The 54,697-nt window shown below is 34.5% G+C and carries 57 protein-coding genes (1 of these 57 running past the window's edge); 23 read left to right on the forward strand and 34 right to left on the reverse strand.

The features are described 5' to 3' along the window. From OA86_RS02280 to OA86_RS02290, 3 genes are all read left to right on the forward strand, one after another. Positions 1–571, forward strand: the 3' end of a protein-coding gene (locus OA86_RS02280) for a DEAD/DEAH box helicase (RefSeq protein ID WP_039348093.1). The gene continues 737 nt to the left of window position 1, outside the view; the window shows 571 of its 1,308 coding nt (coding positions 738–1,308); its start codon lies off the left edge, out of view; the stop codon is at positions 569–571. A 66-nt stretch (positions 572–637) separates the two neighbouring features. Beyond that, positions 638–979, forward strand: a complete 342-nt coding sequence (locus OA86_RS02285) for a MerR family transcriptional regulator (protein ID WP_039348095.1) — start codon at positions 638–640, stop codon at positions 977–979. An 85-nt stretch (positions 980–1,064) separates the two neighbouring features. Next, positions 1,065–2,471: a helix-hairpin-helix domain-containing protein gene (locus OA86_RS02290; protein ID WP_039348098.1), complete on the forward strand. Its 1,407-nt coding sequence runs from the start codon at positions 1,065–1,067 to the stop codon at positions 2,469–2,471. A 64-nt stretch (positions 2,472–2,535) separates the two neighbouring features. Here OA86_RS02290 and OA86_RS02295 read toward each other — a convergent pair whose 3' ends face one another. Then, positions 2,536–4,407, reverse strand: a complete 1,872-nt coding sequence (locus OA86_RS02295; RefSeq protein WP_039348101.1) for an endonuclease — start codon at positions 4,405–4,407, stop codon at positions 2,536–2,538. A gap of 191 nt (positions 4,408–4,598) precedes the next feature. On the opposite strand from OA86_RS02295, the gene OA86_RS02300 reads away from it, so the two are divergent. The 11 genes from OA86_RS02300 (at position 4,599) to infC (ending at position 15,553) form a co-directional block, all read left to right on the forward strand. Beyond that, positions 4,599–5,738: an acyl-CoA dehydrogenase family protein gene (locus OA86_RS02300; RefSeq protein WP_039348104.1), complete on the forward strand. Its 1,140-nt coding sequence runs from the start codon at positions 4,599–4,601 to the stop codon at positions 5,736–5,738. Between the two features lie 94 nt (positions 5,739–5,832). Beyond that, positions 5,833–6,276: a hypothetical protein gene (locus tag OA86_RS02305; RefSeq protein ID WP_039348107.1), complete on the forward strand. Its 444-nt coding sequence runs from the start codon at positions 5,833–5,835 to the stop codon at positions 6,274–6,276. A gap of 167 nt (positions 6,277–6,443) precedes the next feature. Beyond that, a complete protein-coding gene (locus OA86_RS02310) occupies positions 6,444–6,911 on the forward strand; it encodes a pyrophosphohydrolase domain-containing protein (RefSeq protein WP_039348110.1) in 468 nt (155 codons plus the stop codon). A 30-nt stretch (positions 6,912–6,941) separates the two neighbouring features. Next, complete coding sequence (locus OA86_RS02315; protein ID WP_039348112.1) at positions 6,942–7,502, forward strand: TlpA family protein disulfide reductase; 561 nt, start codon at positions 6,942–6,944, stop codon at positions 7,500–7,502. A gap of 1 nt (position 7,503) precedes the next feature. Next, a complete protein-coding gene (locus OA86_RS02320; RefSeq protein WP_039348115.1) occupies positions 7,504–8,115 on the forward strand; it encodes a DUF4230 domain-containing protein in 612 nt (203 codons plus the stop codon). A 223-nt stretch (positions 8,116–8,338) separates the two neighbouring features. After that, positions 8,339–8,692, forward strand: a complete 354-nt coding sequence (locus tag OA86_RS02325; RefSeq protein ID WP_039348118.1) for a hypothetical protein — start codon at positions 8,339–8,341, stop codon at positions 8,690–8,692. A 207-nt stretch (positions 8,693–8,899) separates the two neighbouring features. Then, on the forward strand, positions 8,900–11,653 hold the full coding sequence (locus OA86_RS02330) for a M4 family metallopeptidase (RefSeq protein WP_039348122.1): 2,754 nt from the start codon (positions 8,900–8,902) through the stop codon (positions 11,651–11,653). Positions 11,654–11,821: 168 nt separating this feature from the next. Then, positions 11,822–12,013, forward strand: coding sequence for a hypothetical protein (locus tag OA86_RS02335; RefSeq protein ID WP_039348125.1), 192 nt, complete (start codon positions 11,822–11,824; stop codon positions 12,011–12,013). Between the two features lie 186 nt (positions 12,014–12,199). Beyond that, a complete protein-coding gene (locus OA86_RS02340) occupies positions 12,200–12,730 on the forward strand; it encodes a hypothetical protein (protein ID WP_039348128.1) in 531 nt (176 codons plus the stop codon). Between the two features lie 307 nt (positions 12,731–13,037). Continuing rightward, the gene (thrS, locus tag OA86_RS02350) at positions 13,038–14,963 is read left to right on the forward strand and encodes a threonine--tRNA ligase (RefSeq protein ID WP_039348134.1); all 1,926 of its coding nucleotides are present in this window, start codon (positions 13,038–13,040) and stop codon (positions 14,961–14,963) included. Positions 14,964–15,046: 83 nt separating this feature from the next. Beyond that, positions 15,047–15,553 carry a translation initiation factor IF-3 gene (infC, locus tag OA86_RS02355; protein WP_039348137.1) on the forward strand — a complete coding sequence of 169 codons (507 nt, stop codon included), beginning with the start codon at positions 15,047–15,049 and terminating at the stop codon, positions 15,551–15,553. A gap of 152 nt (positions 15,554–15,705) precedes the next feature. On the opposite strand, the gene OA86_RS02360 is transcribed toward infC, so the two are convergent. Beyond that, a complete protein-coding gene (locus OA86_RS02360; protein ID WP_039348140.1) occupies positions 15,706–17,328 on the reverse strand; it encodes an amidase in 1,623 nt (540 codons plus the stop codon). Positions 17,329–17,815: 487 nt separating this feature from the next. Here OA86_RS02360 and rpmI point away from each other — a divergent pair, with 487 nt between their 5' ends. The 3 genes from rpmI to OA86_RS02375 all read left to right on the forward strand — a co-directional run bounded on the left by rpmI (position 17,816) and on the right by OA86_RS02375 (position 19,750). Next, positions 17,816–18,013: a 50S ribosomal protein L35 gene (gene rpmI / locus OA86_RS02365; protein ID WP_039348142.1), complete on the forward strand. Its 198-nt coding sequence runs from the start codon at positions 17,816–17,818 to the stop codon at positions 18,011–18,013. A gap of 118 nt (positions 18,014–18,131) precedes the next feature. After that, a complete protein-coding gene (rplT, locus tag OA86_RS02370) occupies positions 18,132–18,476 on the forward strand; it encodes a 50S ribosomal protein L20 (RefSeq protein WP_039348143.1) in 345 nt (114 codons plus the stop codon). A gap of 77 nt (positions 18,477–18,553) precedes the next feature. Continuing rightward, entirely contained in the window at positions 18,554–19,750 is a 1,197-nt protein-coding gene (locus OA86_RS02375) for a M28 family peptidase (RefSeq protein WP_039348411.1), read from the forward strand. 69 nt (positions 19,751–19,819) lie between these two features. On the opposite strand, the gene hisIE is transcribed toward OA86_RS02375, so the two are convergent. From hisIE to hisG, 8 genes are all read right to left on the reverse strand, one after another. Continuing rightward, the gene (hisIE, locus tag OA86_RS02380; protein WP_039348146.1) at positions 19,820–20,410 is read right to left on the reverse strand and encodes a bifunctional phosphoribosyl-AMP cyclohydrolase/phosphoribosyl-ATP diphosphatase HisIE; all 591 of its coding nucleotides are present in this window, start codon (positions 20,408–20,410) and stop codon (positions 19,820–19,822) included. Between the two features lie 86 nt (positions 20,411–20,496). Then, on the reverse strand, positions 20,497–21,249 hold the full coding sequence (hisF, locus tag OA86_RS02385) for an imidazole glycerol phosphate synthase subunit HisF (RefSeq protein ID WP_039348149.1): 753 nt from the start codon (positions 21,247–21,249) through the stop codon (positions 20,497–20,499). A 1-nt stretch (position 21,250) separates the two neighbouring features. Further along, entirely contained in the window at positions 21,251–21,961 is a 711-nt protein-coding gene (gene hisA / locus OA86_RS02390; protein WP_039348152.1) for a 1-(5-phosphoribosyl)-5-[(5-phosphoribosylamino)methylideneamino]imidazole-4-carboxamide isomerase, read from the reverse strand. Between the two features lie 80 nt (positions 21,962–22,041). Beyond that, positions 22,042–22,620 (reverse strand): imidazole glycerol phosphate synthase subunit HisH, encoded by a 579-nt coding sequence (gene hisH / locus OA86_RS02395; protein ID WP_039348155.1) that lies wholly within the window; start codon positions 22,618–22,620, stop codon positions 22,042–22,044. Continuing rightward, positions 22,617–23,711 carry a bifunctional histidinol-phosphatase/imidazoleglycerol-phosphate dehydratase HisB gene (gene hisB / locus OA86_RS02400; RefSeq protein ID WP_039348158.1) on the reverse strand — a complete coding sequence of 365 codons (1,095 nt, stop codon included), beginning with the start codon at positions 23,709–23,711 and terminating at the stop codon, positions 22,617–22,619. Before hisB ends, hisH begins: the two co-directional genes overlap by 4 nt. Positions 23,712–23,714: 3 nt before the next feature. Then, positions 23,715–24,737 carry a histidinol-phosphate transaminase gene (hisC, locus tag OA86_RS02405; protein WP_039348161.1) on the reverse strand — a complete coding sequence of 341 codons (1,023 nt, stop codon included), beginning with the start codon at positions 24,735–24,737 and terminating at the stop codon, positions 23,715–23,717. Beyond that, positions 24,727–26,022: a histidinol dehydrogenase gene (hisD, locus tag OA86_RS02410; protein WP_039348165.1), complete on the reverse strand. Its 1,296-nt coding sequence runs from the start codon at positions 26,020–26,022 to the stop codon at positions 24,727–24,729. Before hisD ends, hisC begins: the two co-directional genes overlap by 11 nt. A 12-nt stretch (positions 26,023–26,034) precedes the next feature. Further along, positions 26,035–26,892 carry an ATP phosphoribosyltransferase gene (gene hisG, locus OA86_RS02415; protein WP_039348168.1) on the reverse strand — a complete coding sequence of 286 codons (858 nt, stop codon included), beginning with the start codon at positions 26,890–26,892 and terminating at the stop codon, positions 26,035–26,037. A gap of 511 nt (positions 26,893–27,403) precedes the next feature. On the opposite strand from hisG, the gene OA86_RS02420 reads away from it, so the two are divergent. The 3 genes from OA86_RS02420 (at position 27,404) to OA86_RS02430 (ending at position 31,705) form a co-directional block, all read left to right on the forward strand. Further along, positions 27,404–28,783 (forward strand): RCC1 domain-containing protein, encoded by a 1,380-nt coding sequence (locus OA86_RS02420; protein ID WP_126340419.1) that lies wholly within the window; start codon positions 27,404–27,406, stop codon positions 28,781–28,783. 12 nt (positions 28,784–28,795) lie between these two features. Then, complete coding sequence (locus OA86_RS02425; RefSeq protein WP_052257349.1) at positions 28,796–30,043, forward strand: OmpA family protein; 1,248 nt, start codon at positions 28,796–28,798, stop codon at positions 30,041–30,043. A 264-nt stretch (positions 30,044–30,307) separates the two neighbouring features. Then, positions 30,308–31,705, forward strand: a complete 1,398-nt coding sequence (locus tag OA86_RS02430) for a hypothetical protein (RefSeq protein ID WP_126340418.1) — start codon at positions 30,308–30,310, stop codon at positions 31,703–31,705. A gap of 8 nt (positions 31,706–31,713) precedes the next feature. Here OA86_RS02430 and OA86_RS02435 read toward each other — a convergent pair whose 3' ends face one another. From OA86_RS02435 to OA86_RS02455, 5 genes are read right to left on the reverse strand one after another with little or no spacing between them, the layout of a single operon-like run. After that, positions 31,714–32,811: a glycosyltransferase family 4 protein gene (locus OA86_RS02435; protein ID WP_039348174.1), complete on the reverse strand. Its 1,098-nt coding sequence runs from the start codon at positions 32,809–32,811 to the stop codon at positions 31,714–31,716. Positions 32,812–32,813: 2 nt separating this feature from the next. Then, positions 32,814–33,743 carry a glycosyltransferase family 2 protein gene (locus OA86_RS02440; RefSeq protein ID WP_039348177.1) on the reverse strand — a complete coding sequence of 310 codons (930 nt, stop codon included), beginning with the start codon at positions 33,741–33,743 and terminating at the stop codon, positions 32,814–32,816. Positions 33,744–33,756: 13 nt separating this feature from the next. Continuing rightward, positions 33,757–34,932 (reverse strand): glycosyltransferase family 87 protein, encoded by a 1,176-nt coding sequence (locus OA86_RS02445; protein ID WP_169743937.1) that lies wholly within the window; start codon positions 34,930–34,932, stop codon positions 33,757–33,759. A gap of 13 nt (positions 34,933–34,945) precedes the next feature. Then, a complete protein-coding gene (locus tag OA86_RS02450; protein ID WP_039348181.1) occupies positions 34,946–35,758 on the reverse strand; it encodes a 2,3,4,5-tetrahydropyridine-2,6-dicarboxylate N-succinyltransferase in 813 nt (270 codons plus the stop codon). Positions 35,759–35,793: 35 nt separating this feature from the next. Further along, entirely contained in the window at positions 35,794–36,330 is a 537-nt protein-coding gene (locus tag OA86_RS02455; protein WP_039348183.1) for a C40 family peptidase, read from the reverse strand. Positions 36,331–36,486: 156 nt separating this feature from the next. On the opposite strand from OA86_RS02455, the gene prmC reads away from it, so the two are divergent. Continuing rightward, positions 36,487–37,335 (forward strand): peptide chain release factor N(5)-glutamine methyltransferase, encoded by an 849-nt coding sequence (prmC, locus tag OA86_RS02460; RefSeq protein ID WP_039348185.1) that lies wholly within the window; start codon positions 36,487–36,489, stop codon positions 37,333–37,335. Positions 37,336–37,817: 482 nt separating this feature from the next. Here prmC and OA86_RS02465 read toward each other — a convergent pair whose 3' ends face one another. The 15 genes from OA86_RS02465 to OA86_RS02535 form a co-directional block, all read right to left on the reverse strand. Then, positions 37,818–38,483 (reverse strand): rhomboid family intramembrane serine protease, encoded by a 666-nt coding sequence (locus OA86_RS02465; RefSeq protein ID WP_039348188.1) that lies wholly within the window; start codon positions 38,481–38,483, stop codon positions 37,818–37,820. A gap of 43 nt (positions 38,484–38,526) precedes the next feature. Further along, positions 38,527–38,835, reverse strand: a complete 309-nt coding sequence (locus OA86_RS02470; RefSeq protein WP_039348191.1) for an ATP-dependent Clp protease adaptor ClpS — start codon at positions 38,833–38,835, stop codon at positions 38,527–38,529. Between the two features lie 44 nt (positions 38,836–38,879). Continuing rightward, positions 38,880–40,238 carry a hemolysin family protein gene (locus tag OA86_RS02475; protein ID WP_039348194.1) on the reverse strand — a complete coding sequence of 453 codons (1,359 nt, stop codon included), beginning with the start codon at positions 40,236–40,238 and terminating at the stop codon, positions 38,880–38,882. A gap of 150 nt (positions 40,239–40,388) precedes the next feature. Beyond that, positions 40,389–41,303, reverse strand: a complete 915-nt coding sequence (locus OA86_RS02480) for a hypothetical protein (RefSeq protein ID WP_039348197.1) — start codon at positions 41,301–41,303, stop codon at positions 40,389–40,391. Positions 41,304–41,582: 279 nt separating this feature from the next. Further along, on the reverse strand, positions 41,583–42,464 hold the full coding sequence (locus tag OA86_RS02485) for a T9SS type A sorting domain-containing protein (RefSeq protein ID WP_039348200.1): 882 nt from the start codon (positions 42,462–42,464) through the stop codon (positions 41,583–41,585). A gap of 160 nt (positions 42,465–42,624) precedes the next feature. After that, entirely contained in the window at positions 42,625–43,482 is an 858-nt protein-coding gene (atpG, locus tag OA86_RS02490) for an ATP synthase F1 subunit gamma (protein WP_039348202.1), read from the reverse strand. 70 nt (positions 43,483–43,552) lie between these two features. Beyond that, complete coding sequence (gene atpA / locus OA86_RS02495) at positions 43,553–45,130, reverse strand: F0F1 ATP synthase subunit alpha (protein ID WP_039348205.1); 1,578 nt, start codon at positions 45,128–45,130, stop codon at positions 43,553–43,555. Positions 45,131–45,148: 18 nt separating this feature from the next. After that, positions 45,149–45,688, reverse strand: a complete 540-nt coding sequence (gene atpH / locus OA86_RS02500; protein ID WP_039348208.1) for an ATP synthase F1 subunit delta — start codon at positions 45,686–45,688, stop codon at positions 45,149–45,151. Position 45,689: 1 nt separating this feature from the next. Further along, positions 45,690–46,187: a F0F1 ATP synthase subunit B gene (gene atpF, locus OA86_RS02505; protein WP_039348210.1), complete on the reverse strand. Its 498-nt coding sequence runs from the start codon at positions 46,185–46,187 to the stop codon at positions 45,690–45,692. Between the two features lie 102 nt (positions 46,188–46,289). Next, positions 46,290–46,484 (reverse strand): ATP synthase F0 subunit C, encoded by a 195-nt coding sequence (atpE, locus tag OA86_RS02510; RefSeq protein ID WP_039348418.1) that lies wholly within the window; start codon positions 46,482–46,484, stop codon positions 46,290–46,292. Between the two features lie 55 nt (positions 46,485–46,539). Continuing rightward, positions 46,540–47,691, reverse strand: coding sequence for a F0F1 ATP synthase subunit A (gene atpB, locus OA86_RS02515; protein ID WP_039348212.1), 1,152 nt, complete (start codon positions 47,689–47,691; stop codon positions 46,540–46,542). Positions 47,692–47,764: 73 nt separating this feature from the next. Then, positions 47,765–48,154, reverse strand: a complete 390-nt coding sequence (locus OA86_RS02520; RefSeq protein WP_039348215.1) for a hypothetical protein — start codon at positions 48,152–48,154, stop codon at positions 47,765–47,767. Beyond that, positions 48,138–48,416 carry an AtpZ/AtpI family protein gene (locus tag OA86_RS02525; RefSeq protein ID WP_039348217.1) on the reverse strand — a complete coding sequence of 93 codons (279 nt, stop codon included), beginning with the start codon at positions 48,414–48,416 and terminating at the stop codon, positions 48,138–48,140. The genes OA86_RS02520 and OA86_RS02525 overlap by 17 nt, the downstream gene beginning before the upstream one ends. Before the next feature lie 44 nt (positions 48,417–48,460). Beyond that, positions 48,461–48,733: a type II toxin-antitoxin system RelE/ParE family toxin gene (locus OA86_RS02530; RefSeq protein WP_039348219.1), complete on the reverse strand. Its 273-nt coding sequence runs from the start codon at positions 48,731–48,733 to the stop codon at positions 48,461–48,463. Then, the gene (locus OA86_RS02535) at positions 48,726–48,971 is read right to left on the reverse strand and encodes a ribbon-helix-helix domain-containing protein (RefSeq protein WP_311316313.1); all 246 of its coding nucleotides are present in this window, start codon (positions 48,969–48,971) and stop codon (positions 48,726–48,728) included. Before OA86_RS02535 ends, OA86_RS02530 begins: the two co-directional genes overlap by 8 nt. A gap of 110 nt (positions 48,972–49,081) precedes the next feature. On the opposite strand from OA86_RS02535, the gene ffh reads away from it, so the two are divergent. Beyond that, positions 49,082–50,452, forward strand: coding sequence for a signal recognition particle protein (gene ffh / locus OA86_RS02540; protein ID WP_039348225.1), 1,371 nt, complete (start codon positions 49,082–49,084; stop codon positions 50,450–50,452). A 75-nt stretch (positions 50,453–50,527) separates the two neighbouring features. Here the strand turns inward: ffh and OA86_RS02545 are convergent, their stop codons facing one another. The 4 genes from OA86_RS02545 to OA86_RS02560 all read right to left on the reverse strand — a co-directional run bounded on the left by OA86_RS02545 (position 50,528) and on the right by OA86_RS02560 (position 53,667). Beyond that, positions 50,528–51,139 carry an outer membrane beta-barrel protein gene (locus OA86_RS02545; protein ID WP_039348228.1) on the reverse strand — a complete coding sequence of 204 codons (612 nt, stop codon included), beginning with the start codon at positions 51,137–51,139 and terminating at the stop codon, positions 50,528–50,530. 168 nt (positions 51,140–51,307) lie between these two features. Further along, on the reverse strand, positions 51,308–51,889 hold the full coding sequence (locus tag OA86_RS02550; protein ID WP_039348420.1) for a hypothetical protein: 582 nt from the start codon (positions 51,887–51,889) through the stop codon (positions 51,308–51,310). A 130-nt stretch (positions 51,890–52,019) separates the two neighbouring features. Then, a complete protein-coding gene (locus tag OA86_RS02555; protein WP_039348231.1) occupies positions 52,020–52,577 on the reverse strand; it encodes a porin family protein in 558 nt (185 codons plus the stop codon). Between the two features lie 130 nt (positions 52,578–52,707). Beyond that, positions 52,708–53,667 (reverse strand): PhoH family protein, encoded by a 960-nt coding sequence (locus OA86_RS02560; protein ID WP_039348235.1) that lies wholly within the window; start codon positions 53,665–53,667, stop codon positions 52,708–52,710. Positions 53,668–53,799: 132 nt separating this feature from the next. Here OA86_RS02560 and OA86_RS02565 point away from each other — a divergent pair, with 132 nt between their 5' ends. Then, a complete protein-coding gene (locus OA86_RS02565) occupies positions 53,800–54,681 on the forward strand; it encodes an IS982 family transposase (RefSeq protein ID WP_039348238.1) in 882 nt (293 codons plus the stop codon). The last annotated feature ends 16 nt before the right edge of the window (positions 54,682–54,697 follow it).

Genomic DNA, 54,697 nt, shown 5'->3' on the forward strand with positions numbered 1-54,697 from the left:
AAAAGAAAAAGGAATTTCAAGAGAAACCTTTCACGGCGGAATGGAACAGGACGAAAGAGAGCGCGCTTTATTAAAATTTAAAAATGATTCTTCCCGAATTTTAATTACCACTGATCTCGCTTCCCGTGGTTTAGATATTCCGGAAGTAGAATCAATTGTTCATTATCAGTTGCCGCCAAAAGAAGACGCGTTTATCCACAGAAATGGACGAACAGCGAGAATGAATGCGAAAGGTTTTGTTTATTTAATAATGACAGAAGATGAAAATTTCCCTTTCATCAAAAAAAATACGCCTGAAGAAAAACTGACTCAGGATTATAAAATGCCTGCAAGAACTCCGTATCTAACTATATATATAAGTGCCGGAAAAAAAGACAAGGTTAATAAAGTTGACATCGTAGGTTTCCTCATCAAAAAAGGAGAATTAGAAAAAGACGATATTGGTCTCATTGAAGTGAAAGACACTACTTCTTATGTTGCAGTCAATCGACAAAAAGTAGTTGCACTTCTTAAAAAACTAGAGAATCAGAGATTGAAGAACAAAAAACTGAAAATCGAAATTGCTTATTAAAAGCCTCAAAACAAAATCTTCTACCTTATGTATTTTATGTAAATTTGAAGCTATGACCTTTTTAAAATGAAACTAAATCTACCAGACAAACTTTACTATTCCATCGGTGAAGTCGCAAAAGCATTTGATGTGAACGCTTCGCTTATCCGGTATTGGGAGAAAGAATTCCCCATCATTAAGCCTAAAAAAAATAAAAAAGGGAATCGCTATTTTACGCCGGAAGACATAAAAAATCTAAAAATCATTTACCATCTCGTTAAAGAGAAAGGCTATACTTTAGATGGTGCCCGAATTGCAGTGACGACTAATTCTAAAATCTCCGAAACAGTGAGTATGATTGACCGACTGGAATTTGTAAAAGCAGAATTACAAAAATTAAAAGATTCTCTGGTGGAAAAACCCGAATAAAATGGGTTAATTCACTATGTCAAAAGGGTAATTTTACCCTCGATTTTTTTCTTGAATGAGCTTATGTTTGCATAAATATAACGCCATGAGTTTCCACATACAATTCTCCGCCGCCAAAAATTACTTTTTAGGATTCGCCACTTCCGGGACGATCCTCTTTTCAAGTTTACTTTATTTTAACAGCAAAAATCAACCTTCCTCCTCTCCCACTTTTAAGACTGAAGAGTATATAGCTTCAGAAAAATTTCCTTTAAAAGAATTTAATCCAAATAAATTAACAGAAGAAGGCTGGGTAAAACTAGGATTTACAGAAAGGAAAGTTGCGACCATTTTGAAATACAAAGAAGTAGTCGGTGGAAATTTTACATCAAAAGCACAACTCAAAAAATGTTATGCGATCTCCCCAGAGAAATTTAATGAACTGGAAGCTTATATTTTGTTGCCCGAAACTGGTTCATCTTCTTATAAAAGCTATTCTTCAGGTGGATATAAAAGTTCTGGCAACTATTCCAACAATTACAAGACTTTTAAGAAAAAAGACCTCATCATTCCAGGGAAATTTAATCCTGATAACTTTAGTGTAAATGATTTTGTAAAAATGGGTTTTACCGAAAACCAGGCCACTTCCATTTTGAAATATAAAAATTATTTAGGCGGAAGTTTTTTAAGCAAAGAAAAGTTCAAAGCTTGTTTTATGATCAGTGAGGAAAATTATCGCAAAATGGCACCTTATATCTTACTGCCGGAAAATACGCCAGAAAACTATTCGCCCTCTTCAAAATTTAAAAGCACAACTACTGAAAAAGCAAAAACCGCCTATCAAAGTTTTGATCCAAATACGACTGATTTTGAAGGTTGGAAAAAATTAGGTTTCTCAGAAAAACAAGCACAAGTAATTTTAAATTACCGGGACAGAAATTTGAAAGGCAGTTTCAAAAACATGGAGGAGATAGCAAGTTGTTTCGTTATTTCTCCAGAAAAAATGGAAGAAATCAAACCTTATATGATTTTAAATCCTGAAAATTTTAAAACTATCTCTTCAAAGAAACAAGAAGGAAATTACACTTCCGAATCCAAAGCATCTTCTGTAGAAGCAAAAACAGATTTTTCAAAAATTGATTTGAATCAAATTACATTTAAACAAATGGTCGAATTTGGTTTTGATGAAAAGAGCGCCGCAATGATGCTGAGTTTCCGTAAGAAATTAGGAGGTTTTGCAAACACGCAGCAAATTATCGACACGTATGAAATTGATAAAAATTTAGCTCAAAAATTGATCGCTATTGCAAGACTGGATCAATCGAAAATCGTGAAATATACTTTATCAGACGCCCCAGAAGAATGGCTGAAAAATCATCCTTATTTTAAATATTCTGCAGATAAAATCATCTACATTCGAAGTACATCACCGAACAATAAGAAAATCTTCAACTTTATTAAAGTAAAGCCTGAATATGAAGCGAGAATGAAATTATATTTGGCTCAAGATTAAATTTCTCCAAAAAGAAATCCCATCAAAACGAACCGATGGGATTTTGTGAAATATAGAAGTTTATTTATTTTTTAATAAACTTCACCGCTTGATCATCAAGCTGTAGAATATAAACTCCAGTTTTCAACTGATGAACATCTAAAGTGTTTTTATTCTTAAATGGTAAATTTTCCTGAAGGATCAGTTTTCCAGAAATATCAATCACCGAAATGTTTTTAATTTTTTCAAGTTGAACCCCTTTAACAGATAAAATATTTCCTATAACCGGATTCGGATATATAGAATATGCATTTTCTATATTAAGATTTACATTTGAAGCAGCTAAACTTCCTATATTCTGGCAATAATCTGAAGGGTAAGTTTTCCATTCTGAAAGATCAAAGGTTTTGGTAGGTTGACCAACAGAGGGCAATCGATATAACGATACATTCCCTAAAGTTGAGAAATTATTAACCCCATAAGTTCCTACACTTTCTACAGTTGAGGTAAGGTATTTAAGTTCAATGTAATTGCTTCCATCATAAGTCATTTGCGGTGCATCTGAAACAAATCTCGCCTGATCATTGGTGATGCATGAAAAATTCGATTTTGGATTCAAAACAACGAAAGTTTCATTATTTGCGACTGTTCCTTCCAATTCAAAAGGTGCAGGAGAATAGTAATTTGTACCGCTGTAATACTGAATATTCAAACGGTATTTACTCATATTAACAGGATGTCCTGTTTTATTGGTAATTTCCAGGGCTTTGTTATCACTTGTTCCTTCCAGATATTTTGTAATCATTAAATCCTGCGCATAAACATCAGAATCCAGAGTAGTTACCGGTAATAAATTACTTTCAGCAGACTCCATGTAACTACTGTTGTAAGCTTTTACCGTATAATTATAAGTAGTTGACGGCGTGAGGTGATCAATTATAATAGTGTTAGTTCTGCTGTAATCTACATAAACTCCGTTTTGGTAAATTTTATAACCCATTACATTTGTATCTGCAGACGGAGTCCAGTTTAAATTAACAAAATAAGCGCTGGTTTGTGAGCTGGCCAAATTTGAAGCAGCTTGTGGAGCGACAGTCGCGGGAGTTTGTGACCAGATCAAATTTACCCATTCAGGATGATCGATAAAAGGATTTCTGTTTTTCTGAATGTTATAAACTGCGTTGTTTCTGTCAATTTCCTTCTGTGAAACGGGATCTTGATTATTCCATTGGAGCAACATGGCAATGTACCAGTTTTCAAAAGCTTTTTCTTCCGTTCCATCTAAAGGACTCGTGTCATTTGCGGGCGAAGTTCCATTATAGAAATTAAAAGAGTTGAGTTTACCTTCATATCGAACAGCGAAATATAATAAGCTTCTTGCGATGTCGCCTTTAAACTCATTAATTGGCTCATACACTCTTCCTGTATATCCGGAATTTGGCGTGCCGTTTTTATTAATTTTAGAACCGTTGGTAAACAACCAGTAATTAGTTGTTCCCGCCATTCCGTAAGGATAATTACTTCTCAGCTGATTAATTCTTGCATCAGTTGGGATCACAAAAAACAAATCTGAATACATCGGATAATTACTGTTAAAAGAACTTTGCGGCATCATATGCTCTCTGTTCCAACCCAAACCTTCCGCATTTGCAGAACCGATCATTTGCGCACTGGTATAATGATAAGCGGTGGTTCCTGTTGGATTATTAGAATACATATCTAATAAAATGGTCGTATTCGACGCATCATAATCATAATATTTATCAACATCGGTCTGGTTGTAAAAATTCTGCAGATCACCATAATGCCAGCTGATTGTTTTTTTGGCAATAATATCGTGAAGTTTTGACTTCAGAGAGTAACCTGTCAAAGTTGAGGTTCCATCATAATATCCTGATGGAATCTGAGCAAATCCTATACAAGGAATTAAAAGACAAAAAAATAGAATTCTTTTCATTACTAAAAATTTTGGATTGCTAAAGTAGATAATTAAGTACATCAAAAAGTACTTTTCATATTAAACTTTAGAGAAATTATAATTTCAAACTGATGATTATCTAAATGAACCAATCACAGCATAACATTTTTCTTAAAAAAAGTGTTTTCAGACTAGAGCATTTTAATTAACTTTGAAAACAAATATTTGATATGAATAGTGATACTTTACACAACATTAATATGATCGCAGAAACTGCGAGAGACTTCGCAGAAAAAAAGATCAGACCGAACATTATGGATTGGGACGAAAGCCAGACTTTTCCCGTAGAATTGTTCCACGAATTAGGAGATATGGGTTTTATGGGAATTGTAATTCCCGAAGAATATGGTGGTTCCGGATTAGGTTACCATGAGTATGTGACGATTTTAGATGAGATCTCACAGGTTGATCCTTCTATCGGATTGTCTGTTGCGGCACATAATTCACTTTGTACAAATCATATCTATGAATTTGGAAGTGAAGAACAAAGACACCGCTGGTTGCCTCAATTAGCTTCCGGAAAAGTAATCGGAGCATGGGGTTTAACTGAACATAACACAGGATCTGATTCTGGTGGCATGAGTACAACTGCTGTGAAAGATGGCGATGAATGGATCATCAATGGTGCTAAAAATTTCATCACCCACGCTATTTCCGGTGACATTGCAGTCGTTATGACCAGAACAGGAGAAAAAGGAGAAAAAAATAATTCTACAGCTTTTGTTATAGAAAAAGGAACACCTGGTTTTACTTCCGGTAAAAAAGAAAATAAATTAGGAATGCGTGCTTCCGAAACTGCAGAACTTATCTTTGATAATGTAAGAGTTTCAGATGCAAACCGTTTAGGAGAAGTTGGTTCAGGATTTAAACAGGCTATGAAAATTTTAGATGGTGGTCGTATTTCTATCGCTGCCTTAAGTTTAGGTACAGCAAGAGGAGCTTACAAAGCAGCTTTAAAATATTCACTGGAAAGACATCAGTTCGGTAAAGCGATCAATCAATTCCAGGCGATCAATTTTATGCTTGCAGATATGGCGACAGAAATTGATGCTGCTGAACTTTTAATTCAACGTGCTTCAAATTTGAAAAATGCAAAACAACCGATGACTAAGGAAGGCGCAATGGCAAAACTATACGCTTCTGAAGCTTGTGTAAGAATTGCGAACAACGCTGTTCAGGTTTTTGGCGGCTACGGTTACACGAAAGATTTCCCGGCTGAGAAATTCTACAGAGATTCAAAATTATGTACGATTGGCGAAGGAACTTCCGAAATCCAGAGACTGGTTATTGGAAGAGAAATTTCAAAATAGCAACTGCAATTTTATGATATACAAAGCACCTTTTTAAGGTGCTTTTTTTTGTGTTCAAATTTTTATTAATTTTATAATAACAAAAACTACACAAATGACAACTGAAAACAAAACCGAGAAAACATCGATTGCCGTCACGATTACCGCAATTGCGACCTTAATGACTGCATTAGGAGGATTAATTTATGCACTGAAATCACCTTTGCCAAATTCATTGCCTGACAACAAAGATCCCGTATATCTTGTAGAAAATATCGAAAAAATATACCACGGAAATGTGGGGAAAGCAGAAGCTACTTTTAAATTATCTTTTGACAGTAAATCTACAGCCGTCAAAGGAACTTACTCCTATGATAAAAAACAAGACCAATTATATGAACTTTCCGGAATCGCGATGAAGGATGATCTGCATCTGAATGAATTAACAAAAGGGAATATTTCGGCAAACTGTGTTTTAAAAAAAGGAAATGATGGATGCTTCAGCGGGAAAATGTTCAATAATGATGGCAGAGTTTTACCCATGAATATTTGTGAATAAAATAGAAATTTAAAGTTATTCGTTTCCTGCCTAAAAGTTTTTAAATAATCCTCGTGAGGGAAAATTTAAAAGATTTCTGCCATGAATAATGCTTAAATAAACATTGTTTTCTTGAGCCATTTCAATTTATTAAACTGAATGTTTATCTTTGTTCAAATTAAAATTTAATGGAAAAAATAGACTCGCTGAATCAGGTTGCAGAATTTCACAAAACCTTTAATGCTCCGATTTTAGAAAAACCCCAAATTCCGTCCAAAGAAAGATGCGAATTGAGAGTTTCCCTTTTGCAGGAAGAATTAAATGAATTGAAAGCAGCCATTGCCGATAATGATATGGTAGAAATTGCCGATGCTTTATGCGATCTCCAGTATGTTTTAAGTGGCGCGGTTTTAGAATTTGGTTTGGGTGAAAAATTTCCAGAACTTTTCAATGAAGTTCAGCGATCTAATATGTCGAAAGCTTGCTCCAGTCAAAAGGAAGCAGATGAAACCATCGAATTTTATAAAGAAAAAGGAGAAGATGCTTTTTCGGAGAAATCTGGTGAAAAGATTAATGTTCATCGGAAAACGGATCACAAAGTTTTAAAAAACAAATACTATTCTCCTGCCGATTTAAAAACAATTTTAGAAAATTAAATTTTTTAATTATAATTTTATCCCAACTCAATGAAAAAGATATCTCAGGCTATATTTGCTGCAACAACTTTATTTCTAACCCTTCAATCTTGTAATACTAAAAAAATGGTCGTTAACAGAGAAGTTCAAACTACAAATGACGGAAAAATGCTTTTAGGACATCAAACCAAAAATCAATTACTGAAAGAACCTTACAGTGAATGGTACGTAAAAGAACACGATGAATATGCAATCGATCAAAATGCAATTGCAGACTTGAAAAAAGCAAAAATAAATACGTACAACATAACTTTGGTAATGGGAACCTGGTGTGAAGACAGCCACCGAGAAGTTCCGCGATTATTCAAAATTTTGGAAGCCGTAAATTATCCAGAGAACAAAATAAATATCATTGCGGTAAACCGTAAAAAAGAAGCTCCGGGTGGCGAAGAAGGTCCTTATAACATTCAGAAAGTTCCCACAGTTATCGTGCAAAAATATGGCAAAGAAATTGGCCGGATTATTGAAAGTCCTCAATCAGGTTACCTCGAGAGAGACTTGGTTGAAATTCTAAAAAAAGACGATACCTCATTTAAAGATTTACTGAAATAAATTGAAAACAAACAAAACAATCATAGCGTTCGTTTTAGGAGCTGCGGCAATGCTGCTCCTATTTTTAATCTGGAATGCGATCACAAAAAAATCGGAAGACAAAGTTCAAAACGACTATTACATCATCACCAATCAAATAACAAAAATGAATAAACTGGTGGTTATGGAACAGGATTTTTCGAGCATGCAGAAAACCAAAATTTCTTCGGAGCTTTTAGGTGGAATGCTGCCAAAAATTGAAAAAGAATTGATCACTTTTACAAAGACTAATGCACAGGTTTCTTATGACCTCACCAAAATGAAACTCGAAGTCGATTCGATCAACAAAAAATTGATCATCAAAGAGTTGCCAAATGCAGATATAAGAATTACGCCCAGTGTAGAAATTCAGTCGCTCGACGATTCTTTCTTCAATCGTTTTGATGAAAAAGATTTCCAGAAAATTACGAAATCGGCAAAAGATAATGCTTACAAAAGCGTGAATCAAAATCGACTCCGCGACGAAGGCAGAAAGCAATTGTTAGAAAATCTTGACAATATTTTTGTTTTAGCCAAAGCGCTGAATTATAAAATTGAAGATAAAACCGGTCAAATTGATGTTTCCAAACTTTAAAATTGAAACAAAACATTCCAAAGAAAGTTAAAGAAAGCAGTAAAATTTTTAGACTTAAATTCTGTTTTGAAAACGGACGACACATTCATAAAAGCGAAAATTATTTTTTTTCGCTTTTTTAATGTTAAAGTATTACTAAAGTCTAAAACCAGTCCTCGAATGTCATAAGATTTGCATACTATATGTGAAGCATACTTTTTCACTAATTTTAAACATTTGAGTCATGACCTACAATATAATAGGAATTTTTCCAACTATCGATGAGGCGATTTCTGCAGCAAACCGACTGAAAAAAGCAGGCTTCATAAAACAGTTTCCTGGTTTTACGAGGAACACAAAGTTTCACCCAGAATCTTTAGTCGAAGATCATTTTCTTGATGAAAATGAGATTACGGTTTATACGCCAAACTTGAACCGCGCGCATAAAGCAAAAAATATTTTGATGAAATTTGGTGCTGATATCAAAAAAGCAACAGGTATCTCCTATAAAAAAGATCAAAGTACTAACTCATCTGATTCATCATCTGTTCTTTTTCAAAAAAAAGGGAAGATGAATGAAAACGTAATAAAGAATTAAATTTTCTGCTGCTCAAATATTTCTAATTTTCACAATATTTAATTTCCTCTCCTTATTTAAAGAAAGGAAATTTTTTTTCAAGTACTAATAATTTGAATTCTGACTCTGCATATTTAATAAAAACTAAACTTGGTCGAAATTTATTCTCAATTTTATAAGAAGACATTAAAATAATTATTAATTTTACACCACATTAAACCAATAGTTATGAAAAAACAATTACTCACGCTTGGTATCTTGGGAATGCTCCTTAGTTTTACTGATTCAGTTTCTGCTCAAGATCTTGTTAAGCAAAGAATAACCAATGCAAATGGCGGTGTAAGTCTTGTCGTTTTCAACGATAATTCGAACCTAAATGAAAGTTCTGTAAAAACGATTTTTCAAGACATTTTGAAATTGCGTCCTACAGAAGAATTGCGACTTTTAAAATCTGAGAAAGATTTTACGGGAAAATTTACCGATGCTAAATACCAACTTTATCAAAACAACATCAAAGTAGAGGGTGGGATTTACTTTATGCATTACCAAAATGGAAAACTCATCAGTATGAATGGTGAAATTTTTCAGGATGACAAAACATCTTCAACTCCTGTCCTTTCTTCAAATGCAGCTTTTCAACAAGCCGTTAAAAGTGTTGGTGCTGAAAAATACATGTGGGAAGATGCTGCATATATTGCAGAAAATACCTACAAAAAACCCGCAGGTGAACTGGTTTACATGCCAGTTTCTCAAGGTGCTGATAAATACAGTTTAGTATTAGCTTACAAATTTGATATTTATGCGGCGCAACCCTTGAGTAGAGATTATATTTTCGTGGATGCGACTGAGGGAAGAATTATTGCAGTTGATCCGATTTTAAAACATGCTCAAAAGAAACAGGACAACGATGAAAATTTGCCAATTTCAGTCGCACCATTTGCAGAAACAAGTAAAAATTTCCCGACTCTAGTTCTAGGAACTGCCGATACAAGATATAGTGGTACTAAAACCATACAAACTACAATGGTAACTGCAGTTAAATACACGTTGAACGATACAACGCGAGGTGGTGGAGTTCGAACTTATAACTTGAAAAAAGGAACCACACTGTCTGCAGGAGTAGATTTCGAAGATAATGACAATAACTGGACTGCCGCAGAATTTGATAATGCTGCTTTTGATGATGCTGCTTTAGATGCACATTTGGGAGTAGAAAATACGTATGATTATTTCTTCACCACTTTTGGTAGAAATAGTTATGATGGACTTGGAACACTTTTAAGAAGTTATGTACATTATAGTAATGCGTATGAAAACGCAGGTTGGACAGGTTCTGAAATGGTTTACGGTGATGGTGCCTCAACTTTTAAACCTCTAACAGCATTTGATGTTACTGCACATGAATTAGGTCATGGCGTTTGTTCAAGCTCCGCCGCTTTAATTTACAGTAGAGAATCTGGAGCTATGAATGAAGGTTTATCTGATATTTGGGCAGCTGCAGCAGAATTTAAATATGCTCCCACAAAACAAACTTGGTTGATCGGCGAAGATATTACCAAAGTTTCTCCGTTCTATCTTCGTTCAATGAGTAATCCGAAATCGGGTCTTTCTCCACAACCAGATACTTATCATGGTATCAATTGGAAACCTGCAACGGTGGAGGAAGGTTGTGCAGTTCCTAATTCTAATTCAAATGATAATTGTGGTGTACATTACAACAGTGGAGTTTTAAACCATTGGTTCTACATTCTTTCTGTAGGAAAAGCTGGGACAAATGATATTGGAAGTATTTACAACGTGACAGGTATTACCATTGCAAAAGCAGAAAAAATTGTGTATCGTTTAGAAACCACTTATTTAACACCTTCTTCCAACTACAAAAATGCTAGAGACTTTGGTATTCAAGCTGCAAAAGATTTGTATGGAGTTGGTTCTCCGGAAGCAATTGCAACACAGGACGCTTTCTACGCAGTAGGAATTGGTCCGAAATACCTATCAATCCCAGACACCACCGCTCCAACAGCTCCTACAAGTTTGGTAGCAACAAATACAACGGGTGTACAAACTAAATTAACCTGGAACGCTTCTACCGATACAAATGGAATAGACCGATATATAATTTATAAAGATGGTACCGAAACAGCCACTGTTGCTGGAAATATTACAACTACTATCATAGCGGGTCTTTCAACAAATACCACCTATAATTTTTATATAAAAGCAGTTGATCCTTATGATAATTTTTCTGTGGCAAGTAACACCGTTTCGATTACTACATTAAATACACCCGCATACTGTGTAGCTTCTTCAAGCAGTACAGCTGATGAGAGAATTAAACGCGTACAATTTGGAACGATCGACAATCCAAGTACAAGTCTCGCAGGTTATGAAGATTTCTCTTATCTTACTACAGATGTAACTAAAGAGTCCACTTATCCGATTACAATCACTCCAGAATGGACTACCACTATATACAATGAAGCATATGTTGTTTTTGTGGATTGGAATAATGATGGTGATTTCTTAGATGAAGGCGAAACTGCATTCACAAAAGTTGGCTCCAAAGATAATCCAGCAGTAGGAAGTATTACAGTTCCTGCAACTTATACTTATACAGGACCTGTTCGTATGAGAGTGATCATGAGATTTAGTACCACTCCAACTACAGCATGTGGAACAATTCCTTATGGACAAATAGAAGATTACACTTTAAATGTTAAAGATAAAATTTTAGCAGCTTCAAATGTCAATAATACTTCTACAGCGATTTATCCAAATCCTGTTAAAGATATTATTAATATCCTAAGCAAAGTTAGCGGAGAATTTTCTTACAAGATCTTTAACACTGCGGGACAAATTGTGAACAACGGTACTTCTGCAGATAAAAAAGTGAATGTACAAAAACTTTCTGTTGGAACTTACATCATTGAACTTACCGATAAAACCGGCAACAAAATGACTAATAAATTTATCAAAAAATAAATTTCAGATATTTATTCAGCCGCCTCAAAGTTTTCTTTGAGGCGGCTTTTTATTTATAAATCCTTTTTTGTAAAATAAAAAGTTCAGAAAATTCATCAGAAAATCCAATTTTGGAGTTATTTGGCAGCACTTTTGACCATTAAATATTTAACAATTTAAAATAATATTATGAGCAACGAAAAAGACATCAAAAAAAGTAAAGATGCAGAAGTCAAGAAGCAAAATGAAGACTTCCCAAATATTCCTGTATCCTCAGAAAAAGTCGACTCTGGTAAAACAATGAAAAAGCAAATCAAAGAAACATCAAAACTGCACGAAGACGGTAAAACCGACAATACAGAAAAAAATAGCGAAAATTAATTTTTCGCTGTTTTTTTATTATAGATCCTCCACTAAAAGTTTCTTAAAAATAGCTGATCAAAAATAACTTCCTTCTCTGTTATGTTAAAAAATTCGTAAATTTTATGCAACCCTTCGCTTTTGTCACAGTTTTTGATAATCTGTTAAATACCAAATCACAGTTTATTAACATTAAAAATCAAAATTATGGCTTACACGATCGTGGGAATGTTCCCAACTACCGAAGATGCAGACGAAGCATCAAATAAATTAGATTCCGCTGGTTTCGAAAAAGAAGACAATAAAGTTTCCCGCTACTCTACCACAGGCAATTACGATAAAACATCTAGCAATTACCATTACAAAGAAGACGAAAAAACATCCGGATTTTGGAACTGGCTCTTTGGTGATGACGATGATGAAAAAAATAAATACAGTTATGCAGGAACCAAAAGTAACCTGGTAACCGTTTATGCCGACGATATGGATCGTGCAGAAAAAGCAAGAGACATTATGAATGATGAAGGTGCAATCAATGTCAACGAATTCACGAAAGAAAGATATCCGCATGCGGAAACCACTGCAAAACACGATGATTTAAGTGAAGCACAACGAGCCAGAATTATCAGTAAAGCAAAGAATAATCTTTATTTGACTGATGATACTCGATTCTATGATGCAACAAGCGACGGAATGGAATCAGATATGGATCCCGATGGAAGTAGAAATACTTTCTAAAAATATTTTCCATAATAATTCAATCGGTTTCAATTTTGTGAAACCGATTTTTTTTTGGGAGCCCGAAAATTTTTGTACATCTCCAATATTCCACCCGCTTTCACTACTCGCTTCCCGATGAATCGGGAGAGCTGAACAGGCCATTCAATCGGGGCTAAAACTTTATTTCTATTTTCTAACAAGGAATTCGGGACATTAATTCTAAAAATTTAGAGAAAATAAAATGAATACACTATAAAAACCTCAAAACTAAAAGACTCTTTCGCAGAAAATCCGTATTTTTGCAACTTAAAATTTTTCGTTCAAAATGATAAAAATTACTCTTCCCGATGGGAGCATCAAAGAATTTGAAAGCGCGGTAACTCCGCTAGAAGTCGCAAAATCAATCAGCGAAGGTTTAGCTAGAAACGTTATTTCTGCTTTGGTAAACGGAACGCAGGTTGAAAATACCACGCCGATAACGACAGATTCTACGGTTCAGTTGCTCACCTGGAACGATGATTTGGGGAAAAAAGCTTTTTGGCATTCTTCCGCTCACCTTTTGGCGCAAGCCATCATGGAATTTTATCCGGAAGCTAAATTAACGATCGGACCTGCAATTGAGCAAGGTTTCTATTATGACGTTGATTTCGGCGATGAGGTTTTATCTGAAAAGGATTTCGAGAAAATAGAAAAGAAAATGTTGGAGAATGCGAAGAAAAACGCAAGCTTCAGTATTTATCCGGTTTCAAAATCCGATGCATTAAAAGAATACGCAGACAATCCCTATAAAACAGAATTGATTACCAACTTAAACGATGGTGAAATTACGTTCTGTACGCACGAAAACTTCACCGATTTATGTCGAGGAGGTCACATTCCCGCAACTGGAATTGTAAAAGCGGTAAAAATATTAAACGCAGCAGGAGCTTATTGGAGAGGAGACGAAAAAAACAAACAACTCACCCGAGTTTACGCTATTTCTTTCCCAAAACAAAAAGATTTAACAGAATATTTAGAACTTTTAGAAGAAGCAAAAAGACGTGATCACCGAAAACTCGGTAAAGAATTAGGAATTTTTGCTTTCTCCGAAAAAGTGGGTGCGGGTTTACCTTTATGGTTGCCAAAAGGAACGGCTTTACGAAAAAAATTAGAAGAATTTCTTTCCGCAGCACAGAAAAAATCCGGCTACGAATTTGTGATGACACCACATATTGGATCGAAAGAATTGTATGTTACTTCTGGACATTGGGATAAATATGGAGCCGACAGTTTTCAACCCATCAAAACTCCAAACGAAGGCGAAGAGTTTATGCTAAAACCCATGAACTGTCCACACCACTGCGAAATTTACAAAGTTGGTCAATGGTCATATAGAGATTTACCAAAACGTTTTGCAGAATTCGGAACCGTTTATCGTTACGAACAATCAGGTGAACTTCATGGTTTAACCAGAGTTCGTGGATTTACGCAGGATGATGCACACATTTTCTGTACACCGGATCAATTGATGGCAGAATTTGAAAATGTAATCGACCTAACTTTATATGTTTTCAAATCTTTAGGTTTCGAAGATTTTGTTACGCAGGTTTCTTTAAGAGATCCAGAAAATAAAGAAAAATATATCGGCAGCGACGAAAACTGGAAAAAAGCGGAAGATGCAATTATCCAAGCAGCCCAAAAGAAAAATCTAAATTATGTTGTAGAATATGGTGAAGCTGCATTCTACGGTCCAAAACTCGACTTCATGGTCAAAGATGCGTTGGGTAGAAAATGGCAGTTAGGAACCATTCAGGTTGATTACAACTTACCAGAACGATTTGATCTTTGGTACACCGGAAGCGATGGTGAAAAACACAGACCAGTGATGATCCACAGAGCGCCGTTCGGTTCTATGGAGCGGTTTATCGCGATCTTGCTTGAAAATACTGCAGGAGATTTCCCATTGTGGTTAGCTCCGGATCAATTTACAATTTTGCCGATCAGCGAAAAATATTTGGATTATGCAAAAAAAGTTTCACAATTGCTGGAAAATCACGATATTTGCGGAATAGTTGACGAAAGAAACGAAAAAACAGGTAGAAAAATTCGCGATGCGGAAATGAACAAACTACCATTTATGCTTATTGTAGGAGAAAACGAAGAATTGAATGGCACTATTTCTGTAAGAAGAAGAGGCGAAGGAGATTTGGGCGAAATGAGCGTAGAAGACTTCATCAGTTACTTCAAAAAAGAAGCAAAAATTAATAATTAGAATATAACCAATTAAAATTTAAAACCATAGCACAAAAATTTCATTACAGAGGTAGAGGTCCACAGAGACGAGTTCAGGAAGATTTGCACCAGATCAATCAAAAGATCCGTGCAAGAGAAGTTCGTTTGGTAGGTGATAATGTGGAACCCGGCGTTTATCCGCTAGAAAAAGCGCTGGAAATAGCTAAAGGCCTGGAATTGGATTTAGTGGTTATTTCAGATAAAGCAGAACCTTTTATTTCCAGAATTCTGGATTATAAAAAGTTTCTTTATGAGCAAAAGAAAAAAACAAAAGAGCTAAAAGCGAAACAAGTTAAGGTTGTCGTAAAAGAAATCAGATTCGGTCCTCAAACCGATGAGCATGATTATGACTTCAAGAAAAAACACGCTGAAAAATTCTTAGAAGAAGGTTCAAAATTGAAAACCTACGTTTTCTTTAAAGGACGTTCGATCATCTTTAAAGATCAGGGAGAAATCCTTCTTCTTAAATTAGCTCAGGAATTAGAGCACGTTGGAAAAGTTGATCAGTTGCCTAAATTAGAAGGTAAGAGAATGATCATGATGATGAGCCCGAAAAAACCTGCTAAATAATTTGACATTTTGGTGATGTCTTGATTTGATAATCACATTGCTTTAAATTATAATATTTAAGAGACTCTTTTTGGAGTCTCTTTTTTTACTTCTATGTATAGAATATTTTTTTAATTATCTAAAAGATGGTGAACTTTAAATTAGATGAATCATTAAGCCAAAAATGACTTTTTAAATTCCGGTTTTACCCTGTGTTTGGTAGCTTGTTCAAAAGCGTACGCTAAAGAAATAATTTCACCTTCGCGATAAGCACTGCTAAAAAAAGACAAACCAACTGGCAAATCGTAAACCTTTCCACAAGGCACAGAAATATGCGGATAACAGCTCATTGCAGCAGGCGCTGTGAGAGAAACTTCGCCCCATTTGTCGCCATAAATAACATCGATACTACAAGCTGGTCCAATTGTCAAACCGGTGATCGCATCGAGATTATTTTTTTTCATTACATCGTCAATAATCTTTTTCGATCCAATATGACTATTTTTTACTGCTTTAATATAAGCAGGATCCTTCAAATCTTTTTTGGTTTCACTTTCTTCCAGGAGTTCCTGCTTAAAAGTAGGCATTGCTGCGTCTTCATTGTCTTTGTTGAATTTTATGACTGCTGCTAAATTTTTCATTTTAGCGTTCGTATTTGAAAGATAATTATTTACGCCATTTTTAAACTCATATTTCAACACTTTTAATTCGTCACTTCCCAACGCGTTAATGCTGTCTAAATAAACGAGTTCTACGATTGTCGCACCTTGTTTTTTGAGAACATCTAAAGCTTTTTCCTGTAATTCATTGAGGAATTGATTGGCATATTTTTTCTTTTCCACGCCGATCCTTTTTCCATTTAAACCATCCTTATTTAAAAATTGGGTGTAATTGGTATTTTTACCACGGCTTTCATGAGTCACAAGATCTGCTTTATCAACGCCTGCTAAAACTTCCAAAAGTATGGCTGCATCGGTAACCGTTCTCGTCAAAGGTCCTGCTGTATCCTGCGTACTTGAAATGGGAATAATTCCGGAACGACTCACCAAACCAACCGTCGGTTTTATACCAACTGCACCATTGATAGAAGCCGGACAAGTTACTGAACCGTCCGTTTCTGTACCCACCGCAATCGCACATAAATTTGCCGAAACTGCTGAACCGGAACCTGCGCTCGAACCACACGGCGAATGATCTAAAATATAAGGATTTTTTGTCTGTAAACCACGGCTGCTCCAACCGGAAGAGGAATTGGTGGAGCGAAAATTTGCCCATTCACTTAAATTGGTTTTTCCTAAAATTACTGCACCCGCATTTCTTAATTGAGTTACAATGAAGGCATCTTTTTCTGCGATATGTCCGACCAAAGCGAGTGCTCCGGCTGTCGTCATCATTTTATCTTCTGTATCAATATTATCTTTGATCACCACCGGAATTCCGTGTAAAGGACCTCTGACATTGCCTTCTTTTCTTTCTTGATCCATCGCTTTTGCAATACTTAAAGCTTCTGGATTCACCTCTATCATTGAGTTGAGTTTCGGACCATTTTCATCAATGGCTTCAATGCGGTCCAGATAAAGTTGGGTAATTTGCGCCGAAGTATAAATTCCTTTCTCCATTTTGTCTTGAAGTTCTAAAACAGTCATTTCATCTAATTCAAAATTATTGTGGGATTCTTCTACTGGATTTTCTTGTTTAGGATCTTTTTTATTTTCGGTAAATGAGTTTGCGGCCAATAGTGTTGGGATACCAATTGTGGCCAAGGCGGTGTTCTTTAAAAAATCGCTTCTTTTCATGGATAGTAGGATTTGAAGATAATAAGGTTTAGATTTTTGATATATAAAAATACAGAAAAATGTTGGTAATAATTTCTCATTTTTTAAATATCACATAATGAACTAATTGAAATTCCAAGTTATTAATTTGCGTCTATTAAAAGCTCAAATAGATAACTGCAAAAAATCTTGCAATCCAAAAAATCTGCTCCCGCGTGAGGGATAGAAACGGTTACCCCGGAACAAGCGGGGGGAAAAGCTTTGGCATGAGGAGTATGAGTGTATAGCTCGACCTGAAGAAGTGAATGGTCTCGTCACATCTGAAAGATGAGACGAGATAATGAACGACTGAAGGGCACGCCCAAATTCTGAAAATAATAAAGGAAAATGTCTTTTTTAATTGGGTGAGAATTCGTACTTTTGCAGTCTGAAAAATGTGTAGAATACTGCGAGGTCCTCACTTATACAGCAAAAAGACATTGATAACAAATAGATAAAATTAAGCAAAATGCCAAAATTAAAAACTAAATCAGGTGCTAAGAAGCGTTTTAAGCTGACCGGAACCGGAAAGATTAAAAGAAAAGGTGCTTTTAAAAGCCACATCTTGACCAAAAAAGAAACGAAGCAAAAGAGAAATCTTACGCAGACTTCTTATGTTGCAAAAGTGGACAAAAAGAGTGTTTTACGTCAATTAGCTTTAAGATAGTTTTTATAAATCAACCGGTTTATAAGAATTAACAAATTCAGAAAATTTAACCCTGAAACGGTGCAAAAAAGTGTAATGAAATAAATTACCGCCCTTTTCAAAAAAACAAATTTAAATTATGCCAAGATCAGTAAATGCAGTAGCTTCCAGAGCTCGCAGAAAAAAAGTAATAAAGCTTGCTAAAGGTTTTTTCGGTAGAAGAAAGAACGTTTGGACCGTAGCAAAAAATGCCGTACAAAAAGCAATGCAATATGCTTACCGCGGTAGAAAAGAGAAAAAGAGAAGTTTCCGAAGCTTATGGATCATGCGTATCAACGCGGGTGCAAGAGAACACGGAATGTCTTACTCCCAGTTTATGGGCGCTCTAAAAACGAACAACATCGAATTGAACAGAAAAGTTTTAGCTGATTTAGCAATGAATCACCCGGAATCGTTCAAAGCGATCGTAGATTCATTAAAATAAATGTAAAATTTTTGTTATCAATTATAAAATCCTAAACGTTTGTTTAGGATTTTTTTCTATATTTGGAAAAAATTTACATGAAAAAGATTCTACTTCCTTCCTTCCTTCTTCTTTCTGCAATGGGGTTCTCACAAAGTCTTGTACAAGCTTATAAAAACCGGGCAACCCAGGTTACTCAAACAAACATTAATACTCTCTTAACCGATTTTACTTCGTATGGCGTGAAAACAACCGGTTCTACAGCAAATAATAATGCGTTTGCTTGGCTTAAAAGCAAATATGTCGCCTTTGGTTATGATGCTGCACAAATCACAGAAAATGCATTTACCTATAATTCAAAGCAAACCAAAAACTTAATTGTAACGAAAACCGGAACAGTTTATCCAAATAAATATCTTATTGTTTGTGGACACTACGACACAATTACGGGACCTGGAACAAACGATAATGGTTCAGGAATAAGCATCATTTTAGAAGCTGCCCGAATTTTACAAAATGTTTCCAGCGAATATTCAATTAAATTCATCAACTTTTCGGGAGAAGAACAAGGTCTCTATGGAAGCCAAGCCTATGTGACAAATGTTGTGAAAGCTACTAATCCAAAAATGGACATTATTCTTGTTCTTAATCTGGATGAAGTTGGTGGTGTCGCCGGAATGACCAATAATAAAGTCATCGCTGAAAAAGATGGAACTCCTACATATCCTACTAATGGAACGTACTCTACATACCCATCATCCAACAATGCGGCTTCTACGATAAAAACAACGGAGTTAAAAAATTCGATGTTGAACTATTCCAACATTACGCCTGTAGATGGTTACATTGAACGTTCGGATTATATGCCTTTTGAAAAAGAAGGCTATGTTGTCACTGGATTATATGAATTTAACGAAAGTAACAAACCACACACTGCAAATGATACTTACGTGAATATGGACCCCGTTTATGTTTATAATATTGCCCAAGGTATTGTGGGAGCAATACAGCATTTCTCAACAGCAGATACTTCTATAACACTCAGCGCAAATGCCGTCTCAAAAAATTTGAGTGATCGCGTAAGTTTATTTCCTAATCCTGCTAATAACTTTTTAAATATTGGTTTGGATGGTAAAGGTTTTACTACGACTATTGTAGATATGTCTGGTAAAACAATAATGCAATCTAAAGATCAGCAAGATTTGGACACTTCTAAACTTATCAACGGAATTTATCTTGTTAAAATTACTATGGGTAATGAAACAACCACCAAAAAATTAATCATTAAGAAATAAGTTAATTTATTTCCTACTAAAAACCTGGGCATTGCTCAGGTTTTTTTATTTTATTGTTATAATTACTAATTATTTTCGGCTTCTTTCCATCAATACTTCTTCGATTTCACTCAATGAAAATGATTTCGCTTTGAGTAAAATTAAGAAGTGATATAATAAATCTGCGGCTTCATCTTTAAAGAGTTTAGCGTTGTCATCTTTTGCTTCGATGACCAATTCTACAGCTTCCTCTCCTACTTTCTGCGCCATTTTATTGATTCCTCTTTGATACAAATCATACGTGTAGGATTTTTCCACTTTCTGGTCAATTCGTTCTGAAATGGTTTCTTCTAATTCATATAAAAAACCTTTTGAATTTTTCTCTTCAAAACAACTGAAACTTCCAGTATGACAAACATTTCCCGCTGGTTTTGCCTGAATTAATAAAGCATCAGAATCACAATCTTCTTTAATACTCATTACATAAAGATAATTTTCAGAAGTTTCACCTTTCAACCAAATTCGGTTTTTTGTCCGGCTGAAGAAATGAACACGTCCATCTTTTTGAGTTAATTTCAGAGCTTCTTCATTCATATAACCCAACATTAAAACATGCTGCGTACGGTCATCCTGAATAATTACAGGAACTAAACCATTTCCTTTTTCAAAATCTAATTTCATATGTAATTTTTTTATTGTTTTTAAATGTCATGTGCAATCTCATCAAATATTATTCATGTTTATTTCTAAACTTGTCAATGGCGATTTCATCTGATGGATATTTTATTTTGTTTCAAATTTTCTTTTAAATCAGATATTTTAATTTCATTGAAGTGAAAAATACTTGCGGCCAAAGCTCCGGTAACATTGGTTTCGGTAAAAACTTCGGTGAAATCTTCCATCTTTCCGGCACCACCAGATGCGATGATCGGGAGTTGACAAACCGCTGAAATATTTTGCAGCATTCGGATATCGAAACCATTTTTCGTTCCGTCAAAATCCATGGACGTCAACAAGATTTCTCCAGCTCCTAAATCAGCGACTGTTCTTACCCAATCTAAAGTTTTATATTCGGTTTGAATTTTTCCACCATTAATGAAAACGTAATCTTCACCATTAACATTTTTGGTATCTATGGCAACTACGACGCATTGATTTCCGAACTGTTGCGCGATTTCCCGAACCAATTCCGGACGTCGAACTGCGGCAGAATTGATGGAAACTTTATCGGCTCCCGCTTTCAATAATGCTTCCACATCCTGAACGGAAGAAATTCCGCCCCCGATCGTAAAAGGAATATTAATTTCTAAACTCAGTTTTTCAACGAGTTCAATTAAAGTTTTTCGTCCTTCTAAAGTTGCGGTAATATCTAAAAAAACCAATTCATCGGCGCCGTCTATGACATACTTTTTTGCAAGGTCCACAGGATCTCCAGCAATTCGCAGATCTTCAAACTGAATTCCTTTCACCGTTTTTCCATCTTTGATATCCAAACACGGAATGATTCTTTTTTTTAACATTTTATAAAAATTTCTGAAGTTCTTTTAAACTTATTTTTCTTTCATATAAAGCTTTGCCAATGATCGCTCCGGAACAACCGAGTTCTTTCAAATCCTCTAAATCTTTCATGGAAGAAATTCCGCCACTTGCAATTAGAGAGATTTCACATTGACTTAATATTTCTTCATACAATTCGAAAGAAGGTCCTTGCAACATTCCGTCCTTGGAAATATCGGTACAGATTACGTATTTTATTCCATTTTTTTGATAGGACTGAATAAATTCGATAACATCCAATTTTGAATCTTCTAACCAACCAGACGTTTTAACTTTTCGGTCTAAACAATCTGAGCCTAAAATGAGTTTTTCACCGAATTCTTTGATCCATTCTTCACAAACCTCTGGATTTTCGACTGCAATGCTTCCAATCGTAACTTGATTGGCTCCTGCATTAAAAGCACTTTCTAAACTTTCACGTGTTTTAATTCCACCTCCGAAATCAATAATTAAATTGGTTTCAGAAGCTAATATTTCTAAGGTTTTAAGATTTTTAATGCTCTTCGCTTTCGCACCATCCAAATCCACCAAATGTAAATATTGGATACCGTTGGCTTCATATTCTTTCGCAATATCCAGAGGATTTTCGTGATAAACTTTTTTCGTATCGTAATCACCTTTTGAAAGTCGGACACATTTTCCGTCGATAACATCTATGGCTGGAATTATTTTCATTTGTAGTTGTTTAGTTTGATGTCAAATGGAATCGCCAATCTTTAGTTTCACTAAGGAAAATTTGTAATGGCGATTTAATTTTATAATTTTAAAAAATTTTGAAGAATTATTGACCCAACATCTCCTGATTTCTCCGGGTGAAATTGCGTTCCATAAAAATTATCTTTCTGTAAAGTCGCACTGAAAGGCAAGATATAATCACATTCCGAAGTAGTATTTTGTCCCACTTCGCAATAATAACTGTGAACAAAGTAGAAATTATCTTCTTCTGAAATTCCTTCGAAAAGAGAACCCTGAATTTTCTGTAAATTATTCCAACCCATGTGCGGAACAATGTCTGTGGCTGGAAATTGTTTCACTTTCAATTCAAATATTCCGAGACATTTTGTATTTCCTTCTTCCGAAAAATTACATAATAATTGTTGTCCCAAGCAAATTCCTAAAAAAGGTTGCTTTAGAGTTGGAATTAATTCATCCAATTTTAGAGATCTCAAATAATTCATCGCTGTCGAAGCTTCACCAACTCCAGGAAAAATAACTTTTTCTGCATTTCTTATTTCCTCAAAATCTGACGTAATCAAAGTTTCATAACCCAACTTTCTCACTGCATTTTCAACGGACTTTACATTTCCCGCCACGTAATCTATAATCGCTATCATAATATTCCTTTTGTACTTGGGATGGAAAAATTATTCTGATCTTGCTTCACAGAATCCCGTAAAACTTTCGCAAATGCTTTAAAGATTGATTCAATTTTGTGATGTTCATTTTCACCTTCGCATTGAATATTGAGATTGCATTTTCCTGTATCAGTAAAGGATTTAAAGAAGTGATAAAATAATTCAGTCGGAACATCGCCAATTCTTTCTCTTTTAAAATCAACATTCCACACCAACCAGTTTCGTCCGCCAAAATCGAGTGCGACTTGCGCCAAACAATCATCCATTGGTAAAGCAAATGCATATCTTTCGATTCCTTTTTTTGAACCTAAAGCTTGCTCGAAACACGCTCCTAAAACCAAAGCGGTATCTTCGATCGTATGGTGCTCATCAACTTGTAGATCGCCATTCACCATAACCTCCAGATCGAAATTTCCATGTTTTGAGATCTGTTCCAACATGTGATCGAAGAATGCCAATCCGGTATTAATATTTGATTTTCCGCTTCCATCTAAATTGAGTGCAACCGTAATCACCGTTTCTTTTGTTTTACGATTAACTTTCGCCTTGCGAGGAATTTGTTTTAAATATTGGTAGATCTCATCCCAGTTTTTAGTCGTTAAAGTCGCTTCATCAAAATTTTCATCTGAAATGAAAATGGATTTTGTACCTAGATTTTTAGCAAGTTCTACATCTGTTTTTCGATCTCCGATAACGAATGAATTTTTCAAATCATAATTTCCGTGAATATATTTTTGAAGTAATCCGGTTCGTGGTTTTCTATTGGGAGAGTTTTCAGATTCAAAACTATCATCAATCAATAGATCGGAAAACACAATATTTTCATTTGCTAAAGTTTTCAGCATTTTCTCCTGTGCAATTCTAAAATCTTCTTCTGGGAAAGAAGCGGTTCCCAAACCGTCCTGATTTGTAACCATGACCAATTCATAATCTAATTCCTTTACGATCTTGGCTAAATTCTGAATGACTTTCGGATAAAATTCTAATTTCTCTAAAGAATCGACTTGAAAATCGGTGGGCGGTTCTAAAATTATTGTTCCGTCGCGGTCGATGAATAATACTTTTTTCATGATTTATAGTTCTGATAAAATATTTAATAATTTGGAATTTTCTTCATTTGTTCCGACACTTATTCTAAGACAATTTTTTAAAGCGGGATGTCTTAAACTCGTCAGAATACTTGCATTTAATAATTTTAGATAAACGATTTCAGCCTCTTTAAATTCAATCAGGAAGAAATTGGCGTCCGAAGGATAAATTTTAGTTATTGAATCGAATTTTTCTAAACCAACTTTCAATTCCTCTCTTTCTTTTAAAATAAGTAAAATATCTTCTCTTAAGTTATCTAGCTTTTCCAATTGTAGTAAAGCCAGTCTTTGATTTTCTGAACTAACGTTGTACGGCGGTTTAAACTGGTTAAACAAAGTAGAGATTTCCGGTGAAGCAAATCCAACTCCGATCCGTAAACCTGCCATTCCATAAGCTTTCGATAAAGTTTTTAAAACGATTAGATTCGGATATTTCTCTAACAAACTTACGGTAGAAATTTCTTCTGAAAATTCAATATAAGCTTCGTCCACAATTACGATCCCAGTAAAATACTGAATATAAAATTCTAAATCATCAATCGAATTTCCAGTCGGATTGTTCGGGGAACAGAGAAATAAAATTTTAGCTTTTGTCGTGGAAAGCGCGGTTATAAAAGCTTCCTTATTCAATTGGAAGTTTTCATTTAACTCTAATTTTTCCACTTCCAGATTATTCAATTTTGCAGACATTTCGTACATCACAAAACTCGGATTCATCATCATGATCCCATCTTTAGTGGGTTCGCAAAAAATACGCATCGCTAAATCAATGAGTTCATCGCTACCATTTCCAAGAAATAATTGGTCGGAATTCACTTCATTCATTTCGGCCAATTTCTTTTTTAATTGAAGATGTTCCGAATCTGGATACCGGTTAAATTCCCCAAATGGATTTTCATTGGCGTCCAACAAAATCATTTTCTTATTGAGGTAAGAATTGCGCAAACTTTGGTAAGATTTCGAACCCAACAAATGGGGACGAATCATATTTTCAATATTAAATTTCATTTTTTAAAGATTTTAAGCGCAGAGAAACTGCATTTTTGTGAGCGGTCAAACCTTCCGCTGCTGCCATAATTTCTATCGTTTTTCCAATATTTTGAATCCCGGTTTTGGAGATTTCCTGAATCGTAATTTTTTTCACAAAACTATCGAGTGAAACGCCACTGTAATTTCTTGCAAAACCGTTCGTTGGCAAAGTGTGATTGGTTCCACTTGCGTAATCTCCCGCAGATTCTGGCGTATAATTTCCGAGAAAAATTGATCCTGCATTCGTAATGTCTGCAATGTAATTTCTTGGATTTTCTATTGATAGAATTAAGTGTTCCGGTGCGTAAGAATTGCTCATTTCAATGGCTTCCGAAATGGAATTCATTAAAATAAATTGGCTGTTTTCAATCGCTACTTTAGCGATTTCATTACGAGAAAGTTCTGCTACTTGTTTTTCAATTTCCTTTAAAGTTTCATTAAAAATGACTTCATCCGTAGAAATAAAAATGACTTGAGAATCTATTCCGTGTTCCGCTTGAGACAATAAATCTGCCGCACAAAATTCAGGATTTGCAGTTTCATCCGCAATCACTAAAACTTCACTTGGTCCCGCTGGTAAATCGATGGCGACGTTATACTCCATAGCTAATTGTTTCGCTTGCGTCACATATTGATTTCCAGGGCCGAAAATTTTATCCACTTTCGGAATGCTTTCTGTGCCTAAAGTTAAAGCGGCAATCGCTTGAGCGCCACCAACTTTGAAAATTTTTGTGACTGCACACAACTGCGCCGTAAATAAAATGGCGGGATTAATGGAGCCGTCTTTTTGCGGCGGCGTACAAAGAATCAATTCTTTGCAACCTGCGATTTGTGCGGGAACAGCCAACATTAAAACCGTAGAAAAAAGCGGGGCGGTTCCGCCTGGAATATATAATCCAACATTTTCAATAGCTCTGGATTCTCTCCAGCAAACAACACCTTCTGTGGTTTCAATTTCTTTTTTTTCCGACTTTTGAGTAAGGTGAAATTTACAGATATTTTCTTTAGCCTGCTTGATAGCGGTTTTTAAATCCTCGGAAACTTCATCGATCGCAGATTCAATTTCATTTTCAGAAACTAAAAACTGATCGATTTGAACCTGATCAAACTTTTCGGAAAATTCCTTTAAAGCAGAATCTCCTTCATTTTTTACCTTCAAGAAAATTTCGCCAACGGTATTTCTTAAATCTTTTTTTTCCAAAACCGGCCTTTCTAAAAGCGTTAACCAAGTATTTTTTTCTGGATATTTACTAATATTTTTCATTTTTCCTCTTTTTTACATGACCATTTTTTCGATCGGAATCACGAGAATTCCTTCTGCACCATATTTTCTTAACTCATCAATAATTTTCCAGAATTCATTTTCCCGAACAACGGAGTGAATACTGCTCCATCCCGTTTCTGCGAGTGGCAAAACGGTGGGTGATTTCATTCCAGGTAAAATTTCGATTATTTTTTCAATAGAATGATTCGGCGCATTCAGCAAAATGTATTTATTCTCCCGGGAATTGATGACGGCTTGAATTCTAAAGAGGAAAGATTCCAAAATAATAGAAACGTCCTCTGCAATATTTTTGCTAGAAATAATAACTGCTTCACTTTTTAAAACTTCTTCTACCTCTTTCAATCCATTATGTAACAACGTACTTCCAGAACTTACCAAATCGGCAATCGTATCTGCTAAACCGATACTTGGTGCAATTTCCACACTACCGGAAATCTCAACGATTTCTGTATTTATATTTTTGCTTTCAAAGTAATTTTTAACAATCGAGGGATAAGAAGTTGCGATTTTTTTTAATTCGAAAAAGTTGATGCCTGAGTATTCCTGTTCTTTTGGAATTGCTAAAGATAGTCTGCAATTGGCGAAACCTAATTTGCGAACTAAATCTACATTTTTGTTCTGCTCCAAAACCTCGTTTTCTCCGATGATTCCAATATCAACAATTCCCTGTTCTACATATTTTGGAATATCATCATCACGGAGGAAAAGAATTTCTAAAGGAAAATTGGTGGCAGAATTTTTGAGTTTGCTTTTAAAATCAGGAATTTTTATTCCACATTCTTTTAAAAGTTCGAGGGACTTTTCGCTTAAACGTCCACTTTTTTGGATGGCAATTTTTAATTTGTTCATTTTTCAATTTTTATCTTGGGTCTGAACAAATGTTTTAATTTTTACATAAAAAAAACCGTCTTTGCTCAGACGGTTATTTATTATTTTCAGTCACTTTGGACCATATTAAATCAACTCGTCTTTAGATGAGATGATGATGATGGGATAAAGTGATTGTATTTTTCATGTTATAATAACTCTGCAAATATATCCAATATTTTTTTTACTACGCAAATTTTTTCGCGTACTTTTTCATAAGTAATTGATATGGAGCGCAATTTATTTCGATTTAATTGTCTGATTACTAAAAATACTAAAATTTGCATGATGAAAAAGCTTGAATTCAGGACTAAAGATTTTATATTTTAGACTTTTTTTTATTTAATATATGACAGATATCTACTATTTTTTAAATGTTTTTTTTTCCTGATTTTTACGTTGAAACTAATAACCACGAAAACTACCAGTCGATATAGTCATATTTTCCTAATTTTGAAAATACAGATTGAGTGGTTTTTTTAAAATAAAAACCATGAAAACAATCTCTACCTTCCTTCTATCTGTATTACTTATTCTTCAAATTAACGCGCAATGTTATACAAAAATTTCAGCCGGCTACAGCCATGTCCTTGCCATCAAATATGACGGAACTTTATGGGGTTGGGGAAATAACAATTTGTCCCAACTGGGCGATGGAACAAATGTTAATAAAAATGTACCCGTCCAAATTGGAACTGCAAATAATTGGGCAAAAATAGAAGCAGGAGATATTCATTCATTTGGTATCAAAACTGATGGAACGCTTTGGGGTTGGGGAAGTAATGGTTTCGGACAATTAGGAAACAACACGACAACAGCAAGTAATATTCCCGTACAAATTGGTTATGCTACCGATTGGAAAAGCGTTTCTCCCGGCGGAATTCACAGTGTGGGAATTAAAAATGATGGAACATTATGGACCTGGGGCGGAAACGGAAATGGGGAATTGGGAAATGGAACAAATATTAGTACAAAAGTTCCAACAAGAATTGGTACAGACACTGACTGGACAGCGATTTCAGCAGGTTTCACGCATTCTTTCGCCATAAAAACTGATGGAACATTGAGAGGTTGGGGACAAAATGCATTTGGTCAGGTTGGCGATGGAACTACTGTCACTAAATATTCTCCAACCCTTATCAATATTACAAATGTTCAGAAAATAAAAACCGCGAGACTTCACTCCCTTGCTATAAAAAATGATGGAACTCTTTGGACTTGGGGTTATAATGATTTCGGACAATTAGGCGATAATACAATTATCTCTAAAAATATTCCCACAAAGATTGGCTCAGACAATAACTGGGTCTCAGTTTCATCTGCTGGTTTTCACTCCGCCGCACAAAAAGATACTGGTACCATTTGGACTTGGGGAGATAATACATACGGGCAATTAGGAGACAATACTTTAATTAACAAAATAGTTCCTATGCAAATCGGAACTGCAACTAATTGGACCGATCTCATTGCAGGAGGAAATTTCTCTTTGGCAAAATCAAGCGGATCTTTTGTTTTATCATCTCTAAATACATGGGGATCAAATAATTATGGTCAACTTGCAGATGGAACGTTTATAAATAAATCTGTTCCTACTGTTGTGTATACCTGCAATATTTTGGTAATGGCAGTAGAAAACTCGAGAGAAAATAATTTTACTGTTTATCCAAACCCAACTCATTCGGTGCTTAATATTCAAAATAACAGCAACAATAAAATAAACAAAATTAACATTCTTGACGCAAGCGGTAAAATAGTAACGGAAGGGAAAGTAGAATATAATTCAATCAATGTTCAAAATCTTCCAGTGGGGATTTATCATCTGCAAATTTTATCGGATGGAAAAACTGTTCAGAAAAAATTCATTAAAGAATAAAACAACATCGTCATGAAGATACCAATAACTACGCTACTCCTTCTTCTTTTTACTATATCTAACGGTCAGTTCATCAACAAACTTGGCAAAAAAGCCCAAAAAGCTACAGAAAGAGCTATTGAAAAAAAGATTGAACAAAAAGCTACCACAACGACCAACAAGGGAATGGATGTGATTTTGAATAATAAAACCAACACAAAATCCGGTTCCTCGGGCGAATCTAAATCAAATGGAAAATCATCAGCACAAAATTCTGATTTTGTTTCCGGAACGAAAATATTGTTTGAAGAAAATTTTAGAAATGATGCAGAGTCAGATTTCCCTGTCCAATGGTTTACGAACAGCAGTGGTAAAATTAAAAGTTTCGACGGTAAAAAGTGGCTTCAACTTTCGGATAAAGGAAGTTTTACGCCAATTAAATTAACACAACTTCCAGAAAATTTTACTTTTGAATTTGATGTTACAACTACCGATAATTTCAATTTTTATTCTACTCCACTTTCAATAGTTTTTACAGAAAAAAAAACGAAGATAGACCAAATTTGGAATATTGTTACGAAAAGAAAAGAGGCCGTAATTTTTAGTATTCACCCTTCTAATTCATTGAAGGGAACTGGTCGAAGCGAAGTTATTACCATTCAAGATAAAAAACAATTCATCAAAAATAAAGTAGATGTTCCCAATTTTAGCAAAACGAATAATACCGTTCGAGTACAGATTTGGCGGCAAAAAGATCGGTTCAGGATGTATGTTGACGGCGAGAAATTTTGGGATTTACCTTCGGCATTTGGGGAGGCGAATTACAACCAGGTTATTTTTTTCATTGGAACTTACAAAAATTCTACCGACAAATGGTTTATCTCCAACATTAAATTGGCAGAAGCAGGCGAAGATCTTCGACACCAACTTTTGGAAAACGGAAGTTTCAGTACCAATGAAATTTTGTTTGATACGAACAAAGCGGTTATAAAACCCTCAAGCTTTAAAATCCTGGATGAATTAGCAACTGTTTTAATGGAAAACGAAGCTGTAAAAGTTAGTATAACTGGACATACTGATAATGTGGGAAAAGATTCCGACAATCAAAAATTGTCTGAAAACCGTGCAAAAGCAGTTGCAGAATATTTTCAAACCAAATATAAAATTGTAAGCTCCCGATTAGAAACTTTTGGAAAAGGCGCTTCTGAACCTTTGAATGAAAATACATCTGAAAAAGATAAAATGCAAAATAGAAGAGTGGAATTTGTGGTGATTAAATAGAAGGCAAAATAAATATTGACCCTTTTTTGGCATTACAAAGAAATCTCTACTGTTACATTCTATTATGTTGAGATTGACTTTTTCGAACCACTTCGTTAGGTTTGCTGCGAAAAAACAAAACGAAGATAATAAAAAACAGATTATATTATCTACGAAATTTTGCAGCCCGACCTGAATGGAGCTCTTTTTTCTGTAGCAAAGCGGAGGAAAAAAAGCGGGAATGGAGGGCGGAAAAAGATGCCCAAAAAAATAAAAAAATACAACATGAAATCTTTTTTAACTTTACTATTTGCCATAATTTTTGTGCAATTTACTTTTGGACAGGGAACTTATACAGAATCACAACGAAAAAAAGACAAGGCGAAATTGGATTCTATTTGTAAAAAATCCCCAAATTCTTGTTTAAATTATGCGGAGGTGATTGGTGTGAATTCTGTCTTTAGAAAATATGCACCAAGAAAAATTAACAAAACTCAAAAAATTTGTTTCAATAAAAAGTTTGAATACATTTCTACCATCGACGGTAAAACTACTAGAGGTTGTTTTTACATCAATACGATTACCGGTTATGTCGCACTATTTAATACTGATGATCGAAATACATGTTTAGGAATGACGAATCCAGTACCTGGATTTGATATGATCATAGCTTCAAAAATTGGAGAATCTCTTACTTTTAGGATTAATAGTCGTGGGGAGAAATTCGTATATAGTCAAAAACCACTTGAAAATATTCGTTATGGCGGCTCCATAAATTTTGTAGTGAAAAATGTGAATAGTCTTTTATCTAATTTTCGTGAACCTTTTACGAATCAAAATTTACCTACGCTTCCGTATTTTATTGAGGGAATTACAGCAAGTAGTGCGAAATATCTATTTGGACCTTATTATGCGCAAAGAATTCCGCTGAAAGATTATTTTGGCGTTTTTGGACTTGGATATTATACTGATGGAATGGGAAATACGTTTATTTCTTTGGCGGTAGAAAGTATCGATCAATTTATTAAAGTGGTGAAAATAACAGATGTAAATGAATGTTTTGATGGAAGCAAATTTAAAAATGGAGATGAAGAAAATATTGCGACCAACGAGCAATCGATCAATGACCGTAAAAAAGGATTGGAAAATGAAGCAGAAAATGCTTCAGGAAATTCTTGTAACGCTGCAAAAACTTTAAATCTGCATAAGACCCAGGTTTTGAATACAGAATTGATCTACAATAATTATGTAAAAGGTGGCGGAAATCCAATGAGTAAAGAAGGTTTAAAATTAGGTTCAAAAGCACAAGACGTTAGAAATGAAGTGATAAAACACCGATTAGAAACTGAATTGAAAATTTGCCAAACGGAGAAGAATATCCAAACTGCACCTTCCAGAAATTCAACTGCAGGTCAGCTTTCAACCTATCAAAAGAAATTAGCTTGCTATAATGATGCAGTAAATGATTTGAGCAATTTAGAAGCATCTTTAAAAGACATTGATGCAAGACAGGGAAGCAATTATGGAAAAGCGTTAGCGGAAAAAAACGTCTTATATTTTCAAAAAATGAGAGATATTAATTTAGACTGTAATTTTAAAAAGGGAAAACTTCAAGAAAATCCTATGAATAAAGGAGCCAATGAAATTGGAGACAAATTGCGGGAAATATTGAAACGGAGATAAATAATAAATCAAAGAAGACTTCGATAAACGCTCATTATTTGAGATGCAATATTTTCGTCATTAAATTTCTGAACGAACTCAAAACCTTTTTCAGCTCTGCGGTTTCTTTCAGATTTATTATTCCAGAGAAATAGAATTTTTGCTTTTACATCTTCAAAATTATGAGGATTAATGTAGACGGAATTTTCTCCGCCTGCTTCAGGAAGACAACTCAAATTACTCGTGATTACGGCAGTTTTTGAAAACAGCGCTTCAATCACGGGAATTCCAAAACCTTCGAAAATACTTGGATAAATGAAAATATCTGCAAGTTTATAAATTGCGGCCAGTTCTTCCATGGAAACATTTTCGAGAAATTGAACTTGATCGACTAACTTATTCTTTGCTAAATACTTTTGAACTTTTTTAAAATATTTTGTTTTCTTACCAATTACAACTAAAGGAATTTCTGTTCCATTAATGGCTTTGACGATGCTCAACAAATTTTTCCTTTCTTCAATTGTCCCGACATTCAAAATAAATCTTACAGGTAGATTATGCTTTTCTTTAACTGAAGATAGGAATTCTTCAGTTTGATCTTCTTTGAAAGCTTGATGACAACCTTGATAGATAACTTTAATTTTACTCTCCGGAACTTTTAAAAACTGAATAATGTCTCGCTTCGTCTGTTCAGAAATAGCAATAATTAAATCGGCTTGTTCAGCGGCTTTTTTGAATTTCCAGAAATAGATTTTCCTATCAAGAAAAGAATAATATTTAGGAAATCTGAGGAAGATTAAATCATGAATGGTGACAACTTTTTTTATAGGTTTATCGTTCCATTTTAATGGCAGTTCGCCGGAAAGTCCGTGGAAAATATCAGCATCGATTTGTTGTGCATCTTTTCCCATTAACAGTTGTCGGGAAAAATTCCCTTTCGAAGTTTCGACAAAAGAAACATTAGGAAGTTTTAGAATATCTGTTCCTTTTTCTGACTTATTTTTATTAAAAAGTACAAATTTATTTTCAGGGTAATAAGTCGCTAAAATCCGGACCAGATCGCGGGAATAGTTTCCCAGACCTGAGCTGTTATTAAAAAAACGTTTTCCATCAAAAGCAATTTTCATCATCAAAAATTTTTAGAACGAATGATATAATTCGGTCGTTCTTTTACCTGTTTAAAAATTTTCCCCAGATAAATTCCTATAATCCCGAGTATAATTAATTGCAATCCGCCGAAAAATACAACGGTCATAATTAAGGATGCCCATCCTGAAATTTCGGTTTGCGAAACAAAAGAATGAATCACATAAATCCCATATCCAAGTACGGCGATTGCGGAAAAAATAAATCCTAAATATGCGGCTAAATAAAGAGGTTTCACACTGAAAGCCGTGATTCCTGTAAAAGCAAAACGCATCATTTTTTGTAGATTGTAACTGCTTTCTCCCGAAGCTCTTTCTCCGGCGGTAAAACGAATTCCTGTTTGTCGGAAACCCATCCAATTGGAAAGTCCGCGCAGAAAAATATCAGCTTCGTTCATATTTCGCACCACGTCAACTACTGACGAGTCCATCAATCTGAAATCTGAACCACCTCCTTCGCGAAGATTGACGTCTGAAATTTTCGACAAAAATTTGTAGTAAAGGGACGATGTTCTTCTTTTAAAAGCGGAAATTTCTTTCGGGTAAGTTCTGATGGTATAAACAATATCAAAACCTTCTTCCCATTTTTCAATAAGTTCCGGAATTAATTCTGGCGGATGTTGTAAATCGGCATCCATTGAAATTACTGCGTTTGCGTTAGAACTGTCAATTCCAGCTTTTACTGCTGGTTGATGTCCAAAATTTCTAGAAAATTCTATAAACTTTACCTCTTCAAACTGTTTCGCTAATTCTTCAATTTTTGCCTGCGTTTGATCGCGACTGCCATCGTTCACGAATATAATTTCGAAATGGTAATTTTCGAGTTTAGAAAAAACGTCTTTTATTCTTTGATGGATCAAAAAAATATTGCCTTCTTCGTTGTGCGCGGGAATAACGACGGAAATTTTCTTCACTGAGGGAATCTGTTTAATCTAATTTATAATCTTTTTGGAAATCTTTGGTCAGGAGTTCATAAATTACTCTGAACCAAACGAAACAACAAGGTAAGGCTTTTAGAGAATATTTGATGACATAATTTTCCTTAATGAATTTCGGAAATAAATCTGAGAAAGAAAAGCAAGTTAAAATAATGACAAAAATCAACAACCCAATGATTAAAGGTGTTTTCTCTTTCTGAATAATAAACCAGATCATCACACCAGCAACTGCAATAATATATGTCGGAGATTCTGATCCTGAACTAAAAAGCACAATGAATAAAAGCGTTGATGATAAAATCAGGAGTTGAAATGGTAGATTTTTGTATTGCTTAATCCTTAAATAAGGGAGTGCAAAAACAAGCATTCCCGGAAGTAAAAAAGTAAGATTAGAAATGGATGCATCACCTAAAACTCTCCGTACGATTCCCATCAAAGAAAAATCCTGTCTATTTCCTAAGACCTGGTTCGAAACATTTTTTTCTGACAAAGATTGAAACCAATCCGCGTAAGACTGAATTCCGAAATGATAGCTGGAAAGCAACATCGGTAAAACAAAAAATAGAATTCCGAATCCTATCAAAGCTAAAATAAATTTTAATTTATTTTTAACAAAAAAGAAAGCTGAAAGTCCTGCCACTCCATATAATTTTACAAAAAAACCAATCATGATAGAAAAAGCGGATTGGGTTTCTTTTCTCTCATAAATGTAAACTGCAGACAACATTAATAATCCTGTGAGAGCGATATTAAATTGCAAACTTACTGCGGCTGTAATGAATTCCTGCAAACAGAGCCAGGCAAAAAAAGCTTTTTTCTGATTAGAAAAAGGAAGTTTGTGGATCGCAAAAAGAAAAACCAAAGTATTCGCGACATTCCAAAGAGGCATTCCTAACCAATCGGGAAACACGGCAAAAGGAGCAATGAGTAAACTAAAAAATACGCCGTAATGATTAGAATCCAGATGGACTTCGGGATACCGAAGATAAATATTATTCTCGTGGAGCGTATTGTAGAAAACGTTTTTGAAGATCAAATAATTATTATATTTCGCCGGACCGCCTCGAAATTTTGCAATTGCCGACAGGACGGATACAAGCAGATAAATCCCAAAAATATATTTGGGATTTGAAATGAATTTTAAAAATTTATCTTTCAAAATTATTTAGAATTATTATTTAAACTGACACATTATTTTCTCTCAAAGCATCATTAAGAGAAGTTTTTTTGTCAGTTGATTCTTTTCTTTGCCCGATAATTAAAGCGCAAGGAACCTGGAATTCTCCGGCAGGAAATTTCTTAGTATAACTTCCAGGAATAACGACAGATCTTGAGGGAACTCTGCCTTTAATTTCTACAGGAGTTTCACCAGTCACATCAATTATCTTCGTGGAAGCGGTAAGTACAACATTTGCACCTAAAACTGCTTCTTTTTCAACATGAACGCCTTCTACAACGATACATCTCGAACCGACAAAAACATTATCTTCAATAATTACGGGAGCCGCCTGAAGTGGTTCTAAAACGCCACCAATTCCTACTCCGCCACTTAAATGAACGTCCTTTCCGATTTGTGCACAACTTCCAACAGTTGCCCAAGTATCGACCATTGTACCAGAATCTACATAAGCTCCGATATTGACATAAGAAGGCATCAAAATTACTCCAGGTGCGATATAAGCGCCTTCTCGAGCGACTGCAGGAGGAACAACACGCACTCCTTTTTCTGCATAATTTCTTTTCAAAGGCATTTTATCATGAAATTCAAAAGGACCAACTTCAATGGTTTCCATTTTTTGAATTGGGAAATACATTACGACCGCTTTTTTTACCCATTCGTTAACTTTCCACCCGTTTTCTGTGGGTTCTGCCACGCGAAGTTCACCTAAATCCAACTGACGAATAACTTCGCGAATCGATTTATGGTTATCTTCATTTTTTAATAATTCCCGGTTCTCCCAAATATTTTCTATCGTTTCCTGTAATGTCATTACTTTTTTATTTTAATTGAAGTTTGGAAGCAAATTTACAAAACTCTTCTTGCGAAAAGGTAGGCTTTGTTCCAGTATTTTTCGTTGAGCGAAGAAATAACAACACCTTTGGAAGTTGAGGCGTGAATAAATTTTACTTCACCTTCATTTCCAATATCATGGACAATTCCCACATGCGTGACTTTGCTTCCACCTGCTGTTGCAAAAAACAGCAAATCACCGGGTTTTGTTTCTCTGATGGTTATTTGTTTTCCCGCATTGGACTGATCTTCAGAACGGCGTGGAAGTTTGGTGTTATTCTCGTCAAAAACCTTGGTTGTAAATCCAGAGCAATCGAAGCCAGAAGAGGTATTTCCGGCATATTTATAAGGAGCACCGAGATATTTTTCGGCATCTTTCAAAATTTCTTTAATTTCTCCGTTTAGGTTTCCGGAGAAGTTAGATTCCAGTGTTTTGAGATCTGCAGTTTTAGCGACTGTTTTTGTAGGAATTGATCTTTTAACAACGGTTTTCGAAGCTCCACAAGAAACTAAAAATAGAAATCCAAGAATTGCAAATAAACACTTTTTCATATTTTACTTTAGTGATTTCTCAAAAATAGTAAAATTATTTTCATTTCGCAGAATTTTTAGAGATTTTCCTTGATTTAATAAATGTTTTGAATGATTTAGGTTTAATTCTACTAAAAAGTAATTATATTTAAAACTTACTTTATTGCGCGAATAATCATGACTATTTTAGAATTTAAAAAAATCTTCACCGAAAATCTATCTTCATTTTATACTTTCTCTGAAAGCGCTGAAATCTACTCTATTTTTATTGAAAAAGAGGTTGGTTACAATAAATTTGAGCAACGACAATCTGGAAACGAAAAGCTTTCTGAAATACAGATTGAAAATTTAAATAAAATAATTTCGGAATTGAAAACGGGTAAACCTTTTCAACAGATTTTGGGTGAGACAGAATTTTATGGCTTGAAATTTTTCGTGGATGAACATGTTTTAATTCCACGTCCGGAGACGGAAGAATTGCTGGAATTGGCGATTGAAGAGATTAAAAAATCAGGATTTAAAAATAATCTGAAAATATTGGATATTGGAACAGGTTCTGGGATTATTCCGATTGTGATGAAAAAACATTTTCCGCAAGCTGAAATTTCTGCGATTGATTTTTCGGAAAATGCTTTGAAAACTGCGAAAAGAAATGCAGATTTTCATGAGGTTGAAATTAATTTTATTCACCAAGATTATTTGAATGAAGAATTAACTGAAACTTATGATGTGATTATTTCTAATCCACCTTATATTGGGATTGATGAAGAAGGTCAGATTGAAGATTCGGTGAAAGAATTTGAACCAAAAATGGCTTTGTTTTCTCCGAATTCAAATGCTTTGGTTTTTTATGAAAAAATTGCGCAGGATTGCAAAAAATATTTAGGCGAAAATGGATTGGTTTTTTTGGAGATCAATCAGAAATTAGGGAATGAAACAAAAGAATTGTTTGTTGATGTTTTGTGTGAAGTTGAATTGATGAAAGATCTGTCGGGAAATGAGCGGTTTGTTTGGGGTAGAAAATAGGTTTTGGCTAAAGCCAATTTGATTTTTAAATTTTTAAACGGGCTAAAGCCCTTTTCTATTGATATTTGGCGCGAGCGAAGCGAGCGTCGATAATTGCGATTGGATTTTAATTTAGATTATAAATCGTTATTACAAAATCATTGGATAAGAAAAACTGCTTGAATTTTTAGGTTTGGCGCGAGCGAAGCGAGCGTCGGTAACTTCTAAAAGTGAGTTTTGCTGAGAATAAATTTTTATTTAAATCTATTTCTTTTTTGATTTTGAGATTACTTCTTCGTCAGAAGGAAAAAAATGTGTAAACTTGAAATTGATACCTTATTACTTGAAGATAATTTTATAAATCTGTCTAAGAAAAAATACCTGAAATTTTAGCCCGGGTTGTAGTGGAAATCCTTTTTTCGGTCTTGCGACCGAAAAAAGATTGTAACGGAAAACGGGTATAATTTTGGAACGAAGCCGAAATCTTCGGGCTTCTAAAAAAATTAGTTAATTTTCTTTTTTACAAATACCTGAAACGCCATATATAACAATGGTAAAGCCATAATTCCGAGATAGAAACCGTTTTCGATCGCCATCTGTGGGAAAGTTGCTACAACATAAACCAAACCGAAAAACGCGCCTCCTAAATGGGCAGCGTGACCAATATTATCATGCTGTTTCGGGTTCAACATCATATAAACGGAATAACCGAAATATAAAAAGCCGAAAATATAACCGGGAAGACTAAATTGTGATGGTAGAAAAATGATCCCAATTTTAATCAAATTCGGATACAAAGCCACACTCGCAAAAATAATTCCTGAAACGCCACCACTTGCGCCGATCGCGGAATACCACGACTGATTTTTGTACAAATAAAGGCTAAATAAATTGCCGAGTAAAATGGAACCAAAATAAATCAATAGAAAGCCAACTGCGCCGAAAGCTTCAAGAATTGGTTGACTGAACATGTACAAAACATACATATTCAGCAATAAGTGCATGAAATCTGCATGTAAAAAACCCGCAGAAATTAATCTTACATATTCTTTGTTGCGTAAAATCGCTCCGACATTAAACTTGTATTTTTCGAAAAGTGCCTGATTTGTAAAAGCGATATAACTAATAATTGACGTGGCTGCAATAATGATTATTAAAACTGAATTCATATTTTTTTATAAAAAGAAAAAGTCTCGAAAAACGAAACTTTAGTTAAACGATTTCTGAAGTTAAACTCCGGGAAAGTAATTTTTCGTGCATCGGCTTAAGAACTTCTAAACTGCCGGTTTTTACAGTGCATTTTCCTTTGTAATGAACGAGCATGGTGCATTGTTCTGCCTGTTCTAAGGTATGTCCGCAAATTTCAACTAAGGCGTCGATGACATCATCAAAAGTATTTACATCGTCGTTCCAAAGTACAATTTTGTAAACTTCGTCTTCTTTCTCGAGTAACGCGACATCTTCGTCGTATTCTCGCTTTGGATTCTCGTAATCCTTAATATTATAAATGGTACTGAACATATTTTTGAATTTAAATAATGAAATGACAACCTCTAAAATTGACTTTACAATTCGGTCATTTCATCTGAAATCTCATCAAGAAGACTTGGTTCTTCGTAAACCAGTTCAACTAAATCGACACTTTTATTCTGCATTTTCAGAATTTTCACGTGGTAATTATTAATGTTGAACTCCTGATTTTCTTCTGGAATATCTTCTAGCTCATGCAATATAAATCCTGCCAAAGTATTGTAATCACCATCTTCGGAAATCGGGAACTTTTTCGGTAGGTTTTCATTGATCTCGTCTAAAGGCTGTGTGGCCTTCACCCAAAAAACATTTTCTCCTACTTTGTCAACAATTCTCTCTTCATCATCCTCTTCATCCTGAATCTCGCCCACCAATTCTTCTAAGATATCTTCTAAAGTAATAATTCCTTCTGTACCTCCGAACTCATCGATGACAACGGCTAAATGTTGTTTTTTCTGTTGGAAAACTTTCAATAAATCGGAAATTTTCTTACTTCCAACTACAAAGAAAGGTTCGCGCATCAACTCATTTAAGTGGTCATGATCAATTTCACCTTTGCTTCTGATATATTCGCGAATGATTTCTTTTGCGTAAAATATACCGATAATATTATCAATGGTTCCTCTATACACGGGAATTCTAGAATATCCGCCATCCATTATGGTAGAAATCATTTCTTCAATTTCGGAGTCAAAATCAATGGAGGCAATATTTTGACGGGGAACCATAATTTGTTTCGCAGAGTGATCTGTGAAATCGAAAGCATTTTTAATGATCTCGTAATTTTCCTCCTCGATTTCGCCTGAATCTGCAGATTGTTTTACTAAAAGCTGAAGTTCTTCGGTGGAGTGAATTTCCTGTTCAGAAGCTGGATGAATTTTCATCAATCTTAAAGCTGCATTTGACATTTTATTCATTGTCCAAATGAAAGGTTTGAAAATAGTATAAAAAATTCTCAAAGGCACTGCGATTGCCATTGCAGTAGATTCAGATTTTCGAATTGCAATTGATTTCGGAATTAATTCCCCAAAAACAATATGCATAATGGTGATCAATAAAAAACTAATTACGAGGGAAATAGTTGTGATTGTTGCTGCGGCAATATCCAGACTGAAATAAATGAAGGTTTTTTCGATGACATGATGCATCGCACTTTCTCCGACCCAACCTAAGGCAAGAGAAGCCAAAGTAATTCCTAATTGCGTTGCAGAAAGGTATTCATCTAAGTGTTTGATAAGATGCTCAGCCTGTTTCGCCATCGCGTTTCCTTCGGCGGCTTTTATCTGAATCTGAGAATAACGAACTTTAACGATAGAAAATTCTGCGGCTACAAAAAAACCATTGAGTACTACTAAGAATAAAGCTAAAAAGAGCTTGACGACGTCTGAGTCCATTTAATTTTTGAAATATTTGATGCAAAGATAGAGAAAAATTAATAAGTAAATCTCTGATTTTAAACAAAGAACTTGTATTATTATAGAGAAATTATCATTAAAAAAGCATCGAAATAAAAACGATGCTTTCTCGGTTTAAGAACTATTTTATCATTTTACAAATACTGAATAGCAAAAGGAATTATTACTACCGTCGGTAAGATTTGTTAAAACAGCGTTTTTCCATATTTTTGCAACAGACTTTGAACCGTTACTTCCATCTCCTGCTACATAAACGTTATTTTCCGAAACAAAGACAGAATGTATGTCGGTAGATAAAGTCCCATCACTGAGATTAGTCCCTATCATATTATTCCAAATTTTTGCGATAGTTGTTTCTGCATATTCGTATCCAGCGGTATAAATATTATTCTTTGAAATAAAAATAGCGCTAGCATCTGCATCATTATTTCCATCAGTAAGATTCATGGGAACTCCATTTTTCCATACTTTTGCGATATTTTTTGTTCCATTAAACTCATATCCAGCAATGTAAACATTATTGTCGGAAACAAAAAGAGCATTTGCGGATGCGCTAAAATTTCCAGTTGTAAGTACAATGGGAATTCCATTTTTCCAATATTTTGCAACAGTATTATTTCCATCATATTCTGATCCTGCTGCATAAACATCATTCCCAAAAACAAATATGGAGCGAGCGTCTGCATCATTAGTTCCATCCGAAAGATTTGTTGCTTTACCATTTTCCCATATTTTAGCAACTGAATGTGTACCAATTATTTCATTCCCAGAAACATAAACGACACCCTCACTAACAAAAACAGATGTCGCAAAAGCTGCATTCAGACCATTCGACAAATTCATAGGAATACCATTTTTCCAAACTTTAGCAATAGCTTTCGCACCGTTAAATTCAAAACCTACTGCATAAACGTCGTTTCCAGAAACATAAACAGAATTCGCGGAGGCAGTATTAGTTCCATCCGTAAGATTAGTGGCAATACCGTTTTTCCATAATTTTGCAATTGCTTTATCATTACCTCTTTCATCTCCTACAGCATACACATCTTTGGTTGGAGATTGTTCAGTATTGGGATCGTCAGTATTTCTACATCCTGTAATAATTATAAAATTTATTATTAATAGCAGAATGACTTTAATGAATGGTCTTATTTTTATTTGATATGAGAGACTTATTTGTTTTTTTTTATTTTTATTTTTTTACTTTCTAGATGATTTTATTATGATAAATATAGTTGTTTTAAGATTATTTTTTCAGCTTTTCTAAACAAATAAAAAAAGCATCTATAATACAGATGCTTTAAATTTATAATAATTTTCGACCTATTGTTTAATGAATTTAATGGTTTGCTTACGCTCACCGTCTTTAATAGGAATTAAAAGATACATTCCAGGAGATAATGTTCTAACATCAATATCAAAATCTTTTGCGCTGTTCGACCTACTTTCTTGCTTTACTGCTTTTCCACTTGCATCATAGATCTCAAAAACTAAATTTTTAAAATCTTTTTGCACATTCAATTTAAGAAAATCTTTTACCGGATTTTGTTGTAAAGAAATGTCATTGCTGAATACCCCACCTTCATTTGATTTTAATAAAGCTCCAGGTGAAACAACTATTTGCCAGGAAGCAACGCTTGATGCATCACCCTGACCATAATCATAAACGACCATTCTCCAAGTTCCATTTAACGTTTTACCAGTTAAAAATGGAGTCATGTTCACAGGGTTATGACTTGGATATGATGCTGCACTTAGTGTTGGTGCATAATTTCCCGAAGGAACAGGAACACCCATTGCGATTGAAGCCGCATCGATAAGACCAGTATTGCCAGAATTAAAACTTAATATATTTGCAGCAATAAATGACGATGAATCTCCACAACTACTATTAATTGATGCACCAATTCTTCTGATTAATGTTATAGCTTCTCCCTGTGGACTTACAATATCCACTGTAACATCACCAAGCCATACTGCTGAAATGGCTAAGTTGATTGTAATTTTTGTGGGATCAGCGATAGTTCCAGCAAGTGGGATTGCGATATCTGACATATTAACACCAGGCTGCGTTCCAAATCCGCATCCAGTGCTTCGAGTTATCGCATCTACTGCCGCTGTAGCGGTTGTATTTTGGAAAATTTGTGCTTGTAAAAAAAAATTTGATGCAATTAAGCTGATTGCGAGAAAATAAAATTTTTTCATGATTAAGTTTTAAGGTTATTAATTAAAACAAAATTAGAAATAGTATGGAATCCTTGGTTCGTGTAATAACCCAATTTAAAAAGGTGAAATAACCCAAATTTGCACAAAAAAAAAGACTGCGAAAAATCGCAGTCCTTTATATGGTTTAGAAATCTTTAGTTTAAGAATTCTTCAAAGCTTCTGCTCCACCAACAATCTCCAAGATCTCATTGGTAATTGCAGCTTGACGCGCTTTGTTATAAAATATTTTCAAATCATTTCTTAATGCTTCAGCGTTGTCGGTTGCTTTGTGCATTGCCGTCATTCTCGCTCCGTGTTCTGAAGCCACTGAATCTAAAATAGCTTTATAAACTTGAGTTTTAATAGATTTAGGCATTAAAACATTCAAAATTTCTGCCGCATTTGGTTCGAAAATATAATCTGTATTTACAGCGTCTTTCTTTTCGGCCATTGCAATAGGTAAAACCTGCTCAGAATGTACTTCCTGAGTCGCAGCATTAATGAACTTATTATAAATCACAAAAACTTTATCAAATTTTCCTTCTTTATAGTCATTCATCACATTTTCCACAAAATTGGAAACGCCCTGAAAACTCATCGAATCAAAAATCGCACTTTGGTTATCATATACTTTTCGGCTTCTTCTCACCGCATCATATACTTTTTTACCTACAGAAAGAATTTCAACTTCATGTTTAGTATTGCTGATCGCAGTATTTAATTCTTTAATTACTGAAGAGTTAAATGCACCGGCAAGACCTTTGTTAGAAGTCACTACAATATAAAGAACTTTCTTTACTTCTCTTTCCGCAGTGTACATCGAAACGCCTTCCAAATCTGTTGTGGAACTTACGTTTTCGATAATTTCCTGCAGTTTTTCAGAGTAAGGTCTCAACATCACAATCGCATCGGTTGCTTTCTTTAGTTTCGCTGCCGAAACCATTTTCATCGCACTCGTAATTTGCATTGTGGAAGAGATCGAAGTAATTCTTGCCCGTATTTCCTTTAAATTTGCCATTCTTTGAATTCAAAGTTTAAAAAATTCAGTATTCAAAACCAAGATTCTGAATACTGAAGATCGAATATTTTTAGTTGTATTTGGAAGCTAATTCTGCTGCCGCCTGTTTTAGAACTGCTGTAATGTCGTTATCAATTTTTCCTGTTTTAATGGCTGCCATTGTTTCAGGGTGTTTTGATCTCAAAAACGCAACATATTCTATTTGAAATTCCTTCACTTTGTTGATAGGAACATTTTTCAAAAGATTTTCAGTTCCAGAATAAATCATCGCAACTTGCGCATCAACAGGAAGTGGTGAATTTACAGGTTGTTTCAAGATCTCTACGTTTCTTTCTCCTTTCGAAATAACTGCTTGTGTTGAAGCATCAAGGTCAGAACCGAATTTAGCAAATGCTTCTAATTCTTTGTACTGTGCCTGATCTAATTTCAAAGTTCCTGAAACTTTTTTCATTGATTTGATCTGAGCATTTCCTCCAACACGAGATACAGAAATACCTACGTTGATCGCTGGACGAACTCCTGAGTTAAACAAATCTGTTTCCAGAAAAATCTGACCATCTGTAATTGAAATTACGTTTGTCGGAATATATGCAGAAACGTCACCTGCTTGAGTTTCAATAATAGGAAGTGCAGTTAAAGAACCACCGCCTTTTACAATTGGTCTCAAAGTGTCTGGTAAATCATTCATCTGAGAAGCGATTGTATCATCTTTGATTACTTTTGCAGCTCTCTCCAATAGTCTGGAGTGAAGATAGAAAACGTCTCCTGGATAAGCTTCACGACCCGGTGGTCTTCTTAGTAGCAAAGAAAGTTCACGGTAAGCTACCGCTTGTTTCGATAAATCATCATAAATAATTAAAGCTGGTCTACCAGTATCACGGAAGAACTCACCGATCGCAGCTCCTGCCATTGGTGCGTACACCTGCATCGGAGTTGGATCAGAAGCGTTTGCTGCTACAATTACTGTATAAGCCATCGCACCTCTGTCTTCTAATGTTTTTACAATTTGTGCTACAGTCGAACCTTTTTGTCCAATCGCAACATATATACAGAATACAGGTTCACCTGCATCATAAAATTCTCTTTGGTTGATGATCGTATCAATCGCAACGGTTGTTTTACCAGTTTGACGGTCACCAATGATCAATTCTCTCTGACCTCTTCCCACAGGAATCATAGAGTCGATCGCAACAATACCAGTTTGTAATGGTTCAGTTACCGGTTGACGGAAAATTACTCCCGGAGCTTTTCTTTCCAAAGGCAATTCATAAGTAACACCAGAAATTGGTCCCTTTCCATCGATCGGGTTACCAAGAGTATCAACTACTCTTCCCAACATACCTTCTCCTACTTTAATAGAAGAAATTCTTTTGGTTCTGTTAACGGTATCACCTTCTCTTACCAATTTAGATTCACCAAGAAGTGCAACACCTACGTTATCTTCTGCAAGATTTAGTACGATCCCTTCAATACCACTTTGGAATTTTACCAATTCTCCGTACTGAACATTTTCTAAACCGTATACTAAAGCGATACCATCACCGATGGTCAATACAGTTCCCACTTCTTCCACATTTGCCTGTGTATCAAAGTTTGCTAACTGTTGTTTAAGAATTGCAGATACTTCTGCCGGATTTATTTCTGCCATTTTATGGTTGTTTTTGTCTTAATTTAATTGAAATTCTTTTTGAAGCTGAGTCAATTTCGATTTTACCGAAGCATCAATCTGCTGATCACCAACTCTCAAAATATAACCTCCTAAAATATTAGGATTAATGATGGTTTTCACGTCAAATTTATTGTCGTGATTCACCAAAGCTGAAGATTTTAAAATATTCTGAATATTTTCCTGAGAAAGTGAAGTTGCAGCAGTCAAAGTAATTCTTTGAACTCCATTTAGATCTTCTACTTTATTCACAAATTCCTGAGCAATATTCTGCATTTGACTTTCTCTTCCGTGTTTAATGACCATGGTGATCATATTTATGGAAACTGGAGAAAAGCTTTTAAAAATTTCAGAGGCAATACTAATTTTTTTCTTCACATCGATAATTGGCGAACCGAAGAAATTCTGCAGTTCTTTAGAATTACTGATGGTTTTCACAACATCGCCCATTTCAGCGAAAACAGAAGCAGTGCTTCCAGATTCCTGCGTGAAATTAAGCAAACCTTGTGCGTATCTTTTTGCTACTTTACTTGTAAGCATTTTAGTTCAGGTTAGATTTGTTAAGCATATTTTCTACCAAAGCATTCTGCGCACCATCGTTATCCAATTTTTGTTTCAAAATTGTTTCTGCGATGTTTACAGATAAAGTACTGATCTGGTTTTTTATATCTGACATTGCAGAAGCTTTCTCAGCCTGAATCGACTGTCTCGCTTGCTCAATCATTTTATCGCCTTCTGTTTGCGCCAAACTTTTTGCTTCACCAACGATTCTGTCTTTGATTTCTCTGGCTTCTTTTAAAATGTTATCACGCTCCACTTTCGCTTCACGGATAATTACTTCGTTTTCAGCTTTCAAATTTAAAACTTCCTGTTTTGCCAATTTAGCTTGGTTCAAAGAATCTACGATGGTCACTTCTCTTTCATTTACAGCATCCATGATCGGTTTCCAGGCAAACTTTCTTAAAACTAAAAGTAAGATGATGAAAATTATCGATTGAATGATAAATAAACCTGATGAAAAATTTTCTAATAATCCCATATGAGTTATAATAAAATTGTGTAATTAATTCTTTTAATTTTTTAAAAAATCACCTGCCGTAACCAACCGTTCCCGGCAAGTGATAAATTGTGTAGAAACTTCTTAGTTTACTGCGAATAATGCAGCAAAAGCAACTCCTTCTACAAGAGCTGCAGCGATCAACATCGCTGTTTGAAGTTTACCAGCTTGCTCTGGTTGTCTAGCCATTCCTTCCAAAGCAGCAGCACCGATTTTTCCGATACCGATACCTGTTCCGATTACTACTAAACCTGCCCCAATAATTTTTGGGATTACCATTCCTGCTGTTGCAACGTCTGCCATAATATAAATTTTAAAAAATTAGTTTCTTTTATTAATGAGCCATTCCTTCTTCTCCTTCATGACCGTGCTCTTCGTTTGCCATACCGAAATATACCGCAGAAAGCATAGTGAAGATATACGCCTGTAAAAACGCTACCAAAACTTCCAGCAAATAAATAACGAATGTTAAGAATGGAAAAGCAATTCCTGCAATTACATTCTGGAAATAATAAATCAAAGCAATCAAACTCATCACGATAATGTGACCTGCCGACATATTCGCAAAAAGACGAATAAGCAGGGAGAAGGGCTTGATAAATAATCCAATGATCTCAATCGGCATCATTACAATTTTCATTGGCCAAGGCAATCCCGGCATCCAGAAAATGTGTTGCCAGTAATTTTTGTTAGCTGTAAATTGAGTGATCAGGAATGTTAATAGAGCTAAAGCGAAAGTAATCGCAATGTTCCCGGTAACATTAATCCCGAAAGGCATTAATCCAAAAATGTTTAGGAAAAGGATAAAGAAAAAGATGGTTAATAAATAACCCATGTATTTTTTGTAGTTCGCACCAATATTTGGTTTTGCAATATCGTCTCTGATAAACAAAATAACCGGCTCTAATATTTTAGCAGCTCCAGATGGAACTAAAGATTTCTTATAACTTCTTGCGATCGAAACGAAGATTAAGATCAACATCAATGAAGTAATCAAAATCATTAATACACTTTTAGTGATTGAAAGATCTAAAACTTTTTCATTTGTTGAGTGACCTTCTTCATTAGGATTTAATGTTCCGTTTGCGTCTGTTTTATAGATTTTCTCGTGAGAAAGAGCGTAATGACCACCTTTGCTTTCTACAACTTCTTCACCGTGGTGAAATTTTGAACTCATAAAAGCGTGAATTCCGTTTGCGCTGTCGTAAAAAATAACCGGCAAAGGAAAGCCAATGTGATTTTCTGTACCATCAGCATTTTTAGAAACCATAATATCGAAACTATGCGCATCTAACAAGTGATGATCAATGTAGGTTTTATTTTCAGATTTAATTTTCTCAGCTTCAGAAAGCGGCGCTGCAACTTCTTTTGAAGCGACCGTTTCACCAACCGTTTCATTAGTAGAACCAACTGCAGTTTCGTGCTGTGCGAACGATGTTGAAAATGTCGATAAAAAACCAATTATAAGTACTACTCTTTTCAGCATTGCTATATCTTATTTTAAAGTTTTGCAAAAATAGGACAAATATTCATAATATAAAAATCATTTTTTACTGATTTTATTCATCTTTTGCCTCAACAGTAACTTCATCTTTGTTGATCAACTTCACCGCATAAAGGGTTTCGAGCAACAGAGAAATTAAATAAGGAATTATAAAATGAATTTTATAATTTGGAACTTCACTTAAATTGAGCTTTTTCATTATCAAAAACATAATCATAATCTTAAACATTACCAATCCCATGAAAGCAAAGCCGATATATGTCGGATAAATTTTCTTGATAATCGAAAGAATGGTCAATACCATAACGAAAAGTAAAGTCAGAAAAAGATAATATTTAACAAAAGTAGTCTCAAAACCAATTTTTAGAATTTGCCAAATTGCAAAATGGACGAAAAACATCACAAAATAAAGAACGATATATATAGTGTTATTTTTTATTTTCATTGTTCTGAACTTTTTTTAATTGATTTAAAAGATTGTAGAAAGCGAGACCCATTCCGATAAAGCCGATTGCGACGGTTAAAAGTTTGTTTGGAAGTTCTAAATATTCATTCAGTTTATTTCCACCCCAAAATGCCAATCCCATCGTTGCCAACATTTGAAAAACAATAGCGGAATAAACACCGTATTGACGAAGACTATTTTTATTATAATTCTTCTGGTCTTCTTCGTTGAATTCCTGATTGGAAGGATTTTCGTTGGCCATTAATTTGTTTTTGCAAAAATAGGGAAAAATGGAAGTATAAAATATTAAAAATCTTGTCGTCCAATAATTGCCATTATCTCTATTACATCGTTATTTATTTTAAAATAAATGGTATCTACGCCAGAAACGCAACTTCTATATGAAGGATTTTGCCTTGAAATTGGAAACATTAAAGGATTAGAGGCAATCATTTCAAAATACCTAAATAGTTTATCGTAATATCTATCTGCTTGCATAATACCAAATTGACCAACACCGTAATCGTAAATTCTTTCTAAATCCTCTTCTGCACATACATTTAAAATAAATCTAAACATTGTTATATTTTGATTTTATTTTCGATAATAATTCATCCTTTGTTAGAGTACTGAAATCACTTTTTTCTGCTTTACTTAATTTTAAACGCACATAATCGTCATACTCTTTCTGATCTCTTGCTTTTTTGATTAAATAATTCACCGCTTCACTCTTGCTATTAAATTCTTGCTCTGCAACTTGGTTTTTTAACCATTCATCATTTTTTTCTGCTAATGTAATGCTTTGTCTAGTCATCATATCAAATTTTAAGTGATGTAAATATACACCAAAGAAAATTAATATTTATATTTTAACAATTTCAAATCCGCGAATATTTCCCTATTTTTGCAATTCTTAAATAAAAAACAATGTTCAACAGTTTACAGGATAAATTAGATAAAGCGCTTCATAATATTTCAGGGCGTGGGAAAATCTCAGAGATCAACGTTGCAGAAACGGTTAAAGAAATTCGCCGCGCGTTGGTAGATGCCGATGTGAATTATAAAGTTGCGAAAGATCTAACCAAAAGAGTTCAGGATAAAGCTTTAGGACAAAATGTTTTAACGAGTTTAAGTCCGGGACAATTGATGACGAAGATTGTTCACGATGAATTGGTAGATTTAATGGGTGGAACGCAAGAAGGTATTGATCTTTCCGGCAAACCAAGCGTTATTCTAATTGCGGGACTTCAAGGTTCTGGTAAAACTACTTTTTCCGGGAAACTGGCGAATTTTTTAAAGCAGAAGAAAAATAAAAAACCACTTTTGGTTGCATGTGACGTTTATCGTCCGGCGGCAATTGAGCAGTTGAAAATATTAGGAGAGCAAGTTGGAATTCCTGTTTATACGGAAGAAGGCGCAGTAAACCCATCTTCAATTGCAGAGAATGCAGTGAAATTTGCAAAAGCGAATGGTCACGATGTTGTGATCGTGGATACTGCAGGACGATTGGCGATTGATGAAGCGATGATGAACGAAATTAAGTCGGTTCATTATTTCATTAAGCCTAATGAAACGCTTTTTGTTGTAGATTCCATGACGGGACAAGATGCAGTGAATACTGCAAAAGCATTTAATGATGCTTTGAATTTCGATGGTGTTGTTCTTACGAAATTAGATGGTGATACTCGAGGTGGAGCAGCTTTAACAATTCGTTCTGTTGTTGAAAAACCAATTAAGTTTATTTCGACAGGAGAAAAAATGGAAGCACTTGATGTTTTCTATCCGGAAAGAATGGCGGATCGTATTCTTGGAATGGGAGATGTTGTTTCTTTGGTTGAAAGAGCTCAGGAACAGTTTGACGAAGAAGAAGCGAAAAAACTTCATAAAAAAATTGCCAAAAATGAATTTGGTTTTGATGATTTTTTAAAACAGATCAATCAGATCAAAAAAATGGGTAATATGAAAGACTTGATGGGAATGATTCCAGGAGTTGGAAAAGCCATTAAAGATGTTGATATTCAAGATGATGCTTTCAAACATATTGAAGCCATGATTCACTCAATGACGCCGGAAGAGAGAAGAAGACCATCAATTATCAATACGCAAAGAAAAGGAAGAATTGCGAAAGGAGCCGGAAGAAAAATTGAGGATTTAAACGCTTTGATGAAACAGTTTGATCAGATGGGCAAAATGATGAAAATGATGCAGGGACCACAAGGAAAACAAATGATGGAAATGATGAGTAAGGGAATGCCGAAAGTCCCAGGAATGGGCGGAGGAAATTTATTTGGAAAATAAAATATAAAAATTACTAGATAACAAAAATCCCGATTCATAAGAATCGGGATTTTATATTTTGTTGATTGTGTCCTATTAAAACTTGTAAACCAAACCTAGAGAAATATCTCTTAAGTTTAATCCAATATTGAAGTTTTCAGTAGACTCAGCACCATCAGCATCTGGTTTTACAGAAGAGTAGTTCAAAATTCCAACAGAAGCTTCTAAAGCGAAGTTTTTCGAAAGGAAATAATTAACACCCGGAGCAATACCGAAACCAAAGCCATTTGCTTTACTATCTATAGTACCACCAATTCCGTTATCTACTGTTGTTTTAGCAGTAGCGTAATTAACATTTAATTCACTAAAAATAGAGAATCTTGAAGCAGGCATCCAGTAATATCTACCAAAAAGTCCAGCTGTAAACACATCTGATTTATTTTTAAATTCTTTATCAAGAACTTTAGTAGTTGCAGTAGCGTTCATATACTCCAATCTAGCTCCTACTGCTACGTTCGAAGTTACAAAGTAACCTACGCTCGGAGCAATTGTAAAACTGTCATTTTTGAAGTCACCCTCTTTTTGAGAACTGTATCCTACAGCTCCGGTCATGAAAGTGTTACCTTTGTTAAAACCTACTGTTTCAGTTTCCTGAGCGTTTACTGATGCGAAAAGTGCAACCGCACCTACAAGCAATATTTTTTTCATAGTTTAAAAATTTAAGTGGCAAAAGTAATCTTAAATTTCAACTAAAAAAAAATGATTTAAATCATAAAATAAAACTTTCATTATATTGATAATAGAATAATATCCAAATAAAAAGGCTGTACACAAATAGTGAACAGCCTTTTAAATTTTATAATTTGTCTGGATTTATTACTCAGATTTTATATTGCTCATTGCTTTTTTTGAAGGCAAGAAAATGTTTAATCCTAATCTAAAATCTACTGAAGATGTAGTACCTCTGTTTCCAAAACCTAAATTTCCATTTAATTTAACAGATGCGTCTAATCCTATATTTTGGGTAATAAAATAAGTATAACCAGGTCCTACTCCTAAATCTAAGCCATTAGCAGAATCTCCGCCATCAGAAATAGTACTACCACCAATCCCAGCATTACCTTCAAGGAAGAATCTACCGTGCTTCAATAAACTATCAACACCTTGCTCTCCTGGTGAGATGTAATATCTAGATAATGCACCAACTCCGTATGTAAAATAGGTTGGGGAATCTTTTGCTCCAGAAAATCCTAGTCTCACATAAGGTCCAACTGCCCAGTTATCCTGCACAAAAAATGCAGCTTGTGGCGTAATTTGGAAATTATATCCTGCACCTTTGTTCAGTCCAAAATTGGCTGCAGCTAATTCGCCACCTACCATAATATTTCCTTTTTGTAATTGTGCGTTAGCTGTGATTCCGAAAAATGCAACAGCACCTGCTAATAATAATTTTTTCATAATATTTATTTTCTTTAACGTTAACATAATTTATGCCAAAATACATTTATAAAAAATTAACAGCAAAATAAGATATCATTTAAATAAAAAAATCCCACTAAATGTGGGATTAAATATATCTTATTTATGACTATTTCATAAATTTATAAGTCAAACCAATTTGAAATACATTGTTTCTTACAGCAGTATCAGGATTATTTTTAACAACATCTGTAACACCAGCAACATATCTCGCATTAATACCAACACTTGGAATGAAATAATAACCAGCTCCAAGACCAATTCCTAAATCAAATCCATTAAATGTATCTTTAACATCCATGGTTCCACCACCAACTTTTAATTTTGCACTTATTATAAATCCAAATTCAGGACCAGCCTCTAAGTAAAGCGAAGGTGTTGCATTATATTGGAACATTACTGGAACAGAAATATAATCCAAATTAAGTTTAACATCACCTCCATCAGATTGTGCTCCTTTTGAACTATAAAGTACTTCGGGTTGGATGCTGAATTTCTCAGCAATAGGTGCATTCATTAGAACACCTGCATAAAACCCAACTTTAGATTTTGCTGCATCAGTCGAATTAGATAAGTTAGAAACATTCATTCCTGCTTTTAATCCGAAGGTTTGAGCATTCATCGCTCCGAAAAGTGCAATAGCACCAACTAAAAATACTTTTTTCATGATTTTATTTTAAAAATTAGTTCAGCAAATATAAACTAATTTTTTTAATTAACAAATAATTAACAATTTTAAGAAAAAATTTGTAAAATAGTTAAATCAATGGTGATAACTTCATTCCTCTACAAAAAATCTATTCTTCCCGTACTCTCTGTTCTTCTTTACTATAAGACTGAATAATTTTTCTTACAATAGGATGTCGCACTACATCTTCTTCTGTTAAGAATACAAAACCTATTTCATCAACGTCTTTTAGAATTCTCATCGCTTCCTGCAACCCAGATTTCTGTCTTAAGGGCAAATCAACCTGACTTGGATCTCCTGTAATTATAAATTTTGCGTTCATACCCATTCTGGTGAGAAACATTTTCATTTGCGCATGAGTTGTATTTTGCGCTTCATCTAATATCACGAAAGCTTCATCTAAAGTTCGTCCTCTCATAAAAGCAAGAGGTGCTACTTCTATAACATTTTTCTCAATAAGACCTTCCAACTTTTCATGCGGAATCATATCCCGAAGCGCATCATATAAAGGTTGTAAGTACGGATCTAGTTTCTCCTTCAGATCGCCCGGAAGAAAACCTAAACTCTCGCCTGCTTCTACAGCGGGTCTGGTTAAAATTATTCTTTTTACTTCTTTGTCTCTCAAAGATCTTACTGCTAAAGCTACACTTGTATAAGTTTTTCCGGTTCCGGCAGGTCCGATCGCAAAAACCATATCTTTGGTATCGCAAGCTTTAACCAGCTTCTTTAGGTTCGTTGTTTTGGCTTTAATGACTTTTCCATGAACCCCTTTTACAATAATATCCTGATCAAAAACGAGTTGCTTCTCAGAGTCGTCTTTCATTTTCAGAATACTTTCAAAATCTTTTAAAGTGATGGAATTATTTGTGGAGATAAAACTTACAATATCATCTAACTTCTTTTCAAAAAAATCCAGCGTTTCCTGATTTCCATGGGCGAAAATAAAATGGTCTCTTCCTGTAATTTTCAGGGTGGGGAAACTCGATTTCAACAGATTGAAATACTGGTTATTGATTCCATAAAAGATTTTGGGATCGATATCATTCAGGTCATAATTCAATTCAAACATTCATAGTCTATTTGGGTTTATATTTTTATTAAATGTATCAAATTTATTTGAAATACCCGTAGTGCATTATAAAAGGTTATTCATAATACGATAAAAAATCGTATATTGTATTGACTACCAATCTAATACAGTATGAATAACCTGGAAGCAATTTACGATTTTATTTTAAATCAATTGAGAGAATTAACACCAATTGAAAATTTTTATTTTAAACCGATTAAACCTAAACTGTCTGATATAGAACTAATTGCAATTAATATCTGTGCAGAATATTTGGCAATTGATTCTGAATATCAATTATTTAGATATCTGGCTAATTCTAAAATGAAAGGAATGATTGAAAGAAGTGTTTATAATCGCAGAAAGAGAAAGCTTTTTTATTACATGGAAGATGTAAGGAAACTCATGGTAGCAAAATTTAATGATGTTGGAAATTCATTTATTATAGATTCAATGCCGTTGGAAATTTGCAAAAATGCAAGGGCAAATCGTTCTAAAATTTGTAAGGAAAGTGAATTCTCATTTCCCAGCAGGGGTTTTTGTGCCTCGCAATCAAGTTATTATTATGGATATAAATTGCATGCAGTTTGCTCTGTTTCCGGCGTGTTTCAGAGTTTTGATATTTCTACTGCAAGTATTCATGACATTCATTTTTTAAAAGATATAAAGCCACAATTTAAAAATTGCACTTTGATTGGAGATCGTGGTTATTTATCAGCAACCGTTCAAATAGATTTGTTTAATTATGCTAAAATTAAACTCGAAACACCGATGAGAAGCAACCAAAAAGATTATAAAAAGCAACCTTATATTTTAATGAAATCAAGAAAAAGAATTGAAACCTTATTCTCTCAACTTTGCGATCAATTTAAAATCAGAAATAATTATGCAAAATCTTTTAATGGTTTTAAAACCAGAATATTAAGTAAAATAACAGCATTAACATTTATCCAACTTGTAAACGTATTTGTCTTTAAAAGAAATATGAACAATATTAAAATCTCAATAATTTAATAATGCACTACGGGTT

It is taken from the genome of Kaistella jeonii (genome assembly GCF_000812865.1).
GTDB classification, from domain to species: Bacteria; Bacteroidota; Bacteroidia; order Flavobacteriales; family Weeksellaceae; genus Kaistella; species Kaistella jeonii.

What these genes read in the sequence shown, in the direction of transcription:
- OA86_RS02425 (WP_052257349.1), top strand. Translation starts at nt 28,796, where the DNA reads ATGAAGATACCAATAACTACGCTACTCCTTCTTCTTTTTACTATATCT.
- rpmI (WP_039348142.1), top strand. Translation starts at nt 17,816, where the DNA reads ATGCCAAAATTAAAAACTAAATCAGGTGCTAAGAAGCGTTTTAAGCTG.
- OA86_RS02450 (WP_039348181.1), bottom strand. Translation starts at nt 35,758, where the DNA reads ATGACATTACAGGAAACGATAGAAAATATTTGGGAGAACCGGGAATTA.
- OA86_RS02535 (WP_311316313.1), bottom strand. Translation starts at nt 48,971, where the DNA reads ATGATGACTAGACAAAGCATTACATTAGCAGAAAAAAATGATGAATGG.
- atpF (WP_039348210.1), bottom strand. Translation starts at nt 46,187, where the DNA reads ATGGGATTATTAGAAAATTTTTCATCAGGTTTATTTATCATTCAATCG.
- OA86_RS02335 (WP_039348125.1), top strand. Translation starts at nt 11,822, where the DNA reads ATGAGCAACGAAAAAGACATCAAAAAAAGTAAAGATGCAGAAGTCAAG.
- OA86_RS02430 (WP_126340418.1), top strand. Translation starts at nt 30,308, where the DNA reads ATGAAATCTTTTTTAACTTTACTATTTGCCATAATTTTTGTGCAATTT.
- OA86_RS02465 (WP_039348188.1), bottom strand. Translation starts at nt 38,483, where the DNA reads ATGAATTCAGTTTTAATAATCATTATTGCAGCCACGTCAATTATTAGT.
- OA86_RS02555 (WP_039348231.1), bottom strand. Translation starts at nt 52,577, where the DNA reads ATGAAAAAAGTATTTTTAGTTGGTGCTATTGCACTTTTCGGAGCGATG.
- atpB (WP_039348212.1), bottom strand. Translation starts at nt 47,691, where the DNA reads ATGCTGAAAAGAGTAGTACTTATAATTGGTTTTTTATCGACATTTTCA.
- hisD (WP_039348165.1), bottom strand. Translation starts at nt 26,022, where the DNA reads ATGAAAAATATTAGTAAATATCCAGAAAAAAATACTTGGTTAACGCTT.
- atpH (WP_039348208.1), bottom strand. Translation starts at nt 45,688, where the DNA reads ATGCTTACAAGTAAAGTAGCAAAAAGATACGCACAAGGTTTGCTTAAT.
- OA86_RS02565 (WP_039348238.1), top strand. Translation starts at nt 53,800, where the DNA reads ATGAATAACCTGGAAGCAATTTACGATTTTATTTTAAATCAATTGAGA.
- OA86_RS02295 (WP_039348101.1), bottom strand. Translation starts at nt 4,407, where the DNA reads ATGAAAAGAATTCTATTTTTTTGTCTTTTAATTCCTTGTATAGGATTT.
- atpG (WP_039348202.1), bottom strand. Translation starts at nt 43,482, where the DNA reads ATGGCAAATTTAAAGGAAATACGGGCAAGAATTACTTCGATCTCTTCC.
- OA86_RS02330 (WP_039348122.1), top strand. Translation starts at nt 8,900, where the DNA reads ATGAAAAAACAATTACTCACGCTTGGTATCTTGGGAATGCTCCTTAGT.
- OA86_RS02545 (WP_039348228.1), bottom strand. Translation starts at nt 51,139, where the DNA reads ATGAAAAAAATATTGCTTGTAGGTGCGGTTGCACTTTTCGCATCAGTA.
- OA86_RS02530 (WP_039348219.1), bottom strand. Translation starts at nt 48,733, where the DNA reads ATGTTTAGATTTATTTTAAATGTATGTGCAGAAGAGGATTTAGAAAGA.
- atpE (WP_039348418.1), bottom strand. Translation starts at nt 46,484, where the DNA reads ATGGTAATCCCAAAAATTATTGGGGCAGGTTTAGTAGTAATCGGAACA.
- ffh (WP_039348225.1), top strand. Translation starts at nt 49,082, where the DNA reads ATGTTCAACAGTTTACAGGATAAATTAGATAAAGCGCTTCATAATATT.
- OA86_RS02305 (WP_039348107.1), top strand. Translation starts at nt 5,833, where the DNA reads ATGACAACTGAAAACAAAACCGAGAAAACATCGATTGCCGTCACGATT.
- OA86_RS02325 (WP_039348118.1), top strand. Translation starts at nt 8,339, where the DNA reads ATGACCTACAATATAATAGGAATTTTTCCAACTATCGATGAGGCGATT.
- OA86_RS02550 (WP_039348420.1), bottom strand. Translation starts at nt 51,889, where the DNA reads ATGAAAAAATTATTATTAGCAGGTGCTGTTGCATTTTTCGGAATCACA.
- atpA (WP_039348205.1), bottom strand. Translation starts at nt 45,130, where the DNA reads ATGGCAGAAATAAATCCGGCAGAAGTATCTGCAATTCTTAAACAACAG.
- thrS (WP_039348134.1), top strand. Translation starts at nt 13,038, where the DNA reads ATGATAAAAATTACTCTTCCCGATGGGAGCATCAAAGAATTTGAAAGC.
- OA86_RS02455 (WP_039348183.1), bottom strand. Translation starts at nt 36,330, where the DNA reads ATGAAAAAGTGTTTATTTGCAATTCTTGGATTTCTATTTTTAGTTTCT.
- OA86_RS02420 (WP_126340419.1), top strand. Translation starts at nt 27,404, where the DNA reads ATGAAAACAATCTCTACCTTCCTTCTATCTGTATTACTTATTCTTCAA.
- hisF (WP_039348149.1), bottom strand. Translation starts at nt 21,249, where the DNA reads ATGTTAAAAAAAAGAATCATTCCGTGTTTGGATATCAAAGATGGAAAA.
- hisA (WP_039348152.1), bottom strand. Translation starts at nt 21,961, where the DNA reads ATGAAAATAATTCCAGCCATAGATGTTATCGACGGAAAATGTGTCCGA.
- hisB (WP_039348158.1), bottom strand. Translation starts at nt 23,711, where the DNA reads ATGAAAAAAGTATTATTCATCGACCGCGACGGAACAATAATTTTAGAA.
- OA86_RS02285 (WP_039348095.1), top strand. Translation starts at nt 638, where the DNA reads ATGAAACTAAATCTACCAGACAAACTTTACTATTCCATCGGTGAAGTC.
- prmC (WP_039348185.1), top strand. Translation starts at nt 36,487, where the DNA reads ATGACTATTTTAGAATTTAAAAAAATCTTCACCGAAAATCTATCTTCA.
- OA86_RS02485 (WP_039348200.1), bottom strand. Translation starts at nt 42,464, where the DNA reads ATGAAAAAATTTTATTTTCTCGCAATCAGCTTAATTGCATCAAATTTT.
- OA86_RS02310 (WP_039348110.1), top strand. Translation starts at nt 6,444, where the DNA reads ATGGAAAAAATAGACTCGCTGAATCAGGTTGCAGAATTTCACAAAACC.
- OA86_RS02525 (WP_039348217.1), bottom strand. Translation starts at nt 48,416, where the DNA reads ATGGCCAACGAAAATCCTTCCAATCAGGAATTCAACGAAGAAGACCAG.
- OA86_RS02340 (WP_039348128.1), top strand. Translation starts at nt 12,200, where the DNA reads ATGGCTTACACGATCGTGGGAATGTTCCCAACTACCGAAGATGCAGAC.
- OA86_RS02520 (WP_039348215.1), bottom strand. Translation starts at nt 48,154, where the DNA reads ATGAAAATAAAAAATAACACTATATATATCGTTCTTTATTTTGTGATG.
- OA86_RS02315 (WP_039348112.1), top strand. Translation starts at nt 6,942, where the DNA reads ATGAAAAAGATATCTCAGGCTATATTTGCTGCAACAACTTTATTTCTA.
- rplT (WP_039348143.1), top strand. Translation starts at nt 18,132, where the DNA reads ATGCCAAGATCAGTAAATGCAGTAGCTTCCAGAGCTCGCAGAAAAAAA.
- hisC (WP_039348161.1), bottom strand. Translation starts at nt 24,737, where the DNA reads ATGAAATTTAATATTGAAAATATGATTCGTCCCCATTTGTTGGGTTCG.
- OA86_RS02435 (WP_039348174.1), bottom strand. Translation starts at nt 32,811, where the DNA reads ATGAAAATTGCTTTTGATGGAAAACGTTTTTTTAATAACAGCTCAGGT.
- hisG (WP_039348168.1), bottom strand. Translation starts at nt 26,892, where the DNA reads ATGAACAAATTAAAAATTGCCATCCAAAAAAGTGGACGTTTAAGCGAA.
- OA86_RS02375 (WP_039348411.1), top strand. Translation starts at nt 18,554, where the DNA reads ATGAAAAAGATTCTACTTCCTTCCTTCCTTCTTCTTTCTGCAATGGGG.
- OA86_RS02360 (WP_039348140.1), bottom strand. Translation starts at nt 17,328, where the DNA reads ATGAAAAGAAGCGATTTTTTAAAGAACACCGCCTTGGCCACAATTGGT.
- OA86_RS02470 (WP_039348191.1), bottom strand. Translation starts at nt 38,835, where the DNA reads ATGTTCAGTACCATTTATAATATTAAGGATTACGAGAATCCAAAGCGA.
- hisIE (WP_039348146.1), bottom strand. Translation starts at nt 20,410, where the DNA reads ATGAAATTAGATTTTGAAAAAGGAAATGGTTTAGTTCCTGTAATTATT.
- OA86_RS02290 (WP_039348098.1), top strand. Translation starts at nt 1,065, where the DNA reads ATGAGTTTCCACATACAATTCTCCGCCGCCAAAAATTACTTTTTAGGA.
- OA86_RS02300 (WP_039348104.1), top strand. Translation starts at nt 4,599, where the DNA reads ATGAATAGTGATACTTTACACAACATTAATATGATCGCAGAAACTGCG.
- hisH (WP_039348155.1), bottom strand. Translation starts at nt 22,620, where the DNA reads ATGATAGCGATTATAGATTACGTGGCGGGAAATGTAAAGTCCGTTGAA.
- OA86_RS02560 (WP_039348235.1), bottom strand. Translation starts at nt 53,667, where the DNA reads ATGTTTGAATTGAATTATGACCTGAATGATATCGATCCCAAAATCTTT.
- OA86_RS02475 (WP_039348194.1), bottom strand. Translation starts at nt 40,238, where the DNA reads ATGGACTCAGACGTCGTCAAGCTCTTTTTAGCTTTATTCTTAGTAGTA.